This window comes from Vibrio hibernica (assembly GCF_015223435.1).
Lineage (GTDB): Bacteria > Pseudomonadota > Gammaproteobacteria > Enterobacterales > Vibrionaceae > Vibrio > Vibrio hibernica.
In genome coordinates this window covers 1-57,671 of record NZ_VHKO01000010.1, presented here as the reverse complement: position 1 = coordinate 57,671, position 57,671 = coordinate 1, and the positions used below count along the sequence as shown (strand labels likewise).

The 57,671-nt window shown below is 40.9% G+C and carries 56 protein-coding genes, 4 tRNA genes, 1 other RNA gene and 1 pseudogene (1 of these 62 running past the window's edge); 29 read left to right on the top strand and 33 right to left on the bottom strand.

Features of this window, described 5'->3' with window-relative positions:
* Positions 1-2,071 carry the 3' portion of a two-component sensor histidine kinase BarA gene (gene barA, locus FH976_RS06430; protein WP_194090071.1) on the top strand. 728 nt of this gene lie to the left of the window's left edge, so only the last 2,071 of its 2,799 coding nucleotides appear in the window; its start codon lies beyond the left edge, outside the window; its stop codon occupies positions 2,069-2,071.
* A gap of 134 nt (positions 2,072-2,205) precedes the next feature.
* Here barA and acpS read toward each other — a convergent pair whose 3' ends face one another.
* The 11 genes from acpS to rpoE form a co-directional block, all read right to left on the bottom strand.
* Positions 2,206-2,586: a holo-ACP synthase gene (gene acpS / locus FH976_RS06425; RefSeq protein WP_194090070.1), complete on the bottom strand. Its 381-nt coding sequence runs from the start codon at positions 2,584-2,586 to the stop codon at positions 2,206-2,208.
* 3 nt (positions 2,587-2,589) lie between these two features.
* Complete coding sequence (gene pdxJ, locus FH976_RS06420; protein ID WP_194090069.1) at positions 2,590-3,321, bottom strand: pyridoxine 5'-phosphate synthase; 732 nt, start codon at positions 3,319-3,321, stop codon at positions 2,590-2,592.
* 57 nt (positions 3,322-3,378) lie between these two features.
* Positions 3,379-4,092, bottom strand: a complete 714-nt coding sequence (gene recO, locus FH976_RS06415) for a DNA repair protein RecO (RefSeq protein WP_194090068.1) — start codon at positions 4,090-4,092, stop codon at positions 3,379-3,381.
* 77 nt (positions 4,093-4,169) lie between these two features.
* Positions 4,170-5,201, bottom strand: a complete 1,032-nt coding sequence (gene era / locus FH976_RS06410) for a GTPase Era (protein ID WP_194090067.1) — start codon at positions 5,199-5,201, stop codon at positions 4,170-4,172.
* The gene (rnc, locus tag FH976_RS06405) at positions 5,191-5,871 is read right to left on the bottom strand and encodes a ribonuclease III (RefSeq protein ID WP_194090066.1); all 681 of its coding nucleotides are present in this window, start codon (positions 5,869-5,871) and stop codon (positions 5,191-5,193) included. The genes era and rnc overlap by 11 nt, the downstream gene beginning before the upstream one ends.
* A 10-nt stretch (positions 5,872-5,881) precedes the next feature.
* Positions 5,882-6,781 (bottom strand): signal peptidase I, encoded by a 900-nt coding sequence (lepB, locus tag FH976_RS06400; protein ID WP_194090065.1) that lies wholly within the window; start codon positions 6,779-6,781, stop codon positions 5,882-5,884.
* Positions 6,782-6,941: 160 nt separating this feature from the next.
* Complete coding sequence (lepA, locus tag FH976_RS06395; RefSeq protein ID WP_194090064.1) at positions 6,942-8,735, bottom strand: translation elongation factor 4; 1,794 nt, start codon at positions 8,733-8,735, stop codon at positions 6,942-6,944.
* A gap of 154 nt (positions 8,736-8,889) precedes the next feature.
* Complete coding sequence (locus FH976_RS06390; protein WP_194090063.1) at positions 8,890-9,360, bottom strand: SoxR reducing system RseC family protein; 471 nt, start codon at positions 9,358-9,360, stop codon at positions 8,890-8,892.
* Positions 9,360-10,340 (bottom strand): sigma-E factor regulatory protein RseB, encoded by a 981-nt coding sequence (gene rseB / locus FH976_RS06385; RefSeq protein WP_194090062.1) that lies wholly within the window; start codon positions 10,338-10,340, stop codon positions 9,360-9,362. The genes FH976_RS06390 and rseB overlap by 1 nt, the downstream gene beginning before the upstream one ends.
* Positions 10,341-10,366: 26 nt before the next feature.
* Complete coding sequence (locus FH976_RS06380; RefSeq protein ID WP_194090061.1) at positions 10,367-10,951, bottom strand: RseA family anti-sigma factor; 585 nt, start codon at positions 10,949-10,951, stop codon at positions 10,367-10,369.
* 31 nt (positions 10,952-10,982) lie between these two features.
* Positions 10,983-11,561, bottom strand: coding sequence for an RNA polymerase sigma factor RpoE (gene rpoE, locus FH976_RS06375; RefSeq protein WP_194090060.1), 579 nt, complete (start codon positions 11,559-11,561; stop codon positions 10,983-10,985).
* 437 nt (positions 11,562-11,998) lie between these two features.
* Here rpoE and nadB point away from each other — a divergent pair, with 437 nt between their 5' ends.
* Positions 11,999-13,633, top strand: a complete 1,635-nt coding sequence (nadB, locus tag FH976_RS06370; protein ID WP_194090059.1) for an L-aspartate oxidase — start codon at positions 11,999-12,001, stop codon at positions 13,631-13,633.
* Positions 13,634-13,748: 115 nt separating this feature from the next.
* Here nadB and FH976_RS06365 read toward each other — a convergent pair whose 3' ends face one another.
* Both FH976_RS06365 and FH976_RS06360 read right to left on the bottom strand, forming a co-directional pair.
* On the bottom strand, positions 13,749-14,087 hold the full coding sequence (locus FH976_RS06365) for a hypothetical protein (RefSeq protein ID WP_194090058.1): 339 nt from the start codon (positions 14,085-14,087) through the stop codon (positions 13,749-13,751).
* A gap of 52 nt (positions 14,088-14,139) precedes the next feature.
* Positions 14,140-14,400, bottom strand: coding sequence for an FAD assembly factor SdhE (locus FH976_RS06360; protein WP_190330546.1), 261 nt, complete (start codon positions 14,398-14,400; stop codon positions 14,140-14,142).
* A 173-nt stretch (positions 14,401-14,573) separates the two neighbouring features.
* On the opposite strand from FH976_RS06360, the gene ygfZ reads away from it, so the two are divergent.
* Positions 14,574-15,542 (top strand): tRNA-modifying protein YgfZ, encoded by a 969-nt coding sequence (gene ygfZ, locus FH976_RS06355; protein WP_194090057.1) that lies wholly within the window; start codon positions 14,574-14,576, stop codon positions 15,540-15,542.
* Between the two features lie 314 nt (positions 15,543-15,856).
* On the opposite strand, the gene FH976_RS06350 is transcribed toward ygfZ, so the two are convergent.
* From FH976_RS06350 to FH976_RS06340, 3 genes are read right to left on the bottom strand one after another with little or no spacing between them, the layout of a single operon-like run.
* Positions 15,857-17,068, bottom strand: coding sequence for an FAD-dependent 2-octaprenylphenol hydroxylase (locus tag FH976_RS06350; RefSeq protein WP_194090056.1), 1,212 nt, complete (start codon positions 17,066-17,068; stop codon positions 15,857-15,859).
* A gap of 1 nt (position 17,069) precedes the next feature.
* Positions 17,070-18,275, bottom strand: a complete 1,206-nt coding sequence (gene ubiH / locus FH976_RS06345) for a 2-octaprenyl-6-methoxyphenyl hydroxylase (protein WP_194090055.1) — start codon at positions 18,273-18,275, stop codon at positions 17,070-17,072.
* Between the two features lie 59 nt (positions 18,276-18,334).
* Positions 18,335-18,913 carry a YecA/YgfB family protein gene (locus tag FH976_RS06340; protein ID WP_194090054.1) on the bottom strand — a complete coding sequence of 193 codons (579 nt, stop codon included), beginning with the start codon at positions 18,911-18,913 and terminating at the stop codon, positions 18,335-18,337.
* 272 nt (positions 18,914-19,185) lie between these two features.
* Between FH976_RS06340 and FH976_RS06335 the strand changes: the two genes are divergently transcribed.
* The 5 genes from FH976_RS06335 (at position 19,186) to serA (ending at position 22,573) form a co-directional block, all read left to right on the top strand.
* The gene (locus FH976_RS06335) at positions 19,186-19,479 is read left to right on the top strand and encodes a cell division protein ZapA (RefSeq protein ID WP_324187412.1); all 294 of its coding nucleotides are present in this window, start codon (positions 19,186-19,188) and stop codon (positions 19,477-19,479) included.
* A gap of 59 nt (positions 19,480-19,538) precedes the next feature.
* Positions 19,539-19,724, top strand: a non-coding RNA gene (gene ssrS / locus FH976_RS06330) — 6S RNA.
* A 19-nt stretch (positions 19,725-19,743) separates the two neighbouring features.
* The gene (locus FH976_RS06325) at positions 19,744-20,355 is read left to right on the top strand and encodes a 5-formyltetrahydrofolate cyclo-ligase (protein WP_194090053.1); all 612 of its coding nucleotides are present in this window, start codon (positions 19,744-19,746) and stop codon (positions 20,353-20,355) included.
* Between the two features lie 89 nt (positions 20,356-20,444).
* Positions 20,445-21,101, top strand: coding sequence for a ribose-5-phosphate isomerase RpiA (gene rpiA / locus FH976_RS06320; protein WP_194090052.1), 657 nt, complete (start codon positions 20,445-20,447; stop codon positions 21,099-21,101).
* 242 nt (positions 21,102-21,343) lie between these two features.
* Positions 21,344-22,573, top strand: a complete 1,230-nt coding sequence (gene serA, locus FH976_RS06315) for a phosphoglycerate dehydrogenase (protein WP_194090051.1) — start codon at positions 21,344-21,346, stop codon at positions 22,571-22,573.
* Positions 22,574-22,680: 107 nt separating this feature from the next.
* On the opposite strand, the gene FH976_RS06310 is transcribed toward serA, so the two are convergent.
* From FH976_RS06310 to tkt, 9 genes and pseudogenes are all read right to left on the bottom strand, one after another.
* Positions 22,681-23,382, bottom strand: coding sequence for an oxidative stress defense protein (locus FH976_RS06310; RefSeq protein ID WP_194090050.1), 702 nt, complete (start codon positions 23,380-23,382; stop codon positions 22,681-22,683).
* 98 nt (positions 23,383-23,480) lie between these two features.
* Positions 23,481-24,341, bottom strand: coding sequence for a small-conductance mechanosensitive channel MscS (mscS, locus tag FH976_RS06305; protein ID WP_194090049.1), 861 nt, complete (start codon positions 24,339-24,341; stop codon positions 23,481-23,483).
* Positions 24,342-24,726: 385 nt separating this feature from the next.
* Positions 24,727-25,803, bottom strand: coding sequence for a class II fructose-bisphosphate aldolase (gene fbaA, locus FH976_RS06300; protein WP_194090048.1), 1,077 nt, complete (start codon positions 25,801-25,803; stop codon positions 24,727-24,729).
* 228 nt (positions 25,804-26,031) lie between these two features.
* On the bottom strand, positions 26,032-27,195 hold the full coding sequence (locus FH976_RS06295; RefSeq protein WP_194090047.1) for a phosphoglycerate kinase: 1,164 nt from the start codon (positions 27,193-27,195) through the stop codon (positions 26,032-26,034).
* A gap of 251 nt (positions 27,196-27,446) precedes the next feature.
* Positions 27,447-28,502, bottom strand: a complete 1,056-nt coding sequence (gene epd, locus FH976_RS06290) for an erythrose-4-phosphate dehydrogenase (RefSeq protein WP_194090046.1) — start codon at positions 28,500-28,502, stop codon at positions 27,447-27,449.
* Between the two features lie 187 nt (positions 28,503-28,689).
* Positions 28,690-28,800: pseudogene (locus tag FH976_RS06285) on the bottom strand (transaldolase); the annotation flags it as partial.
* A gap of 157 nt (positions 28,801-28,957) precedes the next feature.
* Positions 28,958-30,694 carry a gamma-glutamyltransferase gene (ggt, locus tag FH976_RS06280; RefSeq protein WP_194090045.1) on the bottom strand — a complete coding sequence of 579 codons (1,737 nt, stop codon included), beginning with the start codon at positions 30,692-30,694 and terminating at the stop codon, positions 28,958-28,960.
* 59 nt (positions 30,695-30,753) lie between these two features.
* Positions 30,754-30,939 (bottom strand): hypothetical protein, encoded by a 186-nt coding sequence (locus FH976_RS06275; RefSeq protein WP_194090044.1) that lies wholly within the window; start codon positions 30,937-30,939, stop codon positions 30,754-30,756.
* Positions 30,940-31,073: 134 nt separating this feature from the next.
* The gene (gene tkt / locus FH976_RS06270) at positions 31,074-33,068 is read right to left on the bottom strand and encodes a transketolase (protein WP_194090043.1); all 1,995 of its coding nucleotides are present in this window, start codon (positions 33,066-33,068) and stop codon (positions 31,074-31,076) included.
* Positions 33,069-33,587: 519 nt separating this feature from the next.
* Here tkt and metK point away from each other — a divergent pair.
* The 6 genes from metK to ruvX all read left to right on the top strand — a co-directional run bounded on the left by metK (position 33,588) and on the right by ruvX (position 38,336).
* Entirely contained in the window at positions 33,588-34,739 is a 1,152-nt protein-coding gene (gene metK / locus FH976_RS06265; RefSeq protein ID WP_194090042.1) for a methionine adenosyltransferase, read from the top strand.
* A gap of 93 nt (positions 34,740-34,832) precedes the next feature.
* The gene (locus tag FH976_RS06260; RefSeq protein ID WP_194090041.1) at positions 34,833-35,348 is read left to right on the top strand and encodes a SprT family zinc-dependent metalloprotease; all 516 of its coding nucleotides are present in this window, start codon (positions 34,833-34,835) and stop codon (positions 35,346-35,348) included.
* 82 nt (positions 35,349-35,430) lie between these two features.
* On the top strand, positions 35,431-36,162 hold the full coding sequence (rsmE, locus tag FH976_RS06255; protein WP_194090040.1) for a 16S rRNA (uracil(1498)-N(3))-methyltransferase: 732 nt from the start codon (positions 35,431-35,433) through the stop codon (positions 36,160-36,162).
* Between the two features lie 39 nt (positions 36,163-36,201).
* The gene (gene gshB / locus FH976_RS06250) at positions 36,202-37,149 is read left to right on the top strand and encodes a glutathione synthase (RefSeq protein WP_194090039.1); all 948 of its coding nucleotides are present in this window, start codon (positions 36,202-36,204) and stop codon (positions 37,147-37,149) included.
* A 152-nt stretch (positions 37,150-37,301) separates the two neighbouring features.
* The gene (locus FH976_RS06245; protein ID WP_194090038.1) at positions 37,302-37,865 is read left to right on the top strand and encodes a YqgE/AlgH family protein; all 564 of its coding nucleotides are present in this window, start codon (positions 37,302-37,304) and stop codon (positions 37,863-37,865) included.
* 48 nt (positions 37,866-37,913) lie between these two features.
* Positions 37,914-38,336 (top strand): Holliday junction resolvase RuvX, encoded by a 423-nt coding sequence (gene ruvX, locus FH976_RS06240; protein WP_194090037.1) that lies wholly within the window; start codon positions 37,914-37,916, stop codon positions 38,334-38,336.
* Between the two features lie 50 nt (positions 38,337-38,386).
* On the opposite strand, the gene FH976_RS06235 is transcribed toward ruvX, so the two are convergent.
* Both FH976_RS06235 and FH976_RS06230 read right to left on the bottom strand, forming a co-directional pair.
* Positions 38,387-39,496 (bottom strand): PilT/PilU family type 4a pilus ATPase, encoded by a 1,110-nt coding sequence (locus FH976_RS06235; protein ID WP_194090036.1) that lies wholly within the window; start codon positions 39,494-39,496, stop codon positions 38,387-38,389.
* 103 nt (positions 39,497-39,599) lie between these two features.
* The gene (locus FH976_RS06230) at positions 39,600-40,637 is read right to left on the bottom strand and encodes a type IV pilus twitching motility protein PilT (RefSeq protein ID WP_194090035.1); all 1,038 of its coding nucleotides are present in this window, start codon (positions 40,635-40,637) and stop codon (positions 39,600-39,602) included.
* Between the two features lie 26 nt (positions 40,638-40,663).
* Here FH976_RS06230 and FH976_RS06225 point away from each other — a divergent pair, with 26 nt between their 5' ends.
* From FH976_RS06225 to hemW, 7 genes are all read left to right on the top strand, one after another.
* Positions 40,664-41,389 (top strand): YggS family pyridoxal phosphate-dependent enzyme, encoded by a 726-nt coding sequence (locus FH976_RS06225; RefSeq protein ID WP_194090034.1) that lies wholly within the window; start codon positions 40,664-40,666, stop codon positions 41,387-41,389.
* 113 nt (positions 41,390-41,502) lie between these two features.
* On the top strand, positions 41,503-42,321 hold the full coding sequence (gene proC / locus FH976_RS06220) for a pyrroline-5-carboxylate reductase (RefSeq protein WP_194090033.1): 819 nt from the start codon (positions 41,503-41,505) through the stop codon (positions 42,319-42,321).
* Between the two features lie 65 nt (positions 42,322-42,386).
* Positions 42,387-42,941 carry a YggT family protein gene (locus tag FH976_RS06215; protein ID WP_194090032.1) on the top strand — a complete coding sequence of 185 codons (555 nt, stop codon included), beginning with the start codon at positions 42,387-42,389 and terminating at the stop codon, positions 42,939-42,941.
* 19 nt (positions 42,942-42,960) lie between these two features.
* Complete coding sequence (gene yggU / locus FH976_RS06210; protein ID WP_194090031.1) at positions 42,961-43,272, top strand: DUF167 family protein YggU; 312 nt, start codon at positions 42,961-42,963, stop codon at positions 43,270-43,272.
* Positions 43,273-43,317: 45 nt separating this feature from the next.
* On the top strand, positions 43,318-43,752 hold the full coding sequence (locus tag FH976_RS06205) for a DUF4426 domain-containing protein (protein WP_194090030.1): 435 nt from the start codon (positions 43,318-43,320) through the stop codon (positions 43,750-43,752).
* Positions 43,753-43,776: 24 nt separating this feature from the next.
* Positions 43,777-44,385, top strand: a complete 609-nt coding sequence (locus FH976_RS06200; protein ID WP_194090029.1) for an XTP/dITP diphosphatase — start codon at positions 43,777-43,779, stop codon at positions 44,383-44,385.
* 12 nt (positions 44,386-44,397) lie between these two features.
* Positions 44,398-45,624 carry a radical SAM family heme chaperone HemW gene (hemW, locus tag FH976_RS06195; RefSeq protein ID WP_194090028.1) on the top strand — a complete coding sequence of 409 codons (1,227 nt, stop codon included), beginning with the start codon at positions 44,398-44,400 and terminating at the stop codon, positions 45,622-45,624.
* Positions 45,625-45,742: 118 nt separating this feature from the next.
* On the opposite strand, the gene secF is transcribed toward hemW, so the two are convergent.
* The 4 genes from secF to FH976_RS06175 all read right to left on the bottom strand — a co-directional run bounded on the left by secF (position 45,743) and on the right by FH976_RS06175 (position 51,411).
* Positions 45,743-46,651 carry a protein translocase subunit SecF gene (secF, locus tag FH976_RS06190; RefSeq protein WP_228767357.1) on the bottom strand — a complete coding sequence of 303 codons (909 nt, stop codon included), beginning with the start codon at positions 46,649-46,651 and terminating at the stop codon, positions 45,743-45,745.
* A 2-nt stretch (positions 46,652-46,653) separates the two neighbouring features.
* The gene (gene secD, locus FH976_RS06185; protein WP_194090027.1) at positions 46,654-48,531 is read right to left on the bottom strand and encodes a protein translocase subunit SecD; all 1,878 of its coding nucleotides are present in this window, start codon (positions 48,529-48,531) and stop codon (positions 46,654-46,656) included.
* A gap of 209 nt (positions 48,532-48,740) precedes the next feature.
* On the bottom strand, positions 48,741-49,256 hold the full coding sequence (locus FH976_RS06180; protein ID WP_228767356.1) for a hypothetical protein: 516 nt from the start codon (positions 49,254-49,256) through the stop codon (positions 48,741-48,743).
* 175 nt (positions 49,257-49,431) lie between these two features.
* Positions 49,432-51,411, bottom strand: coding sequence for an alkyl/aryl-sulfatase (locus tag FH976_RS06175; RefSeq protein WP_194090025.1), 1,980 nt, complete (start codon positions 51,409-51,411; stop codon positions 49,432-49,434).
* A gap of 243 nt (positions 51,412-51,654) precedes the next feature.
* Here FH976_RS06175 and FH976_RS16145 point away from each other — a divergent pair, with 243 nt between their 5' ends.
* Positions 51,655-51,837 (top strand): helix-turn-helix domain-containing protein, encoded by a 183-nt coding sequence (locus tag FH976_RS16145; RefSeq protein ID WP_194090085.1) that lies wholly within the window; start codon positions 51,655-51,657, stop codon positions 51,835-51,837.
* A gap of 66 nt (positions 51,838-51,903) precedes the next feature.
* Here FH976_RS16145 and glsB read toward each other — a convergent pair whose 3' ends face one another.
* On the bottom strand, positions 51,904-52,827 hold the full coding sequence (glsB, locus tag FH976_RS06165) for a glutaminase B (RefSeq protein WP_194090024.1): 924 nt from the start codon (positions 52,825-52,827) through the stop codon (positions 51,904-51,906).
* A 114-nt stretch (positions 52,828-52,941) separates the two neighbouring features.
* Positions 52,942-53,661 (bottom strand): tRNA (guanosine(46)-N7)-methyltransferase TrmB, encoded by a 720-nt coding sequence (gene trmB / locus FH976_RS06160; RefSeq protein WP_194090023.1) that lies wholly within the window; start codon positions 53,659-53,661, stop codon positions 52,942-52,944.
* Positions 53,662-54,064: 403 nt separating this feature from the next.
* Between trmB and mutY the strand changes: the two genes are divergently transcribed.
* From mutY to FH976_RS06125, 7 genes are all read left to right on the top strand, one after another.
* Positions 54,065-55,186, top strand: a complete 1,122-nt coding sequence (mutY, locus tag FH976_RS06155) for an A/G-specific adenine glycosylase (RefSeq protein WP_194090022.1) — start codon at positions 54,065-54,067, stop codon at positions 55,184-55,186.
* Complete coding sequence (locus FH976_RS06150; protein WP_194090021.1) at positions 55,183-55,455, top strand: oxidative damage protection protein; 273 nt, start codon at positions 55,183-55,185, stop codon at positions 55,453-55,455. The genes mutY and FH976_RS06150 overlap by 4 nt, the downstream gene beginning before the upstream one ends.
* Positions 55,456-55,559: 104 nt before the next feature.
* The gene (gene mltC / locus FH976_RS06145; protein ID WP_194090084.1) at positions 55,560-56,690 is read left to right on the top strand and encodes a membrane-bound lytic murein transglycosylase MltC; all 1,131 of its coding nucleotides are present in this window, start codon (positions 55,560-55,562) and stop codon (positions 56,688-56,690) included.
* A gap of 116 nt (positions 56,691-56,806) precedes the next feature.
* Positions 56,807-56,882, top strand: a tRNA-Phe gene (locus tag FH976_RS06140).
* 67 nt (positions 56,883-56,949) lie between these two features.
* A tRNA-Thr gene (locus FH976_RS06135) sits at positions 56,950-57,025 on the top strand.
* Positions 57,026-57,031: 6 nt separating this feature from the next.
* Positions 57,032-57,107, top strand: a tRNA-Phe gene (locus FH976_RS06130).
* Between the two features lie 54 nt (positions 57,108-57,161).
* A tRNA-Asn gene (locus FH976_RS06125) sits at positions 57,162-57,237 on the top strand.
* Positions 57,238-57,671 lie beyond the last annotated feature (434 nt).

Below are 57,671 nucleotides of genomic sequence, written 5' to 3'. Positions count from 1 at the left end.
TATGGCAATGTCGTTATCTGAATACCACGTTGAAATGCAACATAGCATTGATCAAGCCACATCCGATTTACGAGAAACCCTTGAACAACTAGAAATTCAAAATATTGAATTGGATATTGCCAAAAAACGAGCTCAAGAAGCGGCTCGAGTAAAATCTGAATTCTTAGCCAATATGTCACATGAATTACGAACGCCATTAAATGGCGTAATTGGTTTTGCCCGTCAAATACTCAAAACTCAATTAACATCAAATCAAGTCGATTACTTACAAACCATTGAACGTTCAGCGCAAAGTTTATTATCTATTATTAACGATATTCTCGACTTCTCTAAACTCGAAGCCGGTAAGCTTTTACTGGAAAATATCCCATTTGATTTACAAGAATCATTAGATGAAGTTGTTAGTTTACAAGCGCCAAGCGCCCATGAAAAAGGATTAGAAATCACCTTAAATCTGGATCCTGCACTCCCTGCTGGACTAGTCGGTGATTCATTACGAATTCAACAGATCATCACTAACCTTGTTGGTAATGCCATTAAATTCACCGAACGTGGCAACATCGATATTTCAGCTGAGCTGCGTTCGAGTGTCGACAATAAGGCAGAAGTGCAATTTATTGTTCGCGATACGGGTATTGGTATATCCGAACGACAACAAGCGCAATTATTTCAAGCTTTCAGCCAAGCTGATGCCAGTATTTCACGCCGTTATGGTGGTACAGGTTTAGGGCTGGTGATCACCCAAAATCTGGTCAGTCAAATGGGGGGAGAAATCAGCTTAACGAGCCGCTTGCATCAAGGATCGACCTTCTGGTTTACCGTAACATTCCAAACCACAAATATACCGCTGGTTCCTCAAATAGACGCTTCTGTGCTTGAAGGTCAATCGGTACTATTAATTGAACCCAACACCTCACTAGCTCGTATTATTGAGCAACATATGATTCGATTAGGTATGTTGGTTACACATTTAGATTACTTACCTGATGCAGTCTTATCTGATACTAACGAACGGTTCGATATATTGTTATTTAATACATCGCCAAGCGCACCTTTAGATCAAAATCAAATTTTCCGAGCGATTCAGCAAGGCATGAGCATTTCATCTAAAATGATCTTAGGCTTGCCAAGTACGGAATTAGCGTTGGCAGAAAACCTAATCAAATTGTATCCAATTCAATGTATTGCCAAGCCAATTATTCGTAAAAAGCTCTTACAAATGATGCTACCTAACCAAGCACAATCAATGCTGCTTGCAGCGCCAGAAGCACCGCATAGTGAGAAGTTGCCAATCCGAGTAATGGCGGTTGATGATAACCCCGCTAACTTAAAATTGATCACAGCGCTGCTAGATGAACAAGTAATGCACGTAACCACTTGCTCAAATGGTGCAGAAGCAGTTTTACAGGCAACAGAAAACAGCTTTGACATTATATTGATGGATATTCAGATGCCGCATATGGATGGTGTGACCGCATGTTTACACATTAAAGAAACCCAGTTGAATGGTAAAACCCCCGTTATCGCTGTAACCGCTCATGCAATTGAAGGAGAAAGAGAACGATTACTACAAGCAGGTATGGATGATTATTTATCTAAGCCAATCGAAGAGCATGTTTTACATCAACTGTTAGTGCACTGGAATCCTTATACTGTCTCAGGAACAATTGAAAAAATAGACATCTCCGAAGATCAAAATGATAGAACACATAACCCGCTAAGCTTATCCGATAACAGTATAGATTGGGCGATAGCGCTAAAACAAGCCGCCAATAAAAACGATCTTGCTGTTGAAATGCTACAGATGTTAATCAGCTTTATTCCTGAAGTGGACAAGCAAGTAGAAGCATCTCTCGCTTCACCGAATGGTTCTGAACCTGAATTACTCGCCATTATCCATAAGTTACATGGTAGCTGCGCCTATTGTGGCGTACCTAAACTGCAAAACATTTGTGCAGCCATAGAAACCGCTCTACGATCAAATCTGTTAATCGAGAGCATTGAACCTGAATTGTTTGAGTTACAAGATGAAATGAACAAGATCGTTCAAGCAGCGGATGAGTATTTATAAAACAAGCGATGAAGAGCCAAAGTGTAAGTGTAAGGATGCTTCGCTCGAGGGTCGAAAAAATCACAGCTTAAATACCGAAACGTAAGTGCCTAGTTTAGCTTTGCAGCCCCCTGTACTCGGCTACGTCCTTGGGCTCAGCTTTCCAAAATAACCGTCGCCATGGCATAGCGTTTTTCATCTGAAATAGATAAATGGATATGCTTAACGCCTTTTTTCTGAGCCAGTTTTTGTGCTTGACCATGCAATAGTAAAAATGGCTTTCCCAGATCATCATTCCTAATTTCAAAATCTTGAAAACTAACACCACAAGCGATACCCGTTCCCAAAGCTTTTGAAGCGGCTTCTTTCGCCGAAAATCGTTTCGCGAGATAACGACCTTGATATTTCAATGAATCAAAAATCTCAACCTCAGAGGCCACTAAAATACGCTCAGCAAAGGCTTTTCCTGAGCGTTGTAAGCTTTTTTCTATACGTTCAATATCAGCAACGTCAGTCCCAAGTCCAACAATAGCCATAATTTAACAACGTGCTTGCTGCATAACGGCTTTCATATCTGCAACCGCTTTGTCTAAACCATCAAATAAAGCCCGACCAATAATCGAATGACCAATATTTAATTCATAGATTTCTGGTAATGCGGCAATAGGCCCAACATTATGATACGTCAAACCATGACCAGCATTAACCTTGATGCCAATAGAATTTGCGTAGGTTGCCGCTGCGGCAATACGTTTCAACTCTGCTTGTTGCTCAAGGTCTGTTTCAGCATCAGCATAATGACCGGTGTGAAGTTCAATATAAGGAGCGCCACTCGCTTTCGCCGCATCAATCTGAGCAGTCGATGCATCAATAAAGAGAGAAACCTTAATACCGGCATCTGCTAATTTTCTGGTAGCTGCTGTGATTTTCTCAAGTTGACCAGCCACATCTAATCCGCCTTCTGTTGTCAGCTCTTCACGTTTTTCAGGCACTAAACAGACATACTCAGGCTGAGTTTTAAGCGCAATATCCACCATTTCATCTGTCACTGCCATTTCAAGATTCATACGAGTTTGCAGTGTTTCACGCAAAACACGCACATCACGATCATTAATATGGCGACGATCTTCACGCAAATGAACGGTAATACCGTCTGCTCCCGCACGTTCTGCTATTTCCGCTGCATGAACCGGATCTGGGTACTTAGTGCCACGCGCATTACGAACGGTTGCGATATGATCAATATTGACGCCTAAGTAAATCTCACTCATCTTTCTCATTCCTTGTTATCAGCTCTTTAAGCTTAAATAAAATACCAAACATAGTAACTATTTCTTAGAAGCTATCATCACAAATAGCTCCCGACTTTTTAATGGTTTACTGCCAATGTAGGGCTTTAATGCCATGCGAGTAAAGCGCTTAGCAGCTTGTAATTGGGATTTGGTTAAGAAGCGGCGCTCACTAATAGCGACTAACTCATTACCAAGAAAAGATAAGTTATCCTGTCTTACGCTCGCAATAAAGCCTTTTTGTTCACGATAGCGATAAGTCATATTATCAGAGACAGGTTCCCCACTGCCGGCACAATGCAGAAAATCCACCCCATATCCCAGTGAAGACAGCAAAGCTAGCTCGAAACGGCGTAAAGCAGGTTCAGGATTGTCACATTGGGCTAATTCGGTAAGCGCAGAAAGATAATCATGGAAAAGTTCAGGATAAGCCGTTTCACTTTCGACCACTCGAGCAACCAATTCATTTATATACATAGCAGAATAAAGATTGATTCCAGAAAGAGGAATACCAAGACTGATGGGTTCAGCTTGCTTTAAAGTGCGCATTGAACCTTTACCAAACCACTTGAGTAATAATGGAGTGAAAGGTTGTAGAACGCCTTTGAGGTTGGATCGCTTACTGCGGGCACCTTTGGCTAAAATAGTGACTCGCCCATACTCTTCACTGAACACATCTAAAATCAAGCTGGTTTCAGTATATGAACGACGATGGAGAACAAAACAACGTTGGAAACCCAAAGCGTCAGACATAACGTTTTCCGTCACTCATATTTCGAAGACTCGTATCTCGATATAAGAATCGAAATACGAGATCGCTATTCTAAAGATTATAAATCGTCAATGTAGCCAAGAGAACGCAAAGCACGCTCATCATCGGCCCAACCTGATTTCACTTTAACCCACGTTTCTAAATATACTTTACGGTCAAACAACTCTTCCATATCCAGACGAGCTTCACGGCCAATAGTTTTGATTTTTTCACCACCAGAACCAATCACCATTTTTTTCTGACCAAGACGCTCAACCAAAATTAGCGCATTGATATGAAATCCATCGGTTTCAGGATTATAATCAAAACGTTCAATCTCAACTGTCACAGAATAAGGTAGTTCTTCACCAGTAAAACGCATCAATTTTTCTCGGATAATTTCCGAGGCCATAAAACGTTGAGAACGATCAGTGACATATTCTTCAGGAAAGTGATGTACAGCTTGTGGTAACGCCTCACGAACTCGCTGACGAATCGTATCTGTATTACGACCATGTTTAGCCGAAATAGGAATAATATCGACAAAGTCCATCTTTTCAGACAATAACTGCATATGCGTCATAACGTGTGTACGATCTTTAACGTTATCGACTTTATTGATCAATAAAATAGTTGGGAAGTTAGCATTACGCAACTTGTTCAAAACCATTTCATCATCAGGTGTCCATTGCGTTCCATCGACCACAAATAAAACCAGATTAACATCACTTAATGAACTGCTAGCCGCACGGTTCATCAAACGGTTAATCGCGCGTTTTTCTTCAATATGAAGGCCTGGAGTATCAATATAAATCGCTTGAAATCCATCCTCTGTATCCACGCCCATAATACGATGTCGTGTCGTTTGAGGTTTATGCGAAGTAATCGAAATCTTCTGGCCCAATAAATGATTAAGTAGTGTTGACTTACCCACATTTGGACGACCTACAATCGCGATAAAACCGCAATGCTGCTCACTTTCATCAATGCTTACATTGTCCGTTTTTGACGGTTGATCTTCACCTGCAAAATAGGCATCAAGGTCGAATTCTGGTTGATCGTTATCTTGAGCTTTGTTTTGTTCATTATTTGGATCTTTTTTATTTGTCATTGCTCAACACTCCTAACGCAAGTTCCGCAGCAGACTGCTCTGCTTTACGGCGGCTGGTACCTTTTCCTATCACTGGCGTGGAAACACCGGCAATATCACATGAAACGGTAAACTCTTGGTTATGCGCTTCACCTTTAATTTTATCCACGGTATAAACCGGTAATGGTTTACGACGCCCTTGCAAAAATTCTTGCAACTGAGTCTTCGGATCTTTTTGCGAAATACCCGGTTTTATTGCTTCCAAACGAGACTGATACCAGCTCAAGACAACATCACGAACAACCTCAACATTACTATCGAGATAACTGGCACCAATGATGGCTTCTACTGCATCAGCAAGGATTGAATCACGGCGATATCCGCCACTTTTCAACTCGCCTGGACCTAATTTTAAGTAATCTCCCAGCTCAAACTCACGCCCAAGCTCCGCTAAAGTTTGCCCACGAACTAATGTCGCGCGCATGCGGCTCATATCCCCTTCATTTATTTTAGGGAAACGATGATATAATTCATCGGCAATGACAAAACTTAAAATTGAATCGCCCAAAAACTCTAAACGTTCATTATGTTGGCTATTTGCACTGCGGTGAGTCAGTGCAAGGTTTAAAAGATCGGCGCTATTAAAGCTGTAACCGATCTTTTTTTCTAACTTAGCAATCTGAGAATTCATGCTCTCTCAATTATATTAAGCCGCCGATACGATTAAATCGTACGCCGGTTGGGATCCACGAAGGCAATACGCTGTCCGCATCACGATCAAATTCAAAGCTAATCCAAATAGCAACAGCTTTACCGACTAGATTGGCTTCCGGTACAAATCCCCAGTAGCGACTGTCTGCACTATTATCACGGTTATCACCCATCATAAAGTACTCGCCCTGAGGAACAACCCACTCCGCTTGATATGCTCTTGGCTTATAAGCCGCCACATTATCACGACGCACTGGACTGATTAAAATATTGTGCGCAACACCACCCAATTGTTCCTTTGCTTGAATAAGAGGAACGCCATCTTGGAAGAAGTCACTTTGTTTTGCATCTGAACGTTCAACAGGTTTACATTCTTGACTACCTGAAGACTGAACACATATCTGCTTACTTTCAGTATAGCGGATTGTATCGCCTGGCAAGCCCACGACGCGTTTTATGTAATCAATATTAGGTTGTGGCGGGTAACGAAAAACAACGATATCACCACGCTTTGGCTCACCAGTTTCGACCAGTGTCGATTGAAACACAGGATCTTTAATGCCATATGAAAACTTTTCAACCAAAATGAAATCACCAACAAGTAGCGTTGGCATCATCGATCCTGATGGAATTTGAAATGGTTCGTAAATAAAACTACGCAGAATCAAAACAAATGCAATAACCGGGAAAATTGACACACTATTTTCAACCCACCAAGGCTGACGATTCACTTTCGCTACGATCTCTTTTGGCAGAGGTTCTTTAGTCTGAGTTTCAATATTAGCGACCGATTGTTGACGTTTTTTGCCCCAAACCAATTTTTCTAACACCCATACCACACCAGTAACCAAGGTCACTACAACTAAAATTAATGAAAATGTATTCGCCATTTGGCTTCCCTATAATCTTCTAAAATAAGAACGGATATTCCATTCGCGGTGTCCATTCAAAGCAGTTTTGACTAAAACAACACGCAATAAAAACAATGAAAGTGAAAGAACGTTACTGCTCTTTCACTTTATCTCGATTACCCGATGCTCAGTCTAAAAGTTAATCTTTACCAACGTGAAGGATCGCAAGGAAAGCCTCTTGAGGTAATTCAACATTACCGATTTGCTTCATGCGTTTTTTACCTTCTTTTTGTTTCTTCAATAGTTTTTTCTTACGACTGATATCACCACCGTAACATTTTGCGATAACGTTTTTACGCAATTGCTTAACGGTTGAGCGAGCAATAATATGATTACCAATCGCCGCTTGAATCGCGATATCAAACATCTGACGAGGGATAAACTCTTTCATTTTCTCGACTAATTGACGACCACGAGTTTGTGAATTCTCTTTATGGGTAATAATTGCCAATGCATCAACAGTTTCACCATTAAGTAGAACATCAACACGCACCATGCTCGACAACTGATAACGCTGAAAGTTGTAATCTAAAGAGGCATAACCACGAGAAGTTGATTTTAAACGGTCAAAGAAATCTAATACTACTTCAGCCATTGGTAAGTCATAAGTTAATGCCACTTGATTGCCATGATAAACCATATCAACCTGAGTACCGCGTTTTTCAATACATAGGGTAATCACATTACCTAAGTAATCTGCTGGCACTAGTATATTACAACGCGCAATTGGCTCACGAATTTCTTCAATATCATTAATAGCAGGCAACTTCGCAGGACTATCGACATAGATCGTACTTTTATCCGTTTTAATCACTTCATACACAACGGTTGGTGCTGTGGTGATCAGATCAAGGTCGTATTCACGCTCTAAACGTTCTTGAATGATTTCCATGTGCAGCATGCCTAGGAAACCACAACGGAAACCGAAACCAAGTGCAGCAGAGCTTTCTGGCTCATAGAATAAAGAGGCGTCGTTTAAGCTTAACTTACCCAGTGCATCACGGAAGTTTTCATAATCATCCGAGGAAACAGGGAACAGTCCAGCATAAACTTGCGGTTTCACTTTTTTAAAACCTGGTAATCTTTTTTCACAGCCGCCTTTGGCATGGGTCAGAGTATCCCCCACTGGCGCACCTAAAATGTCTTTGATACCGCACACAACCCAGCCAACTTCACCAGTATTTAATCCATTGGTATCAAGTTGCTTAGGAGTGAAAATACCAATACGGTCTACTCCCCAAGTTTGGCCTGTGCTCATGACCTTAATCTTGTCATTTTTCTTTAGCGAACCATTTTTAATACGAACTAAAGAAACCACGCCTAAGTAGTTATCAAACCATGAATCAATAATCAAAGCTTGTAAGGGTCCGTCTGGATCCCCTTCAGGAGCAGGAATTGATCTCACAATTTCTTCTAATACTAGGTCAACACCGATGCCCGTTTTTGCAGAGCAACGCACCGCTTCCATTGCATCGATACCAACAATATCTTCAATCTCTTCCGCTACACGCTCAGGATCAGCCGCTGGTAAATCAATTTTATTTAAGATTGGAACAACTTCAAGATCCATTTCAATCGCGGTGTAACAGTTTGCCAGTGTTTGAGCCTCAACACCTTGACCAGCATCTACAACTAATAAAGCCCCTTCACACGCCGCTAGAGAGCGAGACACTTCATACGAGAAGTCAACATGTCCAGGGGTATCAATAAAGTTTAGCTGATAAGTTTCACCATCATTCGCTTTATAATCTAATGTTACGCTTTGCGCCTTGATTGTGATGCCACGCTCACGTTCAAGATCCATTGAATCTAATACTTGAGCTGCCATTTCACGTTCAGTTAACCCCCCACAAACTTGGATTAGGCGATCAGAAAGGGTCGACTTACCGTGGTCGATGTGGGCGATAATCGAAAAATTACGAATGTGCTTCATAGGCTGGTGACGATACTCAATTAAAAATGAAAAATAGAAACTCAACGCTGATACGTTGATTTCATAAAAGTGGGGGGGATTCTACCCAATTTCAAGTAAGGTAGCTATACCCTTATGACTTGAAGCTGTAGATCAAGTCATAAGGGAGGTAGGCTTAACAAATAGGCTGGCCAAGTATTCGAATTAAGCTGACTTCACGACCGACTTTACCTTCTAACCAAGTCGTAATTGGCTTGGCAAAATAAATACCCAAACCACCAAATAGAAAAAACATGAGGATAACAATCCCTTCGCCACCACCCATCAATGGTCTTAGCCATAACTGAGCAATAAGACTGCCTAACATCATGGCAAATAAAGGCAGTAGATAAACCGTTAATGCAGAAAGCACAATACTTTTTTCAGGTAAACCGATTTCAACCACTTGACCGGTTTTTAATAACTGCTTAGTTTCAAGCTTCCACACGTGAGACTTGCTCCCTAATGCTTTAGAAACCAGTCCCGTACCGCAGTTTTTTTGTGATTTACAATGATTGCAACTGGTTTGCTGCTCACAGCTAACTTGAACATAATGCTTACCATTTTGGGTGGCTATATCAACGACTGTAGCCAAAGCTGTCATCATTATTTAACACCTTTATTGGTTGTACTTGTTGCTAACTTGAACACAATCGAATTAGCAATACGCTTTGCTGTCTCAGGGGGAATATCACCAATGACAGAAATTTCTTTATTATCTTTAACGAAAGTTTGCAAGGTACGACGACCTTGACGGTATATTTGCGTACGACTATCAGGGGAATTTAATTCTGAAACATAGACAGAAAAATTGAACAACCCATCAGTAAATAGCTGGCTTTCGACAATGCTATCTGTAATAGGCATTCGGTATCGATTAAGATCATTGGCTTTAAAACCATCAGGTACCCAACTAACCTTCCAATCTGCGTATGCAGGCTGAGGTTTAGGTATACTTAATACATCAGGTAGCTTAACACTATTAAGCTTTTCTAATATGGTGGCAATATGGTCACTAACAGCATACGACACCGTCCTATATTGCTCTAAAACCTCACCATTACGCTCAATTAAATCCGCACGTAAAGGCAGCTTACTGCGCTCATCAACCCAAACAACGTACGAATAACGCTGACCATCTTTAGGGACGACTCTTATGACTTGGCAAGCAGCTCCAGCCTCACGAGAACGGCCTATTTTAACAAAATCATATAAGTGGCTTAGCTCAGTAATATTACTGTTAATCATTGGGATAAGTGGTGCGACCATACTTCCAGAGCGGATAGTGAACGGTTCGATCCCCGGTTCAATATAGCTTATTTCGTCGGCACGTCGAATCACTTCTCGAACAGGACCACTGAGATAAACTAAGTGCGCGAGTTGTTTTTTATCATCAACAGAGTGACGATAAAGCAAAGGTTCGATGCTATTTTTCTTAATAAGAATATAAGACATTTCATAATTAAGAGTTTGGCTGGCTTCACTCATTTGATGCAGTAAAGCCTCAGCTGAATTTTCATCTTCGGCTAAGGCAAACTGACTGAATAAGCTGAATAGTAACCCAATACTAATCAGAAATTTTTTCATTTTATTACCGCTCTAGCGTTAAACGATTATTCACTGGAGTGATTAAGGCGTAACTGCAATTCATAATCTTGCATCAGTGCATTAATACGTCGATGTTGTTCCATCTCTTTCGCTTCAGTCGATTGAGTACGAACAGATTCGCTCGTCAAACTTACAGGCTCAGCCGATCCAGAAAAAGGGATGGTTTGTAAAACGGGTAGCTGATCTGATTCGCTGACGGCGCCATTGCCACCTGAATATTGCTGCACACCTAAAACTACAACTAAAGAAACACAAGCGGCAATCCCTATTTGAGTCACATTGGACAACCACGCTGGCATTTTTGAACGCGCTTTTTGTGGGTTAGGTTGTGATTCCATTAGCGGTACAACTTGTGCAAGTTTCCCATTTTGTTTGGAATAAACAGGTTCAGCTTCAAGCGCCATGGCAACTTGAGATGCAATATCCCAACCTGAAGTATTTTGCGCGACGTCACCACGTAGCGTATCACCAATTAAATGGTAACGACTCCATGATTGTTGTGCATCAATATCGTTTTCAATATCGGTTATCAATGATTGATCTACGAGCTCTCCATCCATTAGAACTGAGATCTGTTGTTTATTGGTCATATTCATCACCATAAATTAATAAGACTATTAGCTAACGCTGAATTAGTGGCTTTATCTTCTTTTCCACTGCATCGCGAGCTCGGAATATCCGAGAACGAACCGTCCCTACAGGGCAATCCATCACCTCAGCAATTTCTTCATAACTTAAGCCATCTATTTCACGAAGAGTCATTGCCGTTTTTAAATCTTCAGGCAGCGCATCAATTGCATCAAAAACCACCTGCTTTAATTCTTCTGACAACGTTAAGTTCTCAGGGTTCGAAATTTCTTTTAATGCACTACCAGATTCGTAATATTCTGCATCCTCTGCATCGACATCACTGGCTGGTGGGCGACGTGATTGAGCCACAATATAGTTCTTCGCAGTGTTTACTGCGATACGATATAGCCAAGTATAAAAAGCACTCTCGCCACGAAACCCTGGAATTGCTCTGTACGCCTTAATAAAAGCTTCTTGAGCAACATCCGGCACATCGCCTGGGTTTTTGATATAACGAGAGATTAAGCTGCAAACCTTATTTTGGTATTTGATCACCAAAAGGTTAAATGCTTGCTTATCACCATTTTGGACTCGCTCAATTAAAACTTGATCTGTCAACTGCTCGCTCATTTCGAGCACCTACTCCTGTTGTTATGCTCTTATCTTCGCAGATATGAACTCTTATTCTTTATATTCGTAGTATTGACACCACACGAGCAATTAATATGACCGCGTATCAATAAAAAAGTTCCATAAATTAAAACTTTTCGCTTTTCAATTATAAAGTGTGATGTAATTATCATTTACTTAGGTCGTCAAATTAACCGTAATCATATGGTATGTGAGACGATGATTCGGATATATTACCCTTTTTAAATCAAGAGTGCTTGCTCATAATACCATTCGTCACTTATTGTGAGCTTAATTTACAACCAATTTCCCTTGATCCAATTTGTACGTTGCGATAAACCTACAACCTCAGATAGAAAGGCATATATGCACACGGTCATGTTAACCATGGTTGATAAAAAAACGCTAACCTTCGGCTTAGGGATTGAGACAAAAGTATGAACGCAAATAATACAGAACATGAATGTGATGTACTCGTCATTGGCAGTGGTGCTGCTGGCCTTTCATTAGCATTGCGCGTTGCCGCTCACGGAAAGGTCATTGTACTAAGCAAAGGTCCAAAATGTGAAGGCTCGACCTACTACGCTCAAGGAGGTATTGCCGCAGTTTTTGATGAAAATGACAGTATTGAATCGCATGTAGAAGACACATTAATCGCTGGCGCAGGTATTTGCGAAGAAGACACCGTTAATTTTATCGCTAAAAACTCTAAAGAATGTGTACAGTGGCTCATTGATGGTGGCGTGCCGTTTGACTTTGATGAGAATGATAAAAGTGATCATCCTAAGCACCACCTCACACGCGAAGGAGGCCACAGTCACCGTCGTATTCTCCATGCCGCTGATGCCACTGGTATGGCAATGCAAACATCACTACAAGATAATGTCGATCGTCATCCCAATATTCACTTTCTCGAACGTTACAATGCGCTTGATTTAATTACTGAAGATAAAATTGGTGGCGATCCTAAAAAAGTGGTCGGTGCATATATTTGGAACCGCAATCAAGAGCACGTTGAATCGGTCAGAGCTAAATTTATCATCCTTGCAACAGGTGGCGCGTCAAAAGTGTATCAATACACGTCAAATCCAGATGTTTCATCTGGTGATGGTATTGCAATTGCGTGGCGTGCAGGTTGTCGTGTTGCCAACTTAGAGTTTAATCAATTTCATCCAACCTGTTTATTTCACCCTGAAGCTAGAAACTTTCTATTAACAGAAGCACTTCGCGGTGAAGGTGCGTACTTAAAACGCCCTGACGGCACTCGCTTCATGCCTGATTTTGACGACCGTAGCGAACTTGCTCCACGTGATATCGTCGCCCGTGCCATTGATTTTGAAATGAAACGTTTAGGCGCCGATTGCATGTATTTAGATATCAGCCATAAGCCTGCTGATTTTATTGAAAAACACTTCCCTACTATTTACATGCGTCTAAAAGATCTAGGCATTGATATGACCAAAGAATCGATCCCGATTGTTCCGGCAGCGCATTACACTTGTGGTGGGGTTATAGTCAATCAGCAAGGGCAAACCGATCTAAAAAATCTTTATGCTATCGGTGAAGTAACATATACCGGTTTACATGGTGCAAATCGACTAGCTTCTAACTCATTACTAGAATGCGTTGTATATGCTTGGTCTGCCGCTAACGATATTATTGCTAATTTTGATAAAGCTACTCTAGTCGATTCTTTACCTTATTGGGATGAAAGCCAAGTATCGAACTCTGATGAAGAAGTTATTTTACAGCATAATTGGCATGAACTGCGCCTTTTTATGTGGGACTACATGGGGATTGTTCGGACGGATAAACGTTTAGAGCGAGCACTACGTCGAATTCAATTATTACAACAAGAAACCCATGAATACTACAGCCACTTCCGCGTTTCGAATAATTTATTGGAGCTACGTAACTTACTCCAAGTAGCTGAGCTCATGGTACGTTGTGCGATGGCAAGAAAAGAGAGTCGTGGCTTACATTACACTTTAGATTACCCTAATAAACTAGAGAATAGCGGACCGACCATCCTAGAGCCTGAAACCTTTAGAACCAGCAATCCATTATTTTAATCAAAAAACACGGCCAATAAGTTGAGCCGTGTTCATCTCCCCCCAAAAAAATAGTTAGTGCTATTTATTACTAAATGTACTGAACGATTCACTTAGCATCGCTCAACAAATAGCACTACATCTCTTTTTTCATTTCTAGCCGCGTTCTATCATCCTGATTAAGCAACACCAATAAACGACGATATTCTCCTTCATCAAACTGATAGCGCCACAGTCGAATCACCTGATCATTTAATCGAACTTGCACCAAAAAAATCATTAATTCAGTTTGAATCAAATTGACAGGATAGAATGTAGTCAAATAAGTACAATTCAGTTTATTGCCACCGAAATTTGGAAAGCACATTTTAAATGATAACTGTATTAATAATGGAGATAAAACCAAAGGAGAGAGAGAAACAGCGAGCCCCCAAGTCAGCAATAAAAATACACCTATCGCGATCATTGAAGCCATTGCTGTTTCTTTATAGTCAAAAACATGACACTTGTTGACGTAATTGTCGGGATTAACGCACTTTACTGAGATTATGGGCAACGATCTTATCCACTAACTTTGCATGCCCTAGATGTTCACTGCGTCCATGCCCCATGATCCAAGTAAATAAATCAGGATCATCACACTCAAGCAAAGACACAAATTCTTGCTGCTCTTGCTCACTTAGATCATCAAAACATTCTTCAAAAAAAGGCATAATAACAACATCAAGTTCTAACATACCTCGGCGGCAAGCCCATTTAATACGTGCTTTTTCTTCTGGTCTATACATATCAATCCTACCTATTACTTTAATCATTTGAGTCTACCAGTATGATGACGTCCTCACTAGTACCGCTATCACAGAGTCGTATATAAATTATAACTTTACGAACCAATAATGAGAAAAGCTGACAAATGAAATAGACAGGTTTACCATGTAACAAATATTATATTCAGGACGTTATGATGACTGGGACTTTTTCTACATTATCTTTATCTTCTACTCAAACATTACCCGACTTAGTTTTATGCCCACTATCCTCTTGGTCTGCTATCACAGTTGTCGGTGATGATAAAAAATCCTACCTTCAAGGCCAAGTAACTTGCGATGTCGTGGCATTGGAACCAACCAAAAGCACGTTAGGTGCACACTGCGATGCTAAAGGAAAGATGCTCAGTGTCTTTCGTTTATTCAATCATAACAGTGGCTACGCACTATTTCAGCATCGCTCAGCGATAGAGAAAGAACTGCAAGAAATTAAGAAATACGCCATTTTCTCTAAAATAGAAATGAGCCAAACTACTGATGTATGCATTGGGGTTTTAGGCCAGCAAGCAGACGATTTCATTGATACATTGAATAACCAACCACAAGATGTACGGGTTATATCCGGTGGTACTGCCATAAAAATAGAGCAAAATCACTGGTTACTGTTAGTTTCCGAAGAGCAATCGACAAACTATCTTAAACAAGGTTCACCGGCGATCATTTGCGATGAAAGTATTTGGGATTGCGCTGATATTTTATCCGGCCAGCCTCGAGTCCGGGAACAAGATCAATTAGAGCACATTCCACAAGCTATGAATTTACAAGCTTTAGATGGAATTTCATTTAAGAAAGGCTGCTATACAGGACAAGAAACGGTCGCAAGAGCCAAATATCGTGGCATTAATAAGCGAGCCATGTTCTTACTTGAAGGTGTATCACAAGAGGAACTCCCTGAAGAGTTAAGTATAGAAAGGCAAGTAGGTGAAAACTGGCGTGGCGCAGGTCAAATTCTTACTCATTATAAATATTCAGATGGCAAAATTATCACTCTTGCTGTGTTACCAAATAACCTAGAAGCTGAAACTCGATTCCGTTTGACCCACCAACCGAATACTGAGCTCACTTTTGGTCGTCTACCTTACTCCCTTGAGAGTGATGAATAGTCGACAAAAGTCACTTTATTGATGTAAATAACAACTTAATCAATATTTAAAAAGATGGTTACGTTCCACAAAATAAAATTACAATCCGAATTTTTATGCCTTGTTTATGAATAAAAATTTAACCCATTAATTTTAATGTATGCTTGTAAGACTTGTATCTCCTTTCGCTAACATTTTTACTTAGCTAGGTATAAGTTAAGTGGCTTTGATGGCATAATTTTCTAAACCACTTTATATAATACATCTGTGACTTTACCCGTGTACTCCAATACGGGCTTTTTTCTTAAATGATAATCCTTACATCTCCGAGTAAGTTAATTATTTAACTTAACGAGATCAGGCAGTTTTCCGGTGATCCCCAATGCTCGCTTCATCATCTCTTCTTTCATGCCCGGCATGTGACCAATAAATTGCATACCAAGTCCTCGTACTAATTTTTTAGCCGGATTTCCACCTGAAAATAAATCTTTGAAGCCTTGCATTGCCGCAATCATTTTTGCCGCTTCTGCTTTACGCCAGCGTTCATAATGACGTAAATTACGATACAGCCCAATATCTTCACCTTTCTGCCATAGTGATAGCACTTCTTCAGCGAGACTTGCTGCATCAAGAAAACCCAAGTTAACACCTTGACCAGCAAGAGGGTGAATGGTGTGGGCTGCATCACCAACTAACGCGACACGATTTTGCGCAAAATTACGGGCATAACGCATTTTCAAAGGAAAAGAGCTACGCATCCCCTCTACTTTGCACAATCCTAACCGCACATCGAATTCAGTAGTTAAAGCTTGATTGAAGGATACTTCAGAGCGTTCAACTAAAGCATCAGCTCGATTTGGATCGGTTGACCAAACCAATGAGCATAGATGTGGATCCGACAAAGGCAACAACGCAATTGGCCCCTGAGGAGTAAACACTTGGCGAGCAACACCTTGATGCGGCTCTGTCGTACGAATATTAGCGACAATGGCGCTGTGTCCATAATCCCAATGTGTTAAAGGAATATCTTGCTGTTTTCTCACCCAAGAATTCGCACCGTCCGCTCCAATGACTAATTTAGAGGTTAACGAGTCTCCCGAACCTAAAGTGATCCAAGCTTCACTTTCACCAACCACCATATTTGAACAGCGATTTGGCATAAACAGCGTTACATTAGATAATGTTTTCACACGCTCTAATAATGCTAATTGAATCACTCTGTTTTCAACGATATGGCCAATATTCGATTGAGACAAATCATCAGCATGAAATTCCAGACGAGCAAAACTATCTTTCTCCCACACTTCCATTGCCATGTATGGTGCTATTCGGCGAGACTCAACCCCCCCCCAAGCGTGTAAATTTTTTAAGAACAATTCACTAGCACGGCTTAATGCAGATACTCGAGTATCTGGTACATCATCAAGCTCTTGGTTAGGTTCAGAGCCTTCAATAACCGCAATTCGTAAGTTGCTATCAGCAAAAGAGGCTGCTAACGCAAGGCCCACCATGCCGCCACCAACGATAGTAATATCAAAACTTTGCATGTTATCGCTCCACTAATCCCATCGTTCGTTTAACGATAGGTTGTTTAATACAAGACAAATTACCTAATGCAACCAAAGCAAGATTACGACCAATCCTAAGACTCAACCAATCATTAGAGAAAATATTTACCAAACTCGATGTCAACGACATAGTTTGATTACGATCGGATTCACGACATCGACGATATTGAGAAAGTACAGAATAGGAACCAATATCGTTTCCTTCACGATGCGCTTGAGCTACCTTTTCAGCCAAGCTCATCACATCTCGAATCCCTAAATTAAACCCTTGCCCTGCAATTGGATGTAAGGTTTGTGCTGCATTACCAACCGCAGCAAAACGGTGCGAAATAACAGATTCACGATAGCGTAGCAATAAAGGATAGCTAGCACGTCGCCCCACTTTGATTATCGCACCTAAGCGCCAACCAAATTGCTTTTGCAGTTCTTGGGAGAATTCATCATCATTTAAAGATAAAACATGTTGCGCTTGTTCTGGAGGTAAACACCATACCACCGAGTTTCGGTCACCAGGCATAGGTAAAAAAGCTAATGGCCCGAATGAAGTAAATCGCTCAAAAGCCATCCCTTCAGACGAAACTTGAGTCGAAACATTCGCGATCACCGCATGCTGCTTAAAATCAATTTCTTTAAGCTTTATGCCAAGTAATTGACAGCTTTGAGACAAGGCACCATCGGCGGCAACCATCAAGTTAACTTGTAGGCGCTCGCCATTATTAAGTTCAATGGCAACGTTTTCTAACGATCGTTCAATACTCTTCACTTGAGTTGGACAAATATAATCAATCGCCGCACTTTTCATTGCCACATCATTTAAAATGGTTTGATAAATACGTCCAACCGATTCAAGCTCAACCACGTACCCCAGTGCATTAATACCTTGTGTGTCAGCATGAATCTCAGCTAAACCTAAATGGCCCTGGTCGGAAACTTGAATATCCGTGATTGGCGTCGCTATAGGTGCAAATTCACGCCATAGATCCAAGGCCTGTAAAATTTTAACGGTACCAAAAGACAAAGCGATCGAACGTGAGTCAAATCCTGGATGTAACTGATTTTCAAGATCGATAGCCTGTGCTTCAACGACTGCAATCTTAAGCTTACCATCACATAAACGATGTAAAGCTAAAGCTAATGTTGCCCCAGCCATACCGGCGCCAATAATCGCGATATCATATTGCTTCATAGACCTACCTTCAGACTGTGGCTATATAAAACTATTGCTATACAAGATTATGGATACGATTAATGCAGCGTTTTATTACCCAAAGCTTCATTATTCACCTTAGGTTTCGCCCCTAAATCAGCATGAATAGTAAGAACACAAACCTTAACGTGATCGAGAACTTGCTCAAGTAAAATGGCCTGCTCTTGTAAATCATCCTCTTCATCAATACCAAGCTTTGATATTTCCTCAAGATCCGCTAATGCTTCTTTGGTTTCACTCGATAACTTCGTCAAACTCGCACCAGATAAACCCAAACCCGAAATAAAGTGATTGACCCAATCAGAAGTTGCATCTGCATACGCTAATAAGTCATCGTCACTTGGAAGCAACAAGTTTAGTTCTAGATCAGTGCCGGTTAATTCCGCAACAGAAACCGTATAAATCAACTCTGCAATTTGTGTTGCTTTTGTCGGCCAGGCCAAACCATCATTGGTATAATCATGTAGCATTGTTTTCCAGCTTTGGTTATCTAATGGCAAACCACCGCATAGCATACCCGAAATCAAACCTTGTAATTCAGCAGGTGTAACGGCCAAAGATGCCGATGTGAGCTCAGTTTGAACTTGAGTGTATTCTGGAAGGGTAATTTGGCTCATGGAATATCTCGCTTGAATATAAAATGGTTATCTTAAAAATAATTAAAGTCAGTATACCAATTCTCTTCAGTGACCGAAAATCATAATCCGTCTTTAATTCAGTTACTTTATAATCGAATTAGTCAGCAAACAGCAAAATAATCACCTGATATGCTGAAACGCTTGAATAACAGCAAGGGTTTAGCCTATAGTTTGCCTTTCAATGAAATCAAGTACAGCAAGTTTATAACTCGCTTGATTGTTTTGTCACCAGTAATAAAGAGTACACAATAGTGGAAGTCGAAATATTAGGAAAACTCACTCGTGTCAACTGCCCTTCAGGACAAGAGGAAGCGTTGCAAGCTGCTGCTGATGAGTTGAATCAGCGCTTGAACAAGATGACCGAACGTACTAAGGTGAACAACATTGAACAGCTACTGATTATTGCCGCCCTCAATGCGTGTTACGAAGTGAATGATCTACAAAAAGAAGCCCAACGTAATACTCAATTGATTGAAAGATTAGAGAGTCTAACCAAAAGCTTAGATCTAGCATTACCAAGTAAGCAGCAACCAATCACTAAATAATCAGTTGATAAATTCGCATTACCTTAAAGCAATATTGATTTAAGGTTACATGCAAAAAATATACCCTGGTGTGTTTGTCAGAGGATTTAAGTCCCTGAGCCGATAAGCAACAAACCAGGATTGGTATTTGAGAACTACTGAGCAGGCTCGGCTCGTACCGAGAAGCCTACGGTTAACATTACTGATCCGCCTTGAACTCGCTGGTTCATAGGTCCATCGATTCTCAACGGCACATTGGGGTATTCTCTTTTTTAGAGGTCAATTATGAACGACTCTCTCTCCCGCGATAAAATTCGGACGTTAATACGTAAACGGCGACAAGCGCTCTCCCCCCAGGAGCAAACTCAAGCTGGATTAGATCTTCTTCATCAAATAAAAACGCTTCCCAACATTGCTCAAGCTAAGTCTATTGCTTTGTATTTATCCATCGATGGTGAAATCGATACCGCGCCAAGCATCCAGTGGTTATGGCAGCAAAATAAACAGGTTGTATTGCCGGTTATTCACCCCTTCTCTCCTGGCTACTTGCTTTTCCTTAGCTACTCACAAACAACACCGATGAACTTGAATCAATACGCCATTCCCGAACCAATACTCGATCAAACTCAAATCTGCCCATTATCCAACATAGATATTATTTTCACCCCATTGGTCGCGTTTGATGACTCAGGACAACGACTAGGAATGGGGGGTGGATACTATGATCGGACCTTAGAACAAGGCTTCGAAACCGGAGAAGGACCACAAGCGATCGGCTTAGCTCATAACTGTCAGAAAGTGAATACTCTGCCTACTCAGCACTGGGATATCCCCCTATCGATAATTGTGACCCCAAAACAAATTTGGCACTGGGAAAAAAATCTTAAATCGTTATAATCTTGCGCAAACGTTTATATACCCTTCGAACTTGAGTATATAGCCTCCCTATTTAATAAATTGTCGCTATTCATAGCTAGGAGCTTCGCATGACCCAAGATGAAATGAAAAAAGCCGCCGGTTGGGCCGCATTAGATTACGTTAAACCAGATAGCATTGTAGGTGTTGGCACAGGTTCTACTGTAAACCATTTCATTGATGCACTTGCGACAATGAAAGGCCAAATTGAAGGAGCTGTTTCAAGTTCTGTTGCTTCTACCGAAAGGCTAAAAGAGTTGGGCATTCATGTATTTGACTCAAATGAAGTCGATGGCCTAGACGTATATGTTGATGGTGCCGATGAGATCAACGCACAACGTGCAATGATCAAAGGCGGCGGCGCTGCGTTGACACGAGAAAAAATTGTTGCCGCTATGTCTAAAACCTTCGTTTGTATTGTAGATGGCACTAAAGCTGTAGATGTACTTGGTAAATTTCCACTACCAGTTGAAGTCATCCCAATGGCACGTTCTTACGTTGCTCGTGAATTAGTTAAACTAGGTGGCACACCAGAATACCGCCAAGGTGTTGTGACTGATAATGGCAATATCATTCTTGATGTGCATAACCTATCCATTGTTGATCCTAAGGGTTTAGAAACCGCTATCAACGGATTAGCTGGCGTAGTCACGGTTGGCCTTTTTGCTCACCGTGGCGCTGATGTCGTCATAACCGGCACAGCAGAAGGCGCAAAAATAGAAGACTAAGCAAGAGAGCGAAACACTTTTAGCCCCTAAATTTTTAACGGCATCCCATGATGTCGTTTTTTTATACTTTATTCGCTAATATTCTTACCCAAGTTCACATTTTTTTGATACTTTATTCAATACAGACGCACATGGATCACAAAAAAACCTTCATTCTTCAAAAGTTTATGCTTGAAATAAAAAACATGCTTGAAGTTAAAAAGTGCGCCCCCCTCTTTATTCATTATTAAGGACGACGTTAAATGAGCAAAATATCTCTCGATAAAGACAAAATTAAAATTCTTTTACTGGAAGGTTTACATCCATCATCAGTTGAAGTACTTCAAGCAGCAGGTTACACCAATATTGAATATCACAAAGGTTCTTTGCCTGAAAATGAACTATTAGAAGCGGTTAAAGATGTTCATTTTATTGGTATTCGTTCACGCTCAAATCTCACTCAAGAAGTATTTGATGCTGCAGATAAATTAGTTGCTGTCGGTTGTTTCTGTATTGGTACTAACCAAGTCAATTTAAATGCCGCGGCAAAACGTGGTATTCCTGTATTCAACGCACCATTCTCAAACACGCGTAGTGTTGCTGAACTGGTATTAGGGCAGTTATTACTCCTTCTACGTGGTATCCCTGAAAAGAATGCACTTGCTCACCGTGGCATTTGGAAAAAAAGCGCCGATGCCTCTTATGAAGCTCGTGGGAAGCGTTTAGGCATTATCGGCTACGGGCACATTGGTACTCAACTAAGTATTCTTGCTGAAAACCTAGGTATGCGTGTTTACTATTATGACATTGAGAACAAGCTTTCTTTAGGTAACGCAACGCAAGTACCAACCATGAGTGAATTGCTCAATAAATGTGATGTCATTTCTCTGCATGTACCAGAAACCGCCAGTACCAAAGATATGATGGGTGCGGATGAATTCGCTCAAATGAAACCAGGCGCAATTTTCATCAATGCAGCGCGTGGTACTGTTGTCGATATCCCTGCATTATGTGACGCTTTAGAATCTGGTCACTTGAGTGGAGCCGCAATAGATGTATTCCCAACTGAGCCAAAAACGAACAATGACCCATTTGAATCCCCATTACTCAAATTCGATAATGTGATTCTAACGCCTCACATTGGTGGTTCAACGCATGAAGCTCAAGAAAACATCGGAATTGAAGTCGCTGGAAAATTAGCTAAATACTCAGACAATGGTTCTACGCTATCTTGTGTTAACTTCCCTGAAGTATCACTGCCTGAACATGTTGGTGCCTCTCGTTTATTACATATTCACGAAAACCGACCTGGCATTCTGACTCAAATCAATACTATCTTTGCTGAGGCAGGGATCAACATTGCTGGTCAGTATTTACAAACCAACGCAGAAATGGGTTATGTGGTTATTGATGTTGAAGCTGAACGCTCAGAAGAGGCATTAGAAAAAGTGAAAGCAGTACCAGGGACTATCCGAGCTCGTATTCTTCACTAATATAACTTTACGTTATTTATAAAAACAGCGACCTTAATAGTCGCTGTTTTTTTCTAAATTAATAACTCGTTTTATCAATGAAAAGTGCTCATTAGTTTAGGCTACTTTTACTGCTTAATTTTATACACAACATCCACTTGATCTCTGATATCAATACTTTGATCTTGATAACCTTGATCCGCAACTCGGCTTTCCATCATCATAGATTTCGCCATCACAGGAATAGCAGAATCACCACGGTAATTAATTGAGTGAAGACCAAGCAACTCAGTATCAAAACCTTGTGCTAAATCCTGCGCTTTTGTCTTAGCATCTTTAATCGCAGCTTGTCTTGCTTGCTGCTTATACTTGGCTTCATTTTGAGTTTTCAATTCAATTCTATCGACTTGATTTATATCTGATTTTAAAGCTATATCCAGATATTGATTCAGTTTATCCAATTGATAGATAGACACCGTAATATGTCTAATGGCTTGATAACCTGTTAACTCTCGTTTTTTATCTTTTGGATATTGATACTGAGGAAGAACTTGTAGATTACCACTAAAGATATCCGCCCTTTTTATTCCTTGGCCTTCAAGAGTACTCAGAAACTGAGTAACCACTTTATCAACCGCTTGCTTAGCGGCTTTAGCTTGGCTTTGTTCTGCATGAATTGTCACGGTAAACTCAGCCATGTCAGGTTTAGCGATCACTTGACCAAATCCAGTGGTAGATAAAGTTCCATACGATATAGCATCATCAGCTAAACTGACGCCAGAAAAAGCACTTAAGCTCAGTAACAACACAATATGGCGATACATTTTCATATTTACCTCATTAAGCTTAAAAATAATAATAAATCAGTGTAATAACAAAAAGGCGCACTCGGCGCCTTTTAGTATTTAATCCCATTATAAAGAGGAAATTACGCTTCCACTTTATCCATATGCACACTCATTTGTGGGAATGGTATCTCAATGCCTTCTTTATCAAGCTCTTCTTTAATCGCTTGTAATAGTTCATAATAAACCCCCCAATAATCTGACGTTTTAACCCAAGGGCGAACCACAAAGTTTACCGAAGAGTCTGCTAATGCTAGAACACCAACGGTTGGGGCTGGCGTTTTAAGTAAACGTTCTTCAGCAGCCAGCACGCGGTTGATAACTTCTTTGGTATGCTTGAGATCAGCTTTATAAGAAACTCGAATCACATAATCAATACGACGAGTGGCATGACGAGAGTAGTTCACAATTGGACCACTAATAACGCCGCCATTAGGTACCACTATCATTTTATTATCTGGTGTTGTAAGCACCGTTTGGAAAATTTGAATCGATTCAACGCTGCCAGCCACACCAGCCATTTCGACATAATCACCCGCTTTAAACGGACGAAAAGCAACAATCAATACGCCCGCTGCAAAGTTTGCAAGTGAACCTTGTAGAGCCAAACCAATAGCCAAACCTGCAGCACCAATAACGGCAACAACAGAAGCAGTTTGAACACCGACACGGCCTAAAGCTGAAATCAAAACAATGACAAACAATACATAGCGGACAATTGAACTAATAAAATTTACAACCGCTGGATCCATTTTTTTCTTTGCTAGTACTTTAGAGACGCTATTAGCAATCTTCTTAACGATGATGTTACCAATAAAAATAATGACGATTGCTGAAATAATATTAACACCATATTGAACCAACAAATCAGAATTACTGGTTACCCAATCTGTTAATTTAGGCGCTATAGAGGATGCCACTTCAGTCACCTTACCTTCTTCCATTGTTATTTCCTTATTCGCGATTCAAAATTATTAGTTGTATTAATGAACTTGTATGCATAAACCAACACTACAAATTTCAAAGTAATCTGCTCTTTCGCCTATTGAGTTAAAGCTTATAGCGTAGAACTAAATCTATAGTATATCGAGTTTAATATTCAGGAAACTCTTTGTTATGTGTTTTATGATCTTTTCAATAATTAAGAGATAACCACAAAAATACCACCTTAATATATTGATCTCCTGAATAATAAAACCTAAAAAATTAACATTTAAACAAAAATTAAGGCCATGTTTTTTATACTCTTGAAAATAAATTTCACTTAAACATATAAAATCCCGCACTAGGCGGGATTTGTGTATTTATTAACTCATCATTTATGACAAATTATAGTACGTCTTTAGCATTAAGGTCTGAGAATGCTTTCTCAAGACGAGCAACCATAGACGCTTGACCAGCACGTAACCATACGCGTGGATCGTAGTATTTTTTGTTTGGCGCAGATTCGCCAGTTGGGTTACCGATTTGACCTTGTAGGAAATCACGGTTTTCAGCTTCGTATGCACGAACGCCATCCCAGTTAGCCCACTGTGTATCTGTATCGATGTTCATTTTGATAACACCGTAACCGATAGACTCTTGGATTTCTGCTTCAGAAGAACCAGAACCACCGTGGAATACGAAATTTAGAGAGTTAGTTGGTAGACCAAACTTCTCTGAAACATACGCTTGAGAATCACGTAGGATAGTTGGAGTAAGAACAACGTTACCCGCTTGATAAACACCGTGTACGTTACCGAAAGATGCAGCAATCGTGAAACGTGGGCTGATAGCGATTAGTTTTTCGTAAGCATAAGCAACATCTTCAGGTGAAGTGTAAAGCTCAGACTCATCCATACCAGAGTTATCAACGCCATCTTCTTCGCCACCAGTACAACCTAGTTCGATTTCGATAGTCATGTTCATTTTAGCCATGCGCTCAAGGTACTTAGCACAAGTTTCAACGTTCTCTTCTAGAGGCTCTTCAGAAAGATCAAGCATGTGTGAAGAGAATAATGGCTTACCAGTTTGTGCAAAGTATTCTTCACCCGCGTCTAGTAGTCCGTCGATCCAAGGAAGCAGTTTCTTAGCAGCGTGGTCTGTATGAAGAATAACTGGAACACCGTAAGTTTCAGCGATAGCGTGTACATATTTAGCACCAGCTACAGCACCAAGGATTTGTGCACCTTGGCCTTCAAGTTTAACGCCTTTACCAAGGAAGAAACCAGCACCGCCGTTAGAGAACTGAACGATGACAGGAGCTTTAACTTTCGCTGCTGCTTCTAATACTGCGTTTACAGAATCAGTATTGACAACGTTTACCGCAGGAAGCGCAAACTTGTTTTCTTTCGCAATAGCGAAAACTTTCTGTACGTCATCACCAGAGATAACACCAGGTTTTACAAAATCGAAGATCTTAGACATGGGTTTAGTCCTATTTTGCTGTCGTTCAAATTACAGCTGTTTAAATTGCAGCTGTTTAAATTTTTCATTCAATTAAGAATAAAATAGTTATTTAGTAAACGTTTGCTTGATTAACATGGCGCATTATAGCAATAAAAATCTTGAATTCACATAGCGTGATCAATACGACAAAATAAAAATAACAAACGTAAAAAAGGCGAAAGTTTATCCCTCGCCTTTCTTAATACATTATGCTTTAGCGCGCTCTTCAAGCATGGCTACTGCTGGTAATACCTTACCTTCAACAAACTCAAGGAAAGCACCGCCACCGGTTGAGATGTAAGATACATCCGCTTTGATACCGAACTTATCGATAGCCGCTAATGTGTCGCCGCCGCCTGCGACAGAGAAACCTGAAGATTCTGCGATTGCTTTAGAAATACCTGCAGTACCCGCTTCGAAGTTTTTGAATTCAAACACGCCAACTGGGCCATTCCAAAGAATAGTTTTTGCGCCCATGATAATATCAGCAAGTACTTTCGTTGAATCGGGGCCAAGATCGAAGATCATGTCGTCATCTTGCACATCAGCAACATTTTTGATTACTGCTTCTGCGTTTTCATCAAATGCTTTTGCACAAGCAACATCCGTTGCGACTGGAATTGCACAATCTTTCATTAATTTCTTAGCTGTTTCGACTAAATCGGCTTCATATAGAGATTTACCAACATTGTGGCCTTCTGCTGCAATGAAAGTATTCGCGATACCACCGCCAACCACTAACTGATCAGCAATTTTAGAAAGTGATTCTAAAACGGTCAGTTTAGTTGAAACTTTAGAACCACCAACGATAGCCACAAGTGGACGCGCTGGGTTATCCATTGCTTTACCAAGTGCTTCAAGCTCTGCAGCAAGAAGTGGGCCAGCACAAGCAATTGGCGCGTTCATGCCAACACCATGAGTTGATGCTTGAGCACGGTGAGCCGTACCAAATGCATCCATCACGAAGATGTCACATAATGCTGCGTATTTTTTAGATAATTCTTCTTCGTTTTTCTTCTCGCCTTTATTAAAGCGAACGTTTTCAAGAACCACTAATTCACCAGCATTAAGCTCTAAACCGTTTAAGTAATCTTTTGCTAATTTAACATCGCAATCTAGTGCGTCGTTTAAGTAATTAACAACAGGTGCTAGAGAGAACTCTTCGTTGTATTCGCCTTCAGTTGGACGACCAAGGTGAGAAGTAACCATCACTTTAGCACCTGCTTCCAAGCAAGTTTTAATTGTTGGGAGTGATGCAAGAATACGAGCATCAGAAGTTACTTTACCGTCTTTTACTGGCACGTTTAGGTCAGCACGAATAAATACACGTTTACCTGCAAGATCCAGGTCAGTCATCTTGATTACAGACATGTTTGTCCTCTCAATGTTAGTGAAGTTTAAATTATAAATCGTTAAATTTTAAACGCTCGATTATTTAACCAAACATTAGAATATTAAATTTGCGACCGGAGCAACTCAACGGCGGCAATGGGTGTTTTTTTCATACCCTTTATTTAAGGAGAATAGATCTAAATCTACTTCTATATTGGGGGTTAACTTTTATTATTTCAAGGGTAAAAATAATAAATAGACTAAAATAACAGCGCAAAGTGAATTCTCATTTATTGAGTATTATCTTGGCAAAATGCGCCCATCACCAAGCTAGTATCAAGCATACGATTAGCAAAGCCCCATTCGTTATCGCACCAAACTAACATTTTTACCAATCGATGATTACTCACTCGAGTTTGAGACCCATCTACAATGGCGCTATGCGGATCGTGATTAAAATCAATCGATACTAAAGGTGCTTCGGTATAGCCCAATATGCCATCCAATGTACAACGAGACGCTTCTACAATAGATTGATTTACGTCATCAACTTTCACGTTTTTGTGAACTGTGACACTTAGATCCATCGCAGAAACATTAATTGTAGGAACTCGTACCGAAATTGCCTCAAATTTATCCACAAATTTGGGGTAAATTCTGGCTATCCCTAAATGCAATTTAGTATCAACAGGAATGATAGATTGGCTTGCTGCGCGCGAACGGCGCAAATCTGGATGATATGCATCAATAACTTGTTGATCATTCATTGATGAGTGAATGGTGGTAATAGTGCCAGACTCAATACCAAATGCATCATCAAGGGCTTTAATTACTGGAATAATACAGTTCGTAGTACAAGAACCATTGGATACCACATTATGCTCAGCCAATAAGCTTTCATGGTTCACGCCATAAATAATAGTGTTATCGACATCGTTACCACCGGGATGAGAAAATAACACTTTCTTAGCACCAGCTTGAATATGCAGTTGACCATCGGCTTGTGTGCCAAATTTCCCCGTACAATCTAAAACGATATCAACATTTAGATCTTTCCACGGTAATAACTTAGCATCTTCAAGGTGTAAGAGACGAATAGAGTCAAAAGAAGGCGTATCCGATGATGAAGCTGAGTGGTGAATAAAGAGGTGCTCTTGATCGTGAGAGACTTTTTTAAAAAAACGACCATGACTTGAATCGTATTGCAGCAGATGAGCCATGCCTTCAGGTTCGGAGAGTTCATTAATTGCAACAATTTGAATTTCTTGGTTTTTACCGCTTTCATATAAAGCACGTAAAACACTTCGTCCAATTCGTCCAAATCCATTAATGGCAATTCTCAGCATACTCATTCCATCGCATCTACTTTAAAGAGGCGGTGATTTTACCTTATCCCTCACTAAAGCGCATCTATAGAGTGATCAAACTCACTGTTTTATATCTGATATCATTAACTATAAATAAAAAATGAAGAAAGGAGAGTCAATTAAGCATCAACTCTCCTTTATCTTCTGTAGTTTGTTCTATTACAAATTACAATTTTGCTTCTATCATCGACTCAAGTTTACCTTGGTCAATGACAAAATTTCGAATGCCCTCTGCCAATTTTTTAACCCCCACAGGATCTTGATTGTAAGAGATGAGTTATCTCAAGCTTTAAAAGGTATGCATGCGGGGGATGATTGCAGTTGGTAACCCTGGCAAGCCAATTAAGACTGCCGAGTAAACCATTAAAACACATGCAAAATATAACAACGGTCAGCCTATATTACGCTGACCGTTTCGTTTTTATGATGATAAATTAATACCCAATCGTTAACGCACTTGGTGTTCTCGGGTCAGATGCCCCAAAGAATCCTTGATCGGTATGCATAATAGATTGAGTGCTGCCCATGGCTTCTTTTTCTACTACATTTTGTCCTTTAGCTTTTAATAGTTTGATGGTGTCTTGGTTTAAACCTTTCTCAATACGCAGTTCATCAGGTAGCCATTGGTGGTGGATACGAACCGCATTAGTAGCTTCAGCAATATTCATTTTGTGGTCAATCACATTCATAATGATTTGAAGCGTGGTAGTGATAATACGGCTTCCTCCAGGGCTTCCCGTTGCCATAATTGGCTTACCATCTTTAAATACTAAGGTTGGGCTCATAGAAGATAGTGGGCGTTTTCTGCCTTCAACCGCATTCGCATCACCGCCGATTAAACCATAACCATTGGGTACGCCGGGTTTGGCTGAAAAATCATCCATTTCGTTATTAAGTAAAATACCTGTGCCATTAGCGACCATCCCAGTTCCGTAAGAAAAGTTCAAAGTGTAGGTGTTTGAAATAACGTTACCCATTTTGTCCATCACAGAAAAGTGAGTGGTTTGATCGCTTTCATACGGCATCGGTTGGCCATGTTTGATTTCACTGGCTGGGCGCGCTTTATCCTGAGAGATTTGTTCATAAAGTGAGTGGGCGTAATCTTTACTCGTTAAGCCTTTCATCGGAACTTTAACAAAGTCCGGATCACCTAAATATTCAGCGCGATCGGCATAAGCCAGTTTCATCGCTTCGGCCATCACATGAATGGTTTCAGCGGTGTTGTGTCCCATTTTTCCAATACGGTAGTTTTCTAAAATATTGAGGATTTCGATGATATGAATGCCACCTGACGACGGCGGTGGCATGGAGGCAATGCTGTAACCGCGATAATTCCCCATCACAGGTTCACGTACTATTGCTTTATAATTGGCAAGATCCTCGATAGTCATTAAACCACCAGCAGCGGTCACTGAATCAGCAATGGCTTTTGCGGTTGGGCCTTTATAAAAACCATCCATACCTTTTTCTGCAATCAGTTTAAGTGAGTTAGCTAGATCTTTTTGGATAAAAATATCACCGATTTGGTAATCCGTTTTACCGCCATCTTTAAAGAAAATAGGTTTACTGCTATCCCATTTTAGCAAACGGTCTTTCGCGCTTAGCAAAGAGGTATAAAGATCCGGCGTGACGATAATGCCTTTTTCTGCCATTTCAATTGCTGGTGCCATCACGGTTTTAAGATCCATAGATCCGTAATTTTCTAACGCTGTAATTAAACCTGCAACGGTACCCGGAACGCCGACCGCAAGCCCATGAAAACGAGAAAGTTCTTCAACTGCATTTCCGTCTTTATCTAAATACATATCTTTGTAGGCTTTGGATGGAGCCATTTCACGATAATCTAAAGCAAAGGTACGCTTCTTTTTTGCATCATAAATCATCATAAAACCGCCACCACCAACATTACCTGCACGAGGTAAAGTGACCGCTAAAGCAAAACCAACGGCTACGCCAGCATCAACCGCATTACCACCAGATTTAAGAATCTTTACGCCAATTTTAGACGCCAATTCTTCTTGGCTGGCGACCATGCCGTGTTCTGCCCAAACAGGATGATAAATACTGTCACTCGAATAAATAGCAGGGGTTTGTGCTGAGACATAAAAAGGGGTGAGAAAACAGGTAATAGAAAGTAAAACATTGGATTTAAACAACGTACGTTTTGTCATGTGCTACCTCTGATTGAAGTGCTAAAAGCTAAAATAGGCTTTAGAAGAATGATTGGGGATCACGCCACTAAAGCCAAATGAGCAATACAAAATAAGTAACCTAGCCAATCAAAAGTAAACATAAAGTGTGATGGCCGAACTTGTGCTTGCTCAGTGTTAATGAACTCTCGCCAAATTGATTTTTTAGTATGGTAGATAAATCGTGATTTAGGTAGGCTGAGCGTAAACAATGCAGATTTTGTCACTTAGACGCATTCTATTTATTTAAGTCCACTCTGTTGTTTAAGACGGAACAGTTATTTAGGACGGAACAACAGGCACAAAAAAGCCAGTATCCGAAGACACTGGCTTTATCTATTCGATTAAATTACATCAACAATTAAGCGATTAATTCTTTCGCAGTCTCAAGTACGTTTTCAACGGTAAAGCCAAACATTTTAAATAGCTCGCCTGCTGGTGCAGATTCGCCAAATGTAGTCATACCGATGATGCGACCGTCTAGGCCAACATATTTGAACCAGTAATCAGCAATACCTGCTTCAACGGCAATACGTGCTGTTACATCAGATGGTAATACTGCTTCGCGATATGCCGCATCTTGCTTATCAAAGGCATCAGTCGATGGCATAGAAACAACGCGTACTTTCGTCCCTTCAGCTGTCAGTGTTTCTGCAGCTTCTACTACTAGCTCAACTTCAGAACCCGTTGCAATTAAGATAAGTTCAGGCTTACCAGCGCAATCTTTCAGGATATAAGCACCTTTTGCGATGTTCGCAACTTGCTCAGCGGTACGTTCTTGTTGTGCTAGATTTTGACGCGAGAAGATAAGCGCAGATGGCGCATCTTTACGTTCAATCGCTAGTTTCCAAGCCACTGCTGATTCAACTTGGTCACATGGACGCCATGTGCTCATGTTTGGTGTCATGCGTAGAGAAGCAATTTGCTCAACCGGTTGGTGAGTTGGACCATCTTCGCCAAGACCAATTGAGTCATGCGTATACACTTGGATGTTTTGAATTTTCATCAACGCAGCCATACGCATTGCGTTACGAGCGTATTCCATAAACATCAGGAAGGTCGCGCCGTAAGGAATAAAACCGCCATGTAGCGCGATACCATTGATGATCGCTGTCATTGCAAACTCACGTACACCGTAGTGAATGTAGTTGCCAGAAGCATCATCAGCCGTTAGCGCTTTAGAACCAGACCACATAGTCAAGTTAGAAGGCGCAAGGTCAGCTGAGCCGCCCATGAATTCAGGTAGCATTTGACCAAACGCTTCTAGTGCGTTTTGTGAGGCTTTACGTGAAGCGATGTTCGCAGGGTTTGCTTGAAGATCGGCAATGATTGCATTTGCTTTTTCTTCCCAGTTAGCTGGTAAATCACCCGCAGTACGACGTTTAAATTCAGCGGCAAGTTCAGGATAAGCCGTTGCGTATGCTGCAAACTTCTCATTCCATGCTGCTTCTTTTGCTGCGCCTGCTTCTTTTGCATCCCACTGAGCATAAATGTCAGAAGGGATTTCGAAAGGACCGTGTGCCCAACCAAGTTGCGCTTTAGTTGCAACAATTTCATCAGCGCCAAGTGGTGCGCCGTGACAATCGTGTGTGCCAGCTTTATTTGGAGAACCAAAACCAATGACGGTTTTAGTACAAATTAGCGTTGGACGAGGGTCTGCTTTTGCTGCTTGAATTGCTGCTTCAATCGCATCTGAATCATGGCCATCAACACCAGGAATAACATGCCAGCCATAAGCTTCAAAACGCTTAGGAGTATCATCTGCAAACCAACCTTCAACATGACCATCGATAGAAATACCGTTGTCATCCCAAAATGCAACCAACTTACCTAAACCTAGAACACCAGCAAGAGAACAGGCTTCGTGTGAGATGCCTTCCATCATACAACCGTCGCCAAGGAAGGTGTATGTGAAGTGATCAACGATGTCGTGACCTTCTTTATTAAACTGCGCTGCAAGCGATTTTTCAGCCAACGCCATACCAACCGCGTTAGTGATACCTTGACCTAAAGGACCCGTTGTTGTTTCAATGCCAGGTGCATAACCGTACTCTGGATGACCAGGCGTTTTTGAATGCAGTTGACGGAAGTTTTTCAGTTCTGAAATTGGTAGCTCATAACCTGAAAGATGAAGTAAAGAGTAAATTAGCATTGAACCGTGGCCATTCGAAAGAATGAAACGGTCACGATCAGCCCACTCAGGGTTTTGTGGGTTATGGTTTAAATGTGAACGCCAAAGAACTTCAGCGATATCGGCCATCCCCATTGGGGCGCCTGGGTGACCTGAATTAGCCTGTTGAACACCGTCCATGCTTAAAGCACGGATTGCATTTGCTAGATCTTTACGAGACGTCATGTCTGCTCCTGGGTTTGCATAAGCGAATTAAAGGTTTTTAGGTTGGCAAAGTGAGGTAAATATTCACCCCACTCAGAATGCTGGTCGGTATTGTCGCAAAGCACCCGGGTTACTGCAAATGTTAACCGCCGTATATTTGTTATTTTTCCTCTCTTTTCCTCGCTTTTTTATATTTATCACATAATTGGATGCATGAGCCTTTCAGAGCGTGAACGCAATCGAATGCGTCAATAGTGAATATAGCCATATTTATGTGCATTTCCGCTTCTCAAAATATGAGGTCAGAAGTCAGTACCTATCGATATTTTATTAAAAAAGCTTGTAATTCGGACAATCAAAACTAGAATAGACGTCTAGATGTAGAAACACCTACAATTTTAACGTTTATTTAAGAAGACGCGAGCCCTTGTCATTAACCTCTCTCGTAAGTTAATGCCCACCATGGACGCGTCTTTTCTAACTCAATCACTTTTATCATCAAATGATGAACTAGTGTGATTCAAAGTGGAGCATTCACACATGGCTAAGCATTTATTTACTTCAGAATCCGTCTCTGAAGGTCATCCAGACAAAATTGCCGATCAAATTTCAGATGCGGTTTTGGATGCGATTTTAGAACAAGATCCAAAAGCACGTGTGGCGTGTGAAACCTACGTTAAAACCGGCATGGTAATGGTTGGTGGTGAAGTCACTACTTCTGCATGGGTTGATATTGAAGAAATCACGCGTGAAACCGTACGTGAAATTGGTTATGTCCATTCAGATATGGGTTTTGACGCTAACTCTTGCGCCGTATTAAACACCATTGGCAAACAATCTCCAGACATCAACCAAGGTGTTGATAAAGCCGCCCCTAAAGATCAAGGCGCTGGTGACCAAGGCATCATGTTTGGTTATGCGTGTAACGAAACGCCAGTTCTAATGCCTGCGCCAATTACTTACTCTCACCTACTTGTGAAAAAACAAGCAGAAGTACGTAAAAGTGGCAAACTTGATTTCTTGCGCCCAGATGCAAAATCTCAAGTAACTTTCCAATACGACCAAGGCAAGATTGTCGGTATTGATGCAGTGGTTCTTTCTACTCAGCACAGCGATTCAATTTCAACCGCCGATCTACGTGAAGCGGTCATGGAAGAAATCATCAAGCCAGTTCTTCCTGCAGAATGGTTAAGTAAAGACACCAAGTACTTTATTAATCCAACCGGCCGCTTTGTTATCGGTGGACCAATGGGTGACTGTGGTTTAACCGGTCGTAAAATTATCGTCGACACTTACGGCGGCGCAGCTCGTCACGGTGGCGGTGCGTTCTCTGGTAAGGATCCATCAAAAGTCGATCGCTCTGCGGCATACGCTGCACGTTATGTTGCAAAAAATATCGTTGCAGCTGGTCTTGCTGACCGTTGTGAGATTCAACTGTCTTATGCTATCGGCGTGGCAGAACCAACCTCTATCATGGTAGAGACATTTGGCACAGAGAAAGTACCAGCAGAAATTATTGTTGAAGCAGTACGTCAACATTTCGACCTACGCCCATACGGCCTACAAGAAATGTTAAACTTGCTACAACCTATCTATAAGAAAACAGCAGCGTATGGACACTTTGGTCGTGAAGAATTCCCTTGGGAAGCAACAGACAAAGCAGAAGCACTACGTGCATTCGCAAGCCTGTAAAGTCTCTTAATAGATAAAACGTAACTTAATTAAGTCCTTGCCATTTTGGTGAGGATTTTTTGTTAGAGCCCTGTTTAAAATGATAGGTTGAACATGTCAGCTTGTAAGATCCCTGCGCCTTTGCTGCAACAAGTACAACAAACCATTCAAGATTGCATAGAGAAAGCACAACAAGCTCTTGATTGTCAATTTGCTATGCCAAATGTTCATTTTAATGTACGCGGTAAAGTCGCAGGCAAAGCTTATTTGCAAAGTTGGGAGATTAGACTGAACCCAACCTTACTATTAGAAAATCAAACCGAGTTTCTGCAACAGGTGATCCCTCACGAAATTGCACATTTAATTACCTATCATCAATTTGGTCGAGTTCGCCCTCATGGAAAAGAATGGCAAGCAGTCATGATCAAAGTGTTCAAACTCAACCCCGAAACTCGTCATCAATTTGATGTCAGTTCCGTTCAAGGTTTAACGTTTGAATATCACTGCCAGTGCCAAAGCCATGCAATAAGTATTCGCCGTCATAACAAGATAATAAGACAGCAAACTCAATATCATTGCACTCGTTGCAAAGCACAATTACAGCCTGTCATTAATACATTGAACGACTGATTAATGCCTCTTCAGCCCTTGTTTTTTTAAACAACAACATCCATGTTATGCATAGACTATCCATCCGATCACAGGTTACACCATGAGAATCCCTAGAATTTACCACCCAGAAACCATTATTGGGCTTGGTGAACTCCCTCTTTCTGACGACGCATCTGGCCATATTGGTCGTGTTCTTCGTATGACGATAGGCCAAGATGTTTTGCTATTTGATGGCAGTGGCGCAGAATTTCCCGCCACTATCGCATCGGTTTCTAAGAAAAATGTCACGGTTGAATTGCATAACCGTATTGAGAGATCAGTTGAATCCCCTTTAGATCTGCATCTTGGGCAAGTCATCTCTCGTGGTGACAAAATGGAATTCACCATTCAAAAAGCGGTCGAGCTTGGGGTAAATATCATTACGCCGTTAATCTCAGAGCGCTGTGGCGTAAAGTTAAATAGCGAACGTTTTGATAAAAAGTTACAGCAGTGGCAAAAAATAGCGATTGCCGCTTGTGAGCAATGTGGTCGTAATATCGTTCCGCAAATTCGCCCGTTAATGCAACTAGAACAATGGTGCGCGGAGGACTATGATGGTCTTAAACTCAATTTGCACCCAAGAGCAAAATACTCAATCAACACCTTGCCTGAACCGGTTAATAAAGTTCGTTTATTGATTGGCCCTGAAGGTGGTTTGTCTGATGAAGAAATTCAAATGACCGAACAATATAAATTCGAAGAAACCTTATTAGGACCGCGCGTTCTGCGAACCGAAACCGCAGGCCTTTCCGCCATCACCGCGCTACAAGTTCGTTTTGGCGATCTGGGCTAAATCTAGCCAGCGGCTATTTAATATAAGCAGGAGAAACACATGAAAATCGGCATCGTAATGGACCCAATCTCATCCATTAATATCAAGAAAGATTCAAGTTTTGCCATGATGTTAGAAGCACAGCGTCGCGGTTGGGAAATCCATTACATGGAAATGGCGGATCTGCATTTAGAGCAAGGCGTCGCGATTGCAGACACAAAAACCGTCACTCTTATCGAAGATCCGGCTAAGTGGTATGAATTCAACTCAGAACAAACGATTGAATTGTCGGAACTTGATGCCGTACTCATGCGCAAAGATCCTCCTTTCGACACTGAATTTATCTATGCCACTTACATTCTTGAACGCGCAGAAGAAAAAGGCACGTTAATCGTCAATAAACCGCAAAGCCTGCGTGATTGTAATGAGAAACTGTTTACTGCTTGGTTCCCAGAATTAACCCCAATCACTATTGTGACGCGTAAAGCTGAAAAAATTAAAGCATTCAAAGAAAAACATGGTGATGTAATTTTAAAGCCGCTTGATGGCATGGGTGGCGCTTCTATTTTCCGTGTAAAACAAGATGATCCAAACGTTTCTGTGATCATTGAAACCTTGACTAATCACGGTCAGAACTACGCAATGGCGCAAACCTTCGTACCTGATATTAGCAATGGCGATAAACGTATTTTAGTCGTAGATGGCGAACCGATGCCTTATTGCTTAGCTCGCATTCCAGCTAAAGGCGAAACTCGTGGCAACTTAGCCGCTGGCGGTCGTGGTGAAGCGCGTCCATTGAGTGAAACTGATCTTAAAATAGCTCTGGCCGTCGCCCCAACGCTAAAAGAAAAAGGGCTGATCTTTGTTGGCCTTGATGTTATTGGCGATAAACTCACGGAAATTAACGTCACTAGCCCGACTTGCATTAAAGAGATTGAAGCGGCGTTTGATATTTCAATTACCGGTAAGTTAATGGATGCCATTGAACGACGAGTCAATGAAAAATAATTATTAGCAATATAGTTATTAATAAAAGTAATCATTAACTAACAGATATAAAGCCAATAGCGATCAAGCAAGGTAAGTAATCATCACCAACGGCTCATGATCCTGCTTACTAAAAAATAGTAGGCAGGTCATAAAACTGACACGGAGAGAATATGAATTTAACCGATCATTTTCTGATCGCCATGCCAAGCATGAAAGATCAACATTTCACTCGAACCGTAATTTATCTGTGTGAGCATAATGATGATGGCGCAATGGGGTTAGTGATTAATGCACCAATAGGCATTAACATTGGCAACATGTTGAAGCAAATTGATGTTCAGCCTGTTCATCCACAAATTTGCACCAAAAGCCTACAAAATCCGGTGTTAAATGGTGGGCCTGTCGCAACCGATCGTGGCTTTATTCTGCACCAATTAAAAGATGACTATCAATCCAGCATTGAGATTAACCAGCATTTAGCCGTAACGACATCGAAAGATATCTTAACGGTACTTGGCACCGAAGCGGAGCCAAAACAATATTTAGTGACATTAGGTTATTCCGGTTGGAGCGCAGGTCAACTAGAACAAGAATTACTGGATAATGTTTGGTTAACCACCCCAGCCGACCCCAGTATAATTTTTGATACGCCACCCGCTTTACGTTGGAAAAAAGCCGTTCAATCATTGGGTATTGATGCCGCTCAGCTTTCAATTGATTCTGGCCACGCATGATCCCAATAATAAACATCCATCATATTCGCTACTTATAACGAGAAACCCATGACTAACCAAACCATTATGGCATTTGACTACGGCACTAAAAGCATTGGTAGCGCCATAGGGCAAACCATCACAGGCACAGCCTCACCTTTGAAAGCATTCAAGGCTGTGGATGGTATTCCTAAATGGGATGAAATTGAAAAGCAAATTAAAGAGTGGCAACCAAACTTAATTGTGGTCGGCCTACCAACGGATATGGAAGGTAAAGATCTCACCACCATCACCACGCGCGCTAAAAAATTCGGTAACCGTTTATTTGGCCGTTTTGGCGTTACAGTTGAGATGCATGATGAGCGTTTATCAACTCAAGAAGCCCGAGCAGAGCTCTTTCAAATGGGTGGCTATAAAGCACTAACTAAAGGCAATGTGGATTGCCAGTCTGCGGTGGTCATTTTAGAAAGCTGGTTTGAAGCGCAGTACTAATCCAATGAATTAAATAGCAGGGACTAAAATCACAGCCCCTGCCTTTTATGTTACCTCATATCAATCTTAATCCCTTTTAGCTTCTCACTCTCCGTCACTGGAGCATCGACTAAAGTTTTCAGCATCATGCGTAAGTCGTTAGCCGAATCAGCGCTGTGCATGGCATCATCAAGGCTAATTTTATCTTCTTGCAACAATTTAAATAGCGCTTGATCAAAGGTTTGCATACCTGATTCAGCTGAATGGGTCATTGCCGTTTTTAATTCATATAAATCGCCACGACGGATCAAATCTGAAATACGCGGAGTGTTAAGTAAGACTTCGAATACCCCATGTCGCCCTTCACCATTTTTATCTCGGATCAATTGTTGCGCGACAACCCCTTTCAGATTAAGAGATAAATCAAACAAGAACTGCTCTTTTTGATCTTTCGGCACTAGATGCAAAATACGCTCTAATGCTTGATTGGCATTATTGGCATGCAATGTGGCCATACAAAGGTGGCCTGTTTCAGCAAACGTCATCGCATATTCCATGGTTTCACGGCTGCGGATCTCACCAATTAAAATCATATCTGGCGCTTGACGTAATGAATTTTTCAAAGCAATTTCGTAGCTATCTGTATCAAGGCCAACTTCTCGCTGAGTGACAATACATTTTTTATGTTCATGTACAAATTCAATCGGATCTTCGACAGTTAAAATATGACCGGTTTGATTCGAGTTTCGATACCCCGTCATTGCCGCCATTGAGGTAGATTTACCCGATCCCGTAGCTCCAACCACCAGCACCAATCCACGCTTTGCAGTGCATAAATTTTTCAGCACTTCAGGTAGATGCAAATCCTCCATGCTTGGGATGTTCGTTTCAATTCGGCGGATCACCGCACCCGGTAATTCACGCTGAAAAAAAGCACTGACACGAAATCGTCCACTGCTTCGCATAATGGCAAAATTGGATTCATGTTCGTGTTGGAAACTTTGCAATCTCTCAACATCCATCATGTCAGACAATAGCGCTTCAACAGCGCTTTTATCTAATTGATCGCCATGGGCTTTTAACTCCCCATCAATACGAAACAGACAAGGTGCGCCAACGGTTAAATAAATATCCGACGCTTTCGATGTCACCATGGCATCTAAAATTTGATCCAATTGCATTTATTAATCCTTTATTGGCTTGTCCACTTTATGTTTTCTAGATCTATTTTGTTTGCTGGATCTATGTTGCTTGCTAAACCCACTTTGTTAAAAATCAAATCCGTTAATAAAGGGAATCCATACCTTCAATTTTTTGTTTCGCTTCTTCTGTATCAACGATACCTTGTGCGATTAATTTTCTAGCGGCCTGCTCCATGGTTTGCATTCCTGTCGCTGAACCGGTTTGAATCATCGACATCATCTGCGCCACTTTATCTTCACGGATTAAGTTACGAATAGCAGGTGTTGCGATCATGACTTCATGACAGGCCACACGCCCACCACCATTGCGTTTAAGAAGCTTTTGAGCCACAACCGCCCGCATGGATTCAGATAGCATCGAACGCACCATATTTTTATCTGCGCCAGGAAATACATCAATAATTCGATCGATGGTTTTGGCCGCTGAACTGGTGTGCAAAGTACCAAAGACTAAATGGCCCGTTTCAGCAGCAGTCAGCGCTAGGCTAATGGTTTCTTGGTCTCGTAACTCACCGACTAAAATCACATCAGGATCTTCTCGTAATGCAGAACGTAACGCCGCATTAAAGCTTTTTGTATCACGATGTACTTCACGCTGGTTGATCAAACATTTCCGATTGATATGAGTAAATTCAATTGGATCTTCAATCGTCAGAATATGTTTTTTCTGATTACGATTAATGTAGTCAACCATAGCGGCCAAGGTGGTTGATTTCCCCGATCCCGTAGGCCCTGTCACCAACACTAGCCCTTTTTCATAATTGGCAATTTTTTCAAAAATCTCAGGGGCAGAAATATCCTCCAACGATGGTATGGTCATTGGAATAGTACGAAACACTGCTGCGCAACCACGCGATTGATTAAATGCGTTAACACGAAAGCGACCAACATTTGGCAGTTCAAAAGAAAAATCAATTTCGAATTTTTCTTCATATTCGCTGCGTTGAGCGTCATTCATAATATCAAATATTAAGGCATGAACTTCCGAATGAGAAAATGCTTCCATTTCTAACTTTCTGACATCGCCATCAATACGCAACATTGGGGGTACGCCAGCAGAAAGATGTAGATCTGATGCGTTATGCTTTACACTAAAATCCAATAACTCAGCGATATTCATTACTATTCCTTACTGAAACCAAAATTATGTCTACTATTCAAGAAAATATAGAACACATCCACTGCCAAATACGATCGGCGGAAGAAAAATTCTCACGCCCTTCACAATCAGTACAGCTCTTAGCGGTGAGTAAAACCAAACCAATTGAAGCATTAGAACAAGCGATTGCCGCGGGTCAACGTCAGTTTGGAGAAAACTACGTACAAGAAGGCGTGGATAAAATCCATTACTTTGCCCAACACTATAACCAGAGCGAGCTTGAATGGCACTTCATTGGTCCCATTCAATCCAATAAAACTCGACTCATCGCAGAAAATTTCGATTGGGTCCACTCCGTTGATCGTGAAAAAATAGCCCAGCGACTTAATGACCAACGAGTCGAACATGTACAAAAAACCAATACCAGTCCGTTACAGGTGCTTATCCAGGTCAATACCAGTGGTGAAAAATCGAAATCAGGCATTGAACATACCGAGGTTTTTGCACTCGCACAGTTGATAAATACTTTACCTAACCTCACATTAAGAGGATTGATGTCGATTCCTGAAAACGTGCCAGATCATCAATCACAACTGGCCGCTTTTCAACAATTAGCGCAATTGCATCAAAAACTTAAAACGCTTTATCCTCAAGTAGATACCTTATCGATGGGAATGAGTGGCGACATGCAAGCCGCGATTGAAGCAGGCAGCACAATGGTTCGAATTGGTACCGCTATTTTTGGAGCAAGAGATTACTCACAATCCAAATAAGCACTCTTTTAAAATCCAAATGATGCAATATCTGAAGCGTCATAATTGAATTTATCAGGCATAATGGCCGTAATGGATTAAGCGTCATTATTAGCAAATTAAGGTGATGTCACATGGAACAACGCAAAATTAGCTTTATTGGTTCGGGCAACATGGCTCGTTCTATCTTCGCAGGCATGTTATCAAGCGGTTATAAAGCCAAGAATATTACCGCTACTGGTCGCGATGAAGGCAAGCTAAAAGATTTAGCCGATTGCTATGGTATTCATACTACGACTGATAACACCAATGCAGTGCAAGATGCTGATGTGGTTATTTTAGCGGTTAAGCCACAAATGATGTCTGATGTATGTGAAGCATTTAAAACCATCGATTTGAGCAATAAGCTGATCATTTCTATTGCGGCGGGTATTTCTGCTAAACGATTAAATGAAATGCTTGGCCAAGAGGTGAATCTGGTTCGCGTGATGCCAAATACACCATCTTTGGTTGGCAAAGGCATGAGTGGGCTTTATGCTACGCCGCAAGTTTCTAGTGCTGATAAACATTTTGCAGGTGATTTAATGTCTGCAGTAGGAGAGATTTGTTGGGTTGCTCAAGAGTCAGGGATCAACAATATCATTGCAGCCGCGGGCAGCGCTCCAGCGTATTTCTTCTTATTTATGGAAGCGATGCAACAAGAAGCTATCGCCCAAGGTTTTGATCAAGATACCGCGCGCCTTTTAGTGCAACAAGCGGCATTAGGCGCCGCAGAAATGGTGGTTGCAAGCCCTGAATTAGAATTATCGACATTACGTGAACAAGTAACATCGAAAGGTGGCACGACAGCTGAAGCAATAAGAACGTTTAATGACTGTCATCTATCAGCCATTGTTTCAAAAGCGATGCAAGCGGCGGTTAAACGCGCTGAAGAGATGGAAAAGCAACTGTAAATAAAAATAACCGTAAATATTTAACTTACCAATAAAATCATTATATTAACCAAGGTTTTACATAAATGAATTCTCTTAACTTTTTAGTCTCTACTGTTTTTGACCTTTATATCATGGTGGTCATTTTACGAGTTTGGCTACAACTTGCCCGCGCTGATTTTTATAATCCATTCTCACAATCGATTGTAAAACTGACTCAGCCTATCGTTGCACCTCTGCGAAGAGTTATCCCATCAATTGGAAATGTGGATCTTGCCACGGTGATTTTTGCCTACGTGCTTAGTGTTTTAAAATTTATCACCTTGATTCTCATTTCGAATGGTCAGTTCGTCTTTGATATGGGCTTTCTGGTTTTTGGGGCGCTATCTTTAGTGAAAGCCATTGGCGGTCTACTATTCTGGATTTTATTACTGCGCGCTATTTTAAGTTGGGTAAGCCAAGGCCGTAGTCCAGTTGAATATGTGATGACACAATTAACGGAACCGCTACTGGCACCTATTCGCCGCATTCTGCCACCAATGGGTGGATTTGATCTTAGTGTGCTTGTGCTGTTCTTAGTTCTGCAATTTGCTAATTACTTAATGGGTGATTTGATTGGTCCTATTTGGTATCAACTGTAATCCTAGCTGAATTATAATAATGGTTGATGCAGTACAACGTGTAGAACAAGACATCGTTCTACACGTCTATATCCAACCCAAAGCAAGCCGAGATCAAATTGTAGGTTTACATGGCGACGAACTGAAAATCGCCATCACTGCCCCGCCCGTTGATGGTAAAGCTAATGCCCATTTAACCAAATATCTCGCTAAGCAGTTCAAAGTTGCAAAGGGTTTAGTCAAGATTGAAAAAGGTGAATTAGGGCGACATAAACAAATTCGTGTAATATCGCCAAGTATGATTCCGGCTGCTATTGAAGGCTTACTTACGTCAGACCATCACAATAAATAAAACACACCTAGCCACTCTTTGTCGTCGTATATAAGGAAGTATGAAATGAAAAAATGGCTCTCAACCGCATTAATCAGCTTTATCTCTCTCTCTGTTCATGCTGAGCAATTTAAGAACATTAAAAATAGCGAGATTCATTATTCAGCCTTCAATTCAACCTTACTCACCGCTGAGGTTGCAACCCAATATCAATTAAAGCGTAATGGCCATTCTGCTATTTTAAATATTAGTGTGCTGGACAATTCCAAACTGGGTAAACCAGCAGTAAATGCCACTATCACAGGTACAGCCAAAAATTTAATCGGACAAATAAAAACGCTCGAATTCAAACAAATTAAAGAAGGCCAAGCGATTTATTACTTAGCACAATTTTCGATTTCAGATGAAGAAAGTCTAACTTTTAATATTAATGTTGATGCTGGCATGACAGGCAGTGGCCCAATAACGTTTACTCAAAAATTTTATGTTGAAGACAAATAACCAACACCCAATTTAGGATATAAAATGAAAAAGCTTGTTCTCGCCACTGGCAATCAAGGCAAAGTAAAAGAAATGGCCAGTTTATTGGCGGATTTTGGTTTTGATGTCCACGCTCAAAGTGAATTCAACCTTATCGAAGCGGAAGAAACCGGTGCCACCTTTATCGAAAATGCCATCATCAAGGCTCGTCATGCCGCGAAAGAAACCGGATTACCGGCAATTGCTGATGATTCTGGCTTAGAAGTGGATTATCTAAAAGGTGCGCCTGGTATCTATTCCGCTCGTTATGCAGGTGAGGATGCCAGTGATAAACAAAATCTAGATAAACTATTAGCGGCGATGAAAGATGTGCCAGCTAAGCAGCGTAGTGCTCGTTTTCATTGTGTATTAGTATTAATGAGACATGAAAACGATCCTACTCCATTAGTTTGTCATGGTGCGTGGGAAGGTGAAATCCTGACAGAAGCGATGGGCGAAAATGGTTTTGGCTACGATCCAATTTTTTGGGTACCAGAAGATAAGTGCTCATCGGCGCAACTTGATCCGGTACGTAAAAAACAATTATCCCATCGTGGTAAAGCCCTGAAAAAATTATTTACCGCGCTAACCGAAGCGCCTAACTTCATCCAATAAGGCTTTCAATACGTGATCTCGCTTCCTCCATTGAGCTTATATGTCCATATCCCTTGGTGTGTACAAAAATGTCCGTACTGCGACTTTAACTCTCACGCTCAAAAAGGTGAGATTCCAGAAAGTCAGTACCTTGATGCCTTACTAGAAGATTTAAAGCTCGATATTGAACACTATCAACTATCCCAAAGCTCCAAAGTATCTCAAAGCTCAGAAGAATCTCAGCAATCAAAAGCATCTCAAGCGCCTCGCCTTTTACATTCGATTTTTATTGGAGGAGGGACGCCGAGCCTCATTTCACCACAAGGCATTGGTCGCTTATTAAGAGGTATTGAGGCTCAAATCGCTTTTGAAGATAAGATTGAAATAACCATGGAAGCCAATCCCGGCACGATTGAAGCTGAGCGTTTCGCCGAGTTTCAGCGCCAAGGTGTCAATCGGATTTCAATTGGAGTCCAAAGCTTTGAAGATGAAAAACTGCAAGCGCTTGGGCGTATTCATGGTAAACAAGAAGCGATTAACGCCGCCCATTTAGCGCATAAGATTGGCCTCAATAGTTTTAATCTCGATTTAATGCATGGTCTGCCAAATCAAACTCAAGCTCAGGCATTATCAGATTTAGATAAGGCGATTGAGCTTGATCCTTATCATTTATCTTGGTACCAACTGACCATTGAGCCCAATACATTATTTTATTCAAAGCCGCCAATACTGCCAGATGATGATGATTTATGGGATATTTTCGAGCAAGGCCACCAGCGTTTAACCGATGCAGGTTATGTGCAATATGAAATCTCCGGCTACAGCAAACCGGGGTATCAATGCCGCCATAACTTAAATTACTGGCACTTTGGTGATTATCTTGGCATCGGCTGCGGCGCACATGGCAAGATTAGTTTTGCTGATGGACGCATCATTCGAACTACTAAAATCAAGCACCCGAAAGGCTATTTATCGGCCTATCAAAACTTGGTGAAGCCTTATCGTGACAGTGAAAGCTTGGTGGAAATATCAGATCGTCCGTTCGAGTATTTCATGAATCGTTTTCGTTTGATTGAAAACTGCCCTAAAAATGAATTTGTAGAACGAACCGGTTTGCCCTTATCGACGATTGAATCGCAAATTGATTGGGCGATCCAACAAGGTTATATAAACGATGGTCAGGATCATTGGCAAATCACGAAGAAAGGGAAGCTCTTCTTTAATGATTTGATTGCTGGATTTATGTCTGATGATGAATAACAAATAACGTATTCAAAGCAAAATCGGCGCCTACTTTGGGCGCCGATTCTGTATATCTTCTGTATTTATATTCGTTGTCTTTCCATGTCTCTTTAGCGCTTTTTATAGCTTCTATCAACTACGGTGACTCCGGTAAACTCTTTACTTGATAATGCTCAGGTTTTAATCCTAACACTTCGGGCAACGACGTTCCGACCGCAATCGATGACCAAGTCCCAACAATAATCCCAATAAACATCGCAATAGAGAAACCTTGCAACGATGCCCCGCCCAATAACCACAATGCAGAGACCGTTAACAATGTAGTCCCTGATGTGATCATGGTGCGAGTAAAGGTTGCTGCTATCGCTTGGTTATTAATATCAGCCGTGCTTTCTTTGGGCTTTAAACGCAACAGATCCCGGATCCGATCGGCAATAATAATCGAGTCATTGAGCGAATAACCTAAAATAGCCAAAATAGCCGCTAATACAGTTAGGTTAAACTCCATTTGGCTTAACGCAAAAAATCCAAGCACAAAGACAATGTCATGCAGCAAAGCAAGCAACGAGCCTAAAGCTAATCGCCACTCAAACCGAATACTTAAATACCCCATGATACAAAGCAAGCTGACTAATAATGCTAAGCCGCCTTGATTAGCTAAATCCTCCCCCACTTGTGGCCCAACGATGCTGGTATTCAGGACTTTCGTATCCCCAGAAAGTGGTGAGAGCAGTGATTCAATCGATACTGAGTCACGATTTAAATCATCAGGTACGCTATATCGGATGATCCAACGTCCCGGTGCCTCACTGGCTACAACACTTACTTTTTCGCCTAAACCCACTTCAAGTAATGGGTTAAGTTCACTGAGAGTCACTTTAGAGTTCACTTGGATCTCACTCACCACCCCACCGGTAAAATCTAACCCCCAATTAAATCCTTTGGTGGTTATAAAGAACAAAGAAACACACATTAATAAAATCGAAATGGCACTAGTACCATAACGCCATTGACTAGCGTTACCCATATTCATTAATTTACTCATGACTAAATCCTCTTCACATTACGGCGAGTATCTTGACCCCAAAACCAATTAATAATGGCTCGAGATGCAAAAATGCCTGTGAACATACTGGTCAATAAACCTAAACCTAACGTTAACGCAAAGCCTTGAATGGGCCCATTACCAATGCAATACAACACAATCGCAGTGATCATGGTGGTAAAGTTGGCATCAAAAATAGTGCTCGTCGCGCTGCTAAAACCACTATTAATGGCTCTTGCTAGGCTATAACCTTCTTTCAATTTATCGCGGATCCGTTCAAAAATAAGCACGTTGGTATCCACCGCCATCCCTACCGTTAACACTAATCCTGCAATCCCCGGCAAGGTTAATACTGCGCCTGGGATCAAAGCTAGCAAACCGAACAACATCACCATGTTGGCCAGTAACGCTGCATTTGCCACCCAACCTAAACGTCGATACCACAACGCCATAAAGATTAATGTCATTCCTAAGCCTAACGCCAAAGCGGAGAAGCCATTTTCAATATTTTCAGCCCCTAAGGTGGGACCAATCGTGCGTTCCTCGACGATAGTGACAGGCGCAGTCAATGAACCTGCACGTAGTAATAAAGCCAAACTCTGTGCATCTTGCATAGAACCGGCGCCAGTAATCCGAAACTTCGAGCCTAAACTTGATTGAATAGTCGCGACACTAATGATCTGATTGGTTTGCACCACCTCACCACGATCATTTCGCGAATATTCGCTGTAAGCAGTTGCCATTGGTTTACCCACGTGACGGCCCGAAAAATCCGCCATCATTTTCCCGCCTTTGCTATCTAAACTGATGTTGACCTCGGGCATTCCCATTTCACCAACATTGGCTCTAGCATCGACAATGTGTTCTCCGGTCAATACAGGAGATTCAGCAACATGCACCAGTTGACCGTTTTTATCGGGCAACATTTTCCCATCTAATGCTGAATTTTCTAATACTTGATAAAATGCCAAACTCGCGGTCGCACCAATCACGTTTTTCGCTTGTGCAGGATCTTGTACTCCAGGCAGTTCAATTCGAATGCGGTGATCGCCTTGTCGTTGTACCGACGCTTCAGTGATCCCCAACTCTTCAATACGGCTACGCATAATCTGTAAGTTTTGTTGTACGGTTAAATTTTGTAACGCCACACTCTCCTTTTCTTGGCGAGCTAACGTTAGATGATTATCGTCAACCGATACTCGCCAATTAGGGTATTGAGTATGAATAAAATCACGCAGCGATGAGAGTTGCTGCGCATTAGACAATCTAACAGTAAAGCCATCTTGTGACAGATCGGAGAATTGAGCTCTACGCCATTGTTGATCACGCAACCAACTGGTGATGTCTTTTTTCAGCTGATCTGTTTGCCCTTGATAAACAGAGTTCATATCCACATCTAGCAGAAATTGCACTCCTCCACGTAAATCTAATCCAAGAGATATTGGTTTAAAGCCCAGTAGTGTTAACCATTGTGGTGCGTTGGCAACGGAAGCTAGAGTCACTTGAGTATCAGTGGATTTACTTTTTAGAGTCTTTTGTGGGCTCAGGAGATCAGTCAAAACTTGTTTCGCAAGTGACATTTGATTCGCATCTTCAAGCACCACCCACGTTGAGTTTTGATCTTGCTTAATTTGCTTTAAATCCACCCCTTTCTTCGTTAATACATTTTGTAGTACCAAAGGCGAAAGCGGCATTTGGATATGATTATTCAGCTGAGATTGACTGCCTTGGTTAATTTGTAAGGCGGGTGATTCTCCAAACCAAGAAGGTAGCGCACTGAGTAACAAAACAATAAGCGTGACGATAAGCACAGCATATTGCCAATAGGAATATTGGTTGAGCGCTTTCTTAGAAGCCGCCCGAGTAGGTTTAAAATTCATTGTATGACCTAAATATATCAACAAACTTCATACCAATTTGTGGTAAGAAATTTGTGTATAAATAACCATTTCATCTTGGTCTTTAAGCGAAATATCGAGCTAAAGGATTAAGAATGAAATGCCTGAATCTAGGCAACCGTAATAAATGGATAATCACCATAACGGCAACCTAAACATCTGAGCGTGATTCTAATGCTGCTCAGAAAAAGTTAGGCAAATGAAGTGGGATATTGTTGAGGAATATATTGTAAATTGCTGTCTTTCCATGCAGAAAGCCGTGATGCTTGGGTGTTGGTTCGCATCATCCAATTGAGCTGAGGGGTAAAGGTTTCGGTAAAATATTGAGTTATTTCGAGGTGAGGCAGGATCGGGAACTCAAATATTGTCACATATTCAGGTGTCAGTTCATCATCACTTACATTGGTATGAGCAAACCTTAGTGTAAAACCATTGATGTAAATATCATGGCTTAAATCAATTGATGACGTCAGGTTTGGTGTTGGACTGGTATATTTCGATGCACTATTTGATGCATTGTTCGATGTGCATTTATTCGATACGGATAGCGTTGATAATTCAGGATCATTCTTCGGTATGATGTGATTTACGACTGATGTGGAACTCACCAATGAAGGAGTTAACCTTAAATCAGAGGTATGATCTGCCTTAGCGTGCGCAGCGCCAATAAAACAAAAGCAGAGTAAGAAAAATCGAAGATAGAACACATGGATCTCTTAAAAATAAATACACATATATAATGAGGTCGAATGGGCTAAATATCAATACATCTAATAAGGATAATTAAGAATACCTGCTATCAAAATAAATAAAAATGCCCAAGCACCAGAAAAAGTGCTTGGGCATTCAATTGCCATTTAATGAATGATTAATAACCAAACATTAAGGCGTTACGATATTAAACCAGAAATCAAACTTATCTAAGTAACTTAATAGTTCATCTAGTTTCGCAGCGTTACCATCAATCTTCACATCGCCATTTTTCTTCGCATCTTCAAGTGTTTCTTGCTTCAAGATAATGCGATTCAATGTATCACGTGACAGTTTAATAGTTGCATCAGCATTTTTTGCTTGAGCTTTTGCAGTATGGCTTAAAGCACCATTTTCTAGCTCCACTTTATACAGGCCACCTTGGTCACCAAAATCAAAGTTTAACGATATTTTCGCATCTGCTGCTTTCATACCATTAATATGAACACCAAGATAATCAAAGAACATATCCGGATCCATTGCACGAACGGTATCAGCACTTGCTGTATTTGGTGTTGGTAATACTTTCACACCATTACGCAATTCTTGTGCACCACTCAAATAGAAGTTACGCCAAGGACCAGATTCTGCTTGGTAGCCAAGTTGTTCTAAAGCATCCGCTTCTAAACTACGAGCTGCTTTGTTTTTCGGATCAGCAAAAACAACTTTACTCACAACTTGAGCAACCCAACGATAATTACCTTTGGCATAATCTTGTTTCGCTTTCGCCAAGATCTTATCTGCACCGCCCATGTATTCGACAAATTTCTTCGCCGCTTCTTCTGGTGGTAATTCATCTAATGTTGCAGGGTTACCGTCAAACCAACCTAAATAAAACACGTAAGTTGCTTTCACATCATGGCTAACTGAACCGTAGTATCCGCGGCTTGCCCATGTTTTTTCTAATGTTGGCGGTAGCTCGAAATTAGCCGCGATTTCATCACGCGTTAATCCTTTATTGGCCATACGCAATGTCTGATCGTTGATATAACGGTACATATCGCGCTGACTTTTCATTAGGTCAAGAATATTTGCATTGCCCCAAGTTGGCCAATGGTGTTGAGCAATAATAATTTGGGCATCTGCGCCCCAACGATCAATCGCAGCATTGATGTATTTAGACCAAGCCAGTGGATCACGAATTTTCGCGCCACGTAAAGAATAGGTATTGTGCAGAGTATGAGTAATATCTTCTGCCGCTTCGATCATTTTCTTCTCTTTCACATACCACAGCATTTCAGATGGCGCTTCTGAACCTGGTGCCATCATGAAGTCATAGGTTAAACCATCAATGACTTCTTCTTGGCCTGTGTGAGTAATATAATCGGTTGGCGGAATCAAAGTCACTGTACCTGCTGACGTTGTCGTTCCAAGTCCAGCGCCTACTTGACCTTTCGCACTCGGTGCCAATAAGTTTCCGTACATGTAACTTGCACGGCGACTCATTGCATTACCTGCCATGATATTTTCTGATACCGCTTCTTTCATAAAACCATCAGGGGCATATATTTTCACTTTGCCTGATTTCACATCTTCTTCACTAGTTACACCACGAACACCACCGTAATGGTCAACATGGCTATGTGTGAAGATCACAGCAACAACGGGCTTTTTGCCTCGATTTTTATAGTATAAATCAAGTCCGACTTTCGCCGTTTCAGCAGACACTAACGGATCAATAACCGTAATCCCTTTTTTACCCTCTATAATAGTCATATTAGATAAATCAAGGTTACGGATCTGGTAAACCCCATCCGTCACTTCGAATAAACCACTAATATTAATGAGCTGTGACTGACGCCATAAACTCGGATTCACCGTTGCTGGTGCTTTTTGATCTTCTTTAATAAATGAATATTTAGCAGTATCCCAAATAATATTGCCTTCTTTGCCTTTGATCATGCCTGCTGGTAATGCGGCAATAAAACCTTTATGAGCATTTTGAAAGTCAGTTTTATCTGAGAATGGTAATTTAGAATAAAGCGCATCATTCGCTTTTTTTGTAGCTTCTGTTGCCTCTTTAGGTGCCAATTGCTGGGAAAATGCAGATAACGAATATGTCGTTATCATACCAGCAAGAATCAGATGCCCTATGATCGGTTTTATTTTCATTGAAACCTCTTAATGTTGATATAATTTCAAACAACTAATAGCTGATAACAATTGTAGACAATGGCGAATGCTTCGCCAGTCTCATATGAGACTCTTGTGGTTTTTCAGTTAAATAAAATTATATTGTAAACATTAGGTTATTCTCAGCGAGGCAATCAAGTGACGTTTCCGAGTTACATAATTATTATCAATCACTCAACATTACTGAGCACTACAAGAATTAATAAAACTTGGTGAAGGTATATTTATCGGTCTCAAGTTCACTCACACCAAACAGAAGGTATTGCGGGGTTTATTCTACAAAGAACTAATTTATCTCGTGCGCAGATTTTTCGGATATTGTCTGATTTGAAAAAAGGTGAGTACATCATGATAGAGAAAGGAAAATTAATGGCGCTCAATAAAGCTCTACCGAATGACTATTAGCCTAAGGTAGAGCATTTACGTTTATATGAAGTTTTTTAATCATTATAAGGCATTGAAGCGAGCTCTTTAAAAAATAGAGCGGCCTAATTCAGTCGAGAGCATTTCTAATGCTGCGGTTCCTGCCAGTGAATTACCAGATTTGTCCAACTCTGGCGACCAAACAGCAATACTCATCTCTCCTGGAATGATGGCAACAATACCACCACCTACGCCCGATTTTCCCGGCATACCCACTCTAAACGCAAAATCTCCAGCGCCATCATATAGACCACATGTAGCTAATAAAGCATTCAAACGTTTTGTTTGATTAGGTTGAATAATTTGCTTTCCGGTGTGGACTGACTGTCCCTTATTAGCTAAATAACTAAAGGTTTTAGCTAAATCGACACAACTCATTTTAAGTGCGCAAGCGTGGAAATAATTATTTAAAACGGGGATCACTTCATTATCAAAATTACCAAATGAACGCATCAAATAAGCAATGGCCGCATTACGATCACTGTGTAGCATTTCTGAAGCGGCGACCACTTTGTCATACACAATATGTGTATCACCTGATAGCTTACGAGTGAAGTCTAATAATCGCTGGCGAGGCGCAGCTAAACGACTTTGCAGCATATCCGCCACTACAATCGCACCGGCATTAATAAATGGATTTCGAGGTATACCCAGTTCAACTTCCAGCTGGATCATTGAGTTAAACGCTTGCCCTGAAGGTTCTTTACCCACTCGTGACCATATTTCTTCGGATTGATACAGTTGCATCGCTAACGTTAGGCTTAATGCTTTTGAGATAGATTGAATAGAGAAAGCTTCATCCGCATCACCTGCTTTAATTACGTCTCCATCATTGGTATAAATCGCTATACCTAATTTATCATTCGGGATCCGAGCTAATGCAGGAATGTAATCGGCCACTTTTCCTTTGCCAATTAAAGGTCGAACTTGATAGAGGATATGGGATAATAACTCTTGCGTTGCATATGGCATATAAACTCCTGTCATTCAGACGAAACCATCAAAAACTGAGAATAAAAAAGCCAGCACAATTGGCTGACTTTAGTCTTGATGTATAAAATTTAGCAATGACGTTCAGAATAAAACTTATACTGTGCGGCGGTATTTTATATCCCACACACCATGACCCAGACGATGACCACGAGCTTCAAATTTAGTTAATGGACGTTCATCAGGACGAGGAATAAAGTCGCCATCGGTTGCAATATTTTCAAACCCTGGCGCCTGATTCATCACTTCAACCATATGCTCCGCGTAGTTTTCCCAATCTGTTGCCATATGGAAAATACCTTCATTCAAGATCAACTTATTACGGATCATCTCAGCAAAATCCAATTGAACAATACGGCGTTTGTGATGACGCTTTTTATGCCAAGGGTCCGGAAAATATAACTGCAAAGTGATCAAGCTATTATCTGGGATCATATGCTCGAAAACTTCAACCGCATCATGGCACATAACACGCAAATTGCTCACTCCAGCTTCTTGCGCTGACGCTAAACATGCACCAACACCTGGGCTATGCACTTCAATGCCTAAAAAGTTTTTCTCTGGCGCATTTTTTGCCATTTCAACTAAAGAAGCCCCCATGCCAAAACCAATTTCCAACACGATAGGATTGTTGTTACCAAACACTTCACTCCAATCAAGGCGTTGTTCAATAAAATTGATCCCCATCGTTGGCCAACAATCATGAATCGCATTTTCTTGCCCCTTAGTTAAGCGCCCTTCACGGCGAACAAAACTGCGAATGCGTCTTACAATTTTGCCATCTTCAGTTAATTGGGGTTTGGTTACTTCTGTCATTATTTCGCCTGAGGGTTTAAATAAAAAAGGAAAATATAAATTATATTCAAAATAATTGAAGTTACCGCGAGGCGACAAGCGAACGAAGCCCCATGAGCATAGATCTTCTATGTGATTGGGGTCAGTGAGTCCGGTCGACAAAGTTGCAGCTTCAAGTATGAAGAATCAAAATGGGAATTATCCCAAGATACGCCCAAGGTGCAAGCTTTTCTCTGCATAATTGGTGAATTTATTTACATTAACATCAAACTTATCGGCTAAATAATTGAAGTTATAGAACAGTGAGGCGATGAGTAAGGAGATCAATCAACAGCATCTTCAAGTATGAAAGGGATAGGCTGTTTACATAGGCACCCGTGTATGGTGCAATCTCACACTAATTAAAATAACAAAAGATATTATCGTGAGTACATTCTCTCAAGCCATTCTGCAATGGTATGAAAACTATGGTCGCAAAACACTCCCTTGGCAAATAGACAAAACGGCTTATAAAGTATGGTTATCTGAAATCATGCTTCAGCAAACTCAAGTCACGACGGTTATTCCTTATTTTTCTCGCTTTCTCGAGCGTTTTCCAACGGTTAAAGATCTTGCACATGCTCATCAAGATGAGGTTCTACATCTTTGGACTGGCCTTGGTTATTATGCTCGAGCTCGTAATCTCCATAAAGCGGCTCAAATAGTCGTTCAACAACACCAAGGCGAGTTCCCTCTCAATATTGAACAAATGAATGCGCTTCCGGGGATCGGACGTTCAACCGCCGCTGCGATTTTATCTTCTGTCTATAAACAACCTCATGCCATTTTAGATGGCAACGTAAAACGCACATTAGCGCGCTGCTTTGCTATTGAAGGTTGGCCTGGGCAGAAAATCGTTGAAAATCAATTATGGGAAATAGCGGAGCAGAACACACCTAAATTAGACGTAGATAAGTACAATCAAGCAATGATGGATATGGGCGCGATAGTATGTACTCGCTCTAAACCCAAATGTGACTTATGCCCCATCGAGCATTTATGCTTAGCGAAAAAACAAAACCGACAACTGGATTTTCCGGGTAAAAAACCAAAGAAAGAAAAACCAGTCAAAGAAACTTGGTTTATCATGCTGCATTATCAAGGCAGTGTCTGGTTAGAACAGCGACCACAATCTGGAATATGGGGTGGTTTATATTGTTTCCCTCAACACGAAACAGACGCGATTGAACATCAGTTAGATCATCGCGCTATAACCGACTCGATGATAAAGGACAAACAAGTATTAACGGCATTTCGTCATACTTTTAGCCATTATCACTTGGATATAACGCCTATATTGGTGAATTTAACCCGAGAACCGAGTTTGGTGATGGAAGATAAGCAAGGTCTTTGGTATAACTTGTCCCAACAAAATGATGCTCCCACCCAAGAGATCGGCTTAGCTGCACCAGTGAAGCAGTTACTGCATCTTCTTTCGTTTGAATGTAAGGCCGAAATATTAACCAACGAGCATAACCATTATTTATCTAAAGAGGACTCACTATGAGCCGTACCGTATTTTGTACTTTCTTAAAAAAAGACGCTGATGGTCTAGATTTTCAATTGTACCCTGGCGATCTGGGCAAACGTATTTTTGATAACATCAGTAAAGAAGCATGGGGCCAATGGCAACATAAACAAACTATGCTAATTAACGAAAAAAAACTCAATATGATGGATGTTGAACATCGTAAATTACTAGAAACAGAAATGGTTAATTTTTTATTCGAAGGTAAAGATGTCATCATCGAAGGCTACACGCCACCGAGCGAATAACTGAAAAAGTATTGGGCTATAAGAAATGATGAGGCAAGTATTTTGCCTCTTTTTCATTCGACATCACATTCCTACAACTCACCATTAAATTAAAAGCAATGAATATAAAAAAGTCGTTATTCATATTAATCTACCTGATGTTGTCAGGTTGCAGCCGTGAGTTTGTAGAGGGCGTGTACGATGTCAACTATACACCCTCAAATCGTTATGCTAAAAATTTAGCCCCGCTTCCTGGTCAGTTTCAAAAAGATACCGATGCCTTAGATAATTTGATGACTCAATTTTCTGGTGATGTTGCAAGACGCTGGGGGAAAAATGATATCAAAATGGCGGGTGCGAAAATCTATGTAAAATATACTGACGATTATTTAAACCGTTCGGATATTAATTTTGATAATGGTACCGTCACCATCGAAACCATCGCATCAACGGATCCAACCGATCATCTTCGCCATGCTATTGTCACGACTTTATTAACGCCCGACAAGCCCGGTAATGTTGATCTATTCTCATCCAAAGAAATCGCCCTTGGAGGTAAGCCCTTCCTTGCGGGGCAAGTCCTCGATCAAAATGGAAAATCTATTGAATGGTCTTGGCGTGCCAGTCAATTTGCAGATTACCTCATCAAAAACAAACTGAAAAAACGACAGGTTGACTTTAAAACCTCTTATTATGTCACTATACCAATGGTGAAAAACCACTCAAAACTACGCAGTTATCAATATGCAGATATCGTGCGTAATGCCTCTAAACGATATGACATACCTGAAGATTTAATTTACGCCATTATAAAAACAGAAAGTAACTTTAATCCTTACGCCGTCAGTTGGGCTAACGCCTACGGTCTAATGCAAATTGTGCCGAAAACTGCAGGGCATGATGTTTTTAACATCGTAAAAGGTAAATCAGGAATACCTAGCCCTAAATATTTATATAATCCTGTCAATAATATTGATGCTGGTACGGCATATTTTCATCTACTTAAGACTCGCTACTTGAAGGGCATTAACAATCCCATTTCTTTACAATACAGTATGATTTCAGCTTATAACGGTGGCGCAGGAGGTGTTTTCAATACCTTTGGTGGCGTAAAAACCACCGCAATAAATAATATTAATCGTAATCAACCAAGCCAAGTTTATTGGACGCTAACTAAAAAACATCGAAATGCAGAAGCTCGTCATTATTTGGAAAAAGTGACTCGATATAAAAAAGACTTCCACGCAATGAAGTAAAACGTACATAAAACCACCTTAAATGCTTAAATAGTCAGCAAACGAGTGTTTTTTTCACATTTTTCATAAAAACCTATTGACGATAGAGACGAAAATCCGTTTAATGGCGCTCCGTTGCCCGGATAGCTCAGTCGGTAGAGCAGAGGATTGAAAATCCTCGTGTCGGTGGTTCGATTCCGCCTCCGGGCACCACAGTTTAAAATTGTTGGTGTCGTAGTTTTAAATATCAGCAATAGTAAAAAAGTAAAAGATATAGTGTGCCGACTTAGCTCAGTAGGTAGAGCAACTGACTTGTAATCAGTAGGTCACCAGTTCGACTCCGGTAGTCGGCACCATCTTTTGCCTCGATAGCTCAGTCGGTAGAGCAGAGGATTGAAAATCCTCGTGTCGGTGGTTCGATTCCGCCTCGAGGCACCATATTTTGAATGGTGCGTTAAAATTTAGTTTTAATTGCCATTGTAAAAGAGTAATTCCCCTTTAGTTCAGTTGGTAGAACGGCGGACTGTTAATCCGTATGTCGCAAGTTCAAGTCTTGCAAGGGGAGCCACTTTCGAGAAAGCCTCATCATTTGATGAGGCTTTTTTGTATCTAAATTTTATCTCATTGCTGACATGCTCTCTCAACAACAATGTCAGTAATGGTTTTATGTTATTTTTTTGTTAAAGTCTTCCAACTTCCAGCCAGACTCTCAAAAGATTAAGTGACTGTGCAACATTTAATCAATTAATTCGAACTCCATTTAAAACCGATAAAACTATATTCATCTTTATCTTCATTCCCATCCAAACTGATCGTGCTCAAACCAATCTAACTCGATTATGCTATATGGAGATAAAAATGAAATCTAACAATTTAACAATAAGCGCCCTGCTAGGCCTTATTGGCTTATCCGCTTTACCCGTGACAGCACAAACTCATGGTTACATGGATTACCCACCAGCAAGACAACAGATTTGTGATATGGATGGTGGCTATTGGGAC

Coding starts and splice junctions, on each gene's coding strand:
- acpS (WP_194090070.1), bottom strand. CDS start 2,586: ATGGCTATTGTTGGACTTGGGACTGACGTTGCTGATATTGAACGTATA.
- pdxJ (WP_194090069.1), bottom strand. CDS start 3,321: ATGAGTGAGATTTACTTAGGCGTCAATATTGATCATATCGCAACCGTT.
- recO (WP_194090068.1), bottom strand. CDS start 4,092: ATGTCTGACGCTTTGGGTTTCCAACGTTGTTTTGTTCTCCATCGTCGT.
- era (WP_194090067.1), bottom strand. CDS start 5,201: ATGACAAATAAAAAAGATCCAAATAATGAACAAAACAAAGCTCAAGAT.
- rnc (WP_194090066.1), bottom strand. CDS start 5,871: ATGAATTCTCAGATTGCTAAGTTAGAAAAAAAGATCGGTTACAGCTTT.
- lepB (WP_194090065.1), bottom strand. CDS start 6,781: ATGGCGAATACATTTTCATTAATTTTAGTTGTAGTGACCTTGGTTACT.
- lepA (WP_194090064.1), bottom strand. CDS start 8,735: ATGAAGCACATTCGTAATTTTTCGATTATCGCCCACATCGACCACGGT.
- FH976_RS06390 (WP_194090063.1), bottom strand. CDS start 9,360: ATGATGACAGCTTTGGCTACAGTCGTTGATATAGCCACCCAAAATGGT.
- rseB (WP_194090062.1), bottom strand. CDS start 10,340: ATGAAAAAATTTCTGATTAGTATTGGGTTACTATTCAGCTTATTCAGT.
- FH976_RS06380 (WP_194090061.1), bottom strand. CDS start 10,951: ATGACCAATAAACAACAGATCTCAGTTCTAATGGATGGAGAGCTCGTA.
- rpoE (WP_194090060.1), bottom strand. CDS start 11,561: ATGAGCGAGCAGTTGACAGATCAAGTTTTAATTGAGCGAGTCCAAAAT.
- nadB (WP_194090059.1), top strand. CDS start 11,999: ATGAACGCAAATAATACAGAACATGAATGTGATGTACTCGTCATTGGC.
- FH976_RS06365 (WP_194090058.1), bottom strand. CDS start 14,087: ATGGCTTCAATGATCGCGATAGGTGTATTTTTATTGCTGACTTGGGGG.
- FH976_RS06360 (WP_190330546.1), bottom strand. CDS start 14,400: ATGTATAGACCAGAAGAAAAAGCACGTATTAAATGGGCTTGCCGCCGA.
- ygfZ (WP_194090057.1), top strand. CDS start 14,574: ATGATGACTGGGACTTTTTCTACATTATCTTTATCTTCTACTCAAACA.
- FH976_RS06350 (WP_194090056.1), bottom strand. CDS start 17,068: ATGCAAAGTTTTGATATTACTATCGTTGGTGGCGGCATGGTGGGCCTT.
- ubiH (WP_194090055.1), bottom strand. CDS start 18,275: ATGAAGCAATATGATATCGCGATTATTGGCGCCGGTATGGCTGGGGCA.
- FH976_RS06340 (WP_194090054.1), bottom strand. CDS start 18,913: ATGAGCCAAATTACCCTTCCAGAATACACTCAAGTTCAAACTGAGCTC.
- FH976_RS06325 (WP_194090053.1), top strand. CDS start 19,744: ATGAACGACTCTCTCTCCCGCGATAAAATTCGGACGTTAATACGTAAA.
- rpiA (WP_194090052.1), top strand. CDS start 20,445: ATGACCCAAGATGAAATGAAAAAAGCCGCCGGTTGGGCCGCATTAGAT.
- serA (WP_194090051.1), top strand. CDS start 21,344: ATGAGCAAAATATCTCTCGATAAAGACAAAATTAAAATTCTTTTACTG.
- FH976_RS06310 (WP_194090050.1), bottom strand. CDS start 23,382: ATGAAAATGTATCGCCATATTGTGTTGTTACTGAGCTTAAGTGCTTTT.
- mscS (WP_194090049.1), bottom strand. CDS start 24,341: ATGGAAGAAGGTAAGGTGACTGAAGTGGCATCCTCTATAGCGCCTAAA.
- fbaA (WP_194090048.1), bottom strand. CDS start 25,803: ATGTCTAAGATCTTCGATTTTGTAAAACCTGGTGTTATCTCTGGTGAT.
- FH976_RS06295 (WP_194090047.1), bottom strand. CDS start 27,195: ATGTCTGTAATCAAGATGACTGACCTGGATCTTGCAGGTAAACGTGTA.
- epd (WP_194090046.1), bottom strand. CDS start 28,502: ATGCTGAGAATTGCCATTAATGGATTTGGACGAATTGGACGAAGTGTT.
- ggt (WP_194090045.1), bottom strand. CDS start 30,694: ATGACAAAACGTACGTTGTTTAAATCCAATGTTTTACTTTCTATTACC.
- tkt (WP_194090043.1), bottom strand. CDS start 33,068: ATGACGTCTCGTAAAGATCTAGCAAATGCAATCCGTGCTTTAAGCATG.
- metK (WP_194090042.1), top strand. CDS start 33,588: ATGGCTAAGCATTTATTTACTTCAGAATCCGTCTCTGAAGGTCATCCA.
- FH976_RS06260 (WP_194090041.1), top strand. CDS start 34,833: ATGTCAGCTTGTAAGATCCCTGCGCCTTTGCTGCAACAAGTACAACAA.
- rsmE (WP_194090040.1), top strand. CDS start 35,431: ATGAGAATCCCTAGAATTTACCACCCAGAAACCATTATTGGGCTTGGT.
- gshB (WP_194090039.1), top strand. CDS start 36,202: ATGAAAATCGGCATCGTAATGGACCCAATCTCATCCATTAATATCAAG.
- FH976_RS06245 (WP_194090038.1), top strand. CDS start 37,302: ATGAATTTAACCGATCATTTTCTGATCGCCATGCCAAGCATGAAAGAT.
- ruvX (WP_194090037.1), top strand. CDS start 37,914: ATGACTAACCAAACCATTATGGCATTTGACTACGGCACTAAAAGCATT.
- FH976_RS06235 (WP_194090036.1), bottom strand. CDS start 39,496: ATGCAATTGGATCAAATTTTAGATGCCATGGTGACATCGAAAGCGTCG.
- FH976_RS06230 (WP_194090035.1), bottom strand. CDS start 40,637: ATGAATATCGCTGAGTTATTGGATTTTAGTGTAAAGCATAACGCATCA.
- FH976_RS06225 (WP_194090034.1), top strand. CDS start 40,664: ATGTCTACTATTCAAGAAAATATAGAACACATCCACTGCCAAATACGA.
- proC (WP_194090033.1), top strand. CDS start 41,503: ATGGAACAACGCAAAATTAGCTTTATTGGTTCGGGCAACATGGCTCGT.
- FH976_RS06215 (WP_194090032.1), top strand. CDS start 42,387: ATGAATTCTCTTAACTTTTTAGTCTCTACTGTTTTTGACCTTTATATC.
- yggU (WP_194090031.1), top strand. CDS start 42,961: ATGGTTGATGCAGTACAACGTGTAGAACAAGACATCGTTCTACACGTC.
- FH976_RS06205 (WP_194090030.1), top strand. CDS start 43,318: ATGAAAAAATGGCTCTCAACCGCATTAATCAGCTTTATCTCTCTCTCT.
- FH976_RS06200 (WP_194090029.1), top strand. CDS start 43,777: ATGAAAAAGCTTGTTCTCGCCACTGGCAATCAAGGCAAAGTAAAAGAA.
- secF (WP_228767357.1), bottom strand. CDS start 46,651: ATGAGTAAATTAATGAATATGGGTAACGCTAGTCAATGGCGTTATGGT.
- secD (WP_194090027.1), bottom strand. CDS start 48,531: ATGAATTTTAAACCTACTCGGGCGGCTTCTAAGAAAGCGCTCAACCAA.
- FH976_RS06175 (WP_194090025.1), bottom strand. CDS start 51,411: ATGAAAATAAAACCGATCATAGGGCATCTGATTCTTGCTGGTATGATA.
- glsB (WP_194090024.1), bottom strand. CDS start 52,827: ATGCCATATGCAACGCAAGAGTTATTATCCCATATCCTCTATCAAGTT.
- trmB (WP_194090023.1), bottom strand. CDS start 53,661: ATGACAGAAGTAACCAAACCCCAATTAACTGAAGATGGCAAAATTGTA.
- FH976_RS06150 (WP_194090021.1), top strand. CDS start 55,183: ATGAGCCGTACCGTATTTTGTACTTTCTTAAAAAAAGACGCTGATGGT.